54 protein-coding genes and 2 pseudogenes are annotated in these 57,671 nt (G+C 33.1%); 52 read left to right on the forward strand and 4 right to left on the reverse strand.

The window, feature by feature from the left end; all coding sequences use genetic code 11:
* Positions 1-311 precede the first annotated feature (311 nt).
* The 3 genes from OCV48_RS03425 (at position 312) to OCV48_RS03435 (ending at position 2,910) form a co-directional block, all read left to right on the forward strand.
* On the forward strand, positions 312-956 hold the full coding sequence (locus OCV48_RS03425) for a response regulator (RefSeq protein WP_147591152.1): 645 nt from the start codon (positions 312-314) through the stop codon (positions 954-956).
* A 160-nt stretch (positions 957-1,116) separates the two neighbouring features.
* Positions 1,117-2,325 (forward strand): NADP-dependent isocitrate dehydrogenase, encoded by a 1,209-nt coding sequence (locus OCV48_RS03430; protein WP_021982480.1) that lies wholly within the window; start codon positions 1,117-1,119, stop codon positions 2,323-2,325.
* A gap of 3 nt (positions 2,326-2,328) precedes the next feature.
* Complete coding sequence (locus tag OCV48_RS03435) at positions 2,329-2,910, forward strand: DUF1653 domain-containing protein (RefSeq protein WP_147591153.1); 582 nt, start codon at positions 2,329-2,331, stop codon at positions 2,908-2,910.
* Between the two features lie 366 nt (positions 2,911-3,276).
* On the opposite strand, the gene arcC is transcribed toward OCV48_RS03435, so the two are convergent.
* Positions 3,277-4,218, reverse strand: coding sequence for a carbamate kinase (arcC, locus tag OCV48_RS03440; RefSeq protein ID WP_147591154.1), 942 nt, complete (start codon positions 4,216-4,218; stop codon positions 3,277-3,279).
* Positions 4,219-4,612: 394 nt separating this feature from the next.
* Between arcC and OCV48_RS03445 the strand changes: the two genes are divergently transcribed.
* The gene (locus OCV48_RS03445; RefSeq protein ID WP_147591155.1) at positions 4,613-6,010 is read left to right on the forward strand and encodes a 2-isopropylmalate synthase; all 1,398 of its coding nucleotides are present in this window, start codon (positions 4,613-4,615) and stop codon (positions 6,008-6,010) included.
* 8 nt (positions 6,011-6,018) lie between these two features.
* The gene (locus OCV48_RS03450; RefSeq protein WP_021982476.1) at positions 6,019-6,687 is read left to right on the forward strand and encodes a GntR family transcriptional regulator; all 669 of its coding nucleotides are present in this window, start codon (positions 6,019-6,021) and stop codon (positions 6,685-6,687) included.
* Positions 6,688-7,222: 535 nt separating this feature from the next.
* Here OCV48_RS03450 and abc-f read toward each other — a convergent pair.
* A complete protein-coding gene (gene abc-f, locus OCV48_RS03455) occupies positions 7,223-9,133 on the reverse strand; it encodes a ribosomal protection-like ABC-F family protein (protein WP_147591156.1) in 1,911 nt (636 codons plus the stop codon).
* 284 nt (positions 9,134-9,417) lie between these two features.
* Between abc-f and OCV48_RS03460 the strand changes: the two genes are divergently transcribed.
* The 15 genes from OCV48_RS03460 to OCV48_RS03530 all read left to right on the forward strand — a co-directional run bounded on the left by OCV48_RS03460 (position 9,418) and on the right by OCV48_RS03530 (position 28,458).
* Positions 9,418-10,056, forward strand: coding sequence for a redox-sensing transcriptional repressor Rex (locus OCV48_RS03460; protein WP_021982474.1), 639 nt, complete (start codon positions 9,418-9,420; stop codon positions 10,054-10,056).
* A gap of 29 nt (positions 10,057-10,085) precedes the next feature.
* Entirely contained in the window at positions 10,086-10,730 is a 645-nt protein-coding gene (locus OCV48_RS03465) for a hypothetical protein (protein ID WP_021982473.1), read from the forward strand.
* Positions 10,727-11,125, forward strand: coding sequence for a holo-ACP synthase (gene acpS / locus OCV48_RS03470; RefSeq protein ID WP_147591157.1), 399 nt, complete (start codon positions 10,727-10,729; stop codon positions 11,123-11,125). The genes OCV48_RS03465 and acpS overlap by 4 nt, the downstream gene beginning before the upstream one ends.
* Entirely contained in the window at positions 11,097-12,626 is a 1,530-nt protein-coding gene (locus tag OCV48_RS03475; protein WP_262558823.1) for an NAD(P)H-hydrate dehydratase, read from the forward strand. Before acpS ends, OCV48_RS03475 begins: the two co-directional genes overlap by 29 nt.
* Before the next feature lie 3 nt (positions 12,627-12,629).
* Complete coding sequence (gene alr / locus OCV48_RS03480; RefSeq protein ID WP_394803222.1) at positions 12,630-13,829, forward strand: alanine racemase; 1,200 nt, start codon at positions 12,630-12,632, stop codon at positions 13,827-13,829.
* Between the two features lie 101 nt (positions 13,830-13,930).
* Positions 13,931-14,278: a type II toxin-antitoxin system PemK/MazF family toxin gene (locus OCV48_RS03485; protein WP_021982469.1), complete on the forward strand. Its 348-nt coding sequence runs from the start codon at positions 13,931-13,933 to the stop codon at positions 14,276-14,278.
* Between the two features lie 151 nt (positions 14,279-14,429).
* The gene (locus OCV48_RS03490) at positions 14,430-15,698 is read left to right on the forward strand and encodes a hemolysin family protein (RefSeq protein WP_147591159.1); all 1,269 of its coding nucleotides are present in this window, start codon (positions 14,430-14,432) and stop codon (positions 15,696-15,698) included.
* A 113-nt stretch (positions 15,699-15,811) separates the two neighbouring features.
* A complete protein-coding gene (locus OCV48_RS03495; protein ID WP_147591160.1) occupies positions 15,812-16,558 on the forward strand; it encodes a YebC/PmpR family DNA-binding transcriptional regulator in 747 nt (248 codons plus the stop codon).
* A 238-nt stretch (positions 16,559-16,796) separates the two neighbouring features.
* Positions 16,797-20,486, forward strand: a complete 3,690-nt coding sequence (locus OCV48_RS03500; RefSeq protein WP_147591161.1) for an Ig-like domain-containing protein — start codon at positions 16,797-16,799, stop codon at positions 20,484-20,486.
* 81 nt (positions 20,487-20,567) lie between these two features.
* On the forward strand, positions 20,568-21,668 hold the full coding sequence (locus tag OCV48_RS03505) for a zinc ribbon domain-containing protein (RefSeq protein WP_147591162.1): 1,101 nt from the start codon (positions 20,568-20,570) through the stop codon (positions 21,666-21,668).
* A gap of 199 nt (positions 21,669-21,867) precedes the next feature.
* Entirely contained in the window at positions 21,868-23,640 is a 1,773-nt protein-coding gene (locus OCV48_RS03510; RefSeq protein WP_147591163.1) for a chitobiase/beta-hexosaminidase C-terminal domain-containing protein, read from the forward strand.
* Between the two features lie 19 nt (positions 23,641-23,659).
* Positions 23,660-24,547 carry a sulfide/dihydroorotate dehydrogenase-like FAD/NAD-binding protein gene (locus OCV48_RS03515; RefSeq protein ID WP_021982463.1) on the forward strand — a complete coding sequence of 296 codons (888 nt, stop codon included), beginning with the start codon at positions 23,660-23,662 and terminating at the stop codon, positions 24,545-24,547.
* Complete coding sequence (gltA, locus tag OCV48_RS03520) at positions 24,547-25,926, forward strand: NADPH-dependent glutamate synthase (protein WP_262558831.1); 1,380 nt, start codon at positions 24,547-24,549, stop codon at positions 25,924-25,926. Before OCV48_RS03515 ends, gltA begins: the two co-directional genes overlap by 1 nt.
* A gap of 93 nt (positions 25,927-26,019) precedes the next feature.
* Entirely contained in the window at positions 26,020-27,018 is a 999-nt protein-coding gene (locus OCV48_RS03525; protein ID WP_147591165.1) for a D-2-hydroxyacid dehydrogenase, read from the forward strand.
* Positions 27,019-27,090: 72 nt separating this feature from the next.
* Positions 27,091-28,458 (forward strand): CapA family protein, encoded by a 1,368-nt coding sequence (locus OCV48_RS03530; RefSeq protein ID WP_147591166.1) that lies wholly within the window; start codon positions 27,091-27,093, stop codon positions 28,456-28,458.
* Between the two features lie 3 nt (positions 28,459-28,461).
* On the opposite strand, the gene OCV48_RS03535 is transcribed toward OCV48_RS03530, so the two are convergent.
* Entirely contained in the window at positions 28,462-29,088 is a 627-nt protein-coding gene (locus OCV48_RS03535; protein WP_147591167.1) for a hypothetical protein, read from the reverse strand.
* 276 nt (positions 29,089-29,364) lie between these two features.
* Positions 29,365-29,844 carry a 23S rRNA (pseudouridine(1915)-N(3))-methyltransferase RlmH gene (gene rlmH / locus OCV48_RS03540; RefSeq protein ID WP_021982458.1) on the reverse strand — a complete coding sequence of 160 codons (480 nt, stop codon included), beginning with the start codon at positions 29,842-29,844 and terminating at the stop codon, positions 29,365-29,367.
* A gap of 270 nt (positions 29,845-30,114) precedes the next feature.
* On the opposite strand from rlmH, the gene rlmD reads away from it, so the two are divergent.
* From rlmD to OCV48_RS03700, 32 genes and pseudogenes are all read left to right on the forward strand, one after another.
* The gene (gene rlmD, locus OCV48_RS03545; RefSeq protein WP_021982457.1) at positions 30,115-31,503 is read left to right on the forward strand and encodes a 23S rRNA (uracil(1939)-C(5))-methyltransferase RlmD; all 1,389 of its coding nucleotides are present in this window, start codon (positions 30,115-30,117) and stop codon (positions 31,501-31,503) included.
* Between the two features lie 280 nt (positions 31,504-31,783).
* Positions 31,784-31,909, forward strand: a complete 126-nt coding sequence (locus OCV48_RS03550) for a hypothetical protein (protein ID WP_021982456.1) — start codon at positions 31,784-31,786, stop codon at positions 31,907-31,909.
* A complete protein-coding gene (locus OCV48_RS03555) occupies positions 31,909-32,079 on the forward strand; it encodes a type I site-specific restriction-modification system R (Restriction) subunit and related helicase (RefSeq protein ID WP_021982455.1) in 171 nt (56 codons plus the stop codon). Before OCV48_RS03550 ends, OCV48_RS03555 begins: the two co-directional genes overlap by 1 nt.
* Before the next feature lie 5 nt (positions 32,080-32,084).
* Positions 32,085-32,789 (forward strand): DEAD/DEAH box helicase family protein, encoded by a 705-nt coding sequence (locus OCV48_RS03560; protein ID WP_262558839.1) that lies wholly within the window; start codon positions 32,085-32,087, stop codon positions 32,787-32,789.
* Positions 32,790-33,138: 349 nt separating this feature from the next.
* A complete protein-coding gene (locus tag OCV48_RS03565; protein ID WP_262558842.1) occupies positions 33,139-34,275 on the forward strand; it encodes an SAVED domain-containing protein in 1,137 nt (378 codons plus the stop codon).
* Positions 34,276-35,430: a nucleotidyltransferase domain-containing protein gene (locus OCV48_RS03570; RefSeq protein WP_021982452.1), complete on the forward strand. Its 1,155-nt coding sequence runs from the start codon at positions 34,276-34,278 to the stop codon at positions 35,428-35,430.
* Positions 35,420-35,926, forward strand: a complete 507-nt coding sequence (locus tag OCV48_RS03575) for a hypothetical protein (protein ID WP_147591168.1) — start codon at positions 35,420-35,422, stop codon at positions 35,924-35,926. Before OCV48_RS03570 ends, OCV48_RS03575 begins: the two co-directional genes overlap by 11 nt.
* Positions 35,927-35,930: 4 nt before the next feature.
* On the forward strand, positions 35,931-36,935 hold the full coding sequence (locus OCV48_RS03580; RefSeq protein WP_147591169.1) for a helix-turn-helix transcriptional regulator: 1,005 nt from the start codon (positions 35,931-35,933) through the stop codon (positions 36,933-36,935).
* A gap of 138 nt (positions 36,936-37,073) precedes the next feature.
* A complete protein-coding gene (locus OCV48_RS03585) occupies positions 37,074-39,296 on the forward strand; it encodes a Piwi domain-containing protein (protein ID WP_021982449.1) in 2,223 nt (740 codons plus the stop codon).
* A gap of 182 nt (positions 39,297-39,478) precedes the next feature.
* Entirely contained in the window at positions 39,479-39,703 is a 225-nt protein-coding gene (locus OCV48_RS03590; protein ID WP_021982448.1) for a helix-turn-helix domain-containing protein, read from the forward strand.
* A gap of 21 nt (positions 39,704-39,724) precedes the next feature.
* Complete coding sequence (locus tag OCV48_RS03595) at positions 39,725-40,279, forward strand: type I restriction-modification system subunit M N-terminal domain-containing protein (protein ID WP_021982447.1); 555 nt, start codon at positions 39,725-39,727, stop codon at positions 40,277-40,279.
* Positions 40,280-40,617: 338 nt separating this feature from the next.
* Positions 40,618-40,785 (forward strand): hypothetical protein, encoded by a 168-nt coding sequence (locus OCV48_RS03600; protein ID WP_021982446.1) that lies wholly within the window; start codon positions 40,618-40,620, stop codon positions 40,783-40,785.
* A 33-nt stretch (positions 40,786-40,818) separates the two neighbouring features.
* The gene (locus OCV48_RS03605; protein ID WP_147591170.1) at positions 40,819-41,079 is read left to right on the forward strand and encodes a hypothetical protein; all 261 of its coding nucleotides are present in this window, start codon (positions 40,819-40,821) and stop codon (positions 41,077-41,079) included.
* Between the two features lie 167 nt (positions 41,080-41,246).
* On the forward strand, positions 41,247-41,414 hold the full coding sequence (locus tag OCV48_RS03610; RefSeq protein ID WP_021982444.1) for a hypothetical protein: 168 nt from the start codon (positions 41,247-41,249) through the stop codon (positions 41,412-41,414).
* Positions 41,415-41,673: 259 nt separating this feature from the next.
* Positions 41,674-41,871: a hypothetical protein gene (locus tag OCV48_RS03615; RefSeq protein ID WP_021982443.1), complete on the forward strand. Its 198-nt coding sequence runs from the start codon at positions 41,674-41,676 to the stop codon at positions 41,869-41,871.
* A 271-nt stretch (positions 41,872-42,142) separates the two neighbouring features.
* A complete protein-coding gene (locus OCV48_RS03620; RefSeq protein ID WP_021982442.1) occupies positions 42,143-43,795 on the forward strand; it encodes a glycoside hydrolase family 13 protein in 1,653 nt (550 codons plus the stop codon).
* A gap of 248 nt (positions 43,796-44,043) precedes the next feature.
* Positions 44,044-45,468, forward strand: coding sequence for a sensor domain-containing diguanylate cyclase (locus tag OCV48_RS03625; protein ID WP_021982441.1), 1,425 nt, complete (start codon positions 44,044-44,046; stop codon positions 45,466-45,468).
* A gap of 505 nt (positions 45,469-45,973) precedes the next feature.
* Positions 45,974-46,396 (forward strand): 6-carboxytetrahydropterin synthase QueD, encoded by a 423-nt coding sequence (gene queD / locus OCV48_RS03630; RefSeq protein WP_021982440.1) that lies wholly within the window; start codon positions 45,974-45,976, stop codon positions 46,394-46,396.
* Between the two features lie 11 nt (positions 46,397-46,407).
* A complete protein-coding gene (gene queE / locus OCV48_RS03635) occupies positions 46,408-47,073 on the forward strand; it encodes a putative 7-carboxy-7-deazaguanine synthase QueE (protein ID WP_147591197.1) in 666 nt (221 codons plus the stop codon).
* 77 nt (positions 47,074-47,150) lie between these two features.
* Positions 47,151-47,729: a GTP cyclohydrolase I FolE gene (gene folE, locus OCV48_RS03640; protein WP_021982438.1), complete on the forward strand. Its 579-nt coding sequence runs from the start codon at positions 47,151-47,153 to the stop codon at positions 47,727-47,729.
* Between the two features lie 157 nt (positions 47,730-47,886).
* A complete protein-coding gene (gene queC / locus OCV48_RS03645) occupies positions 47,887-48,570 on the forward strand; it encodes a 7-cyano-7-deazaguanine synthase QueC (protein ID WP_147591171.1) in 684 nt (227 codons plus the stop codon).
* A gap of 16 nt (positions 48,571-48,586) precedes the next feature.
* Positions 48,587-49,084, forward strand: coding sequence for a preQ(1) synthase (queF, locus tag OCV48_RS03650; RefSeq protein ID WP_021982436.1), 498 nt, complete (start codon positions 48,587-48,589; stop codon positions 49,082-49,084).
* Between the two features lie 79 nt (positions 49,085-49,163).
* Entirely contained in the window at positions 49,164-49,718 is a 555-nt protein-coding gene (locus OCV48_RS03655) for a helix-turn-helix domain-containing protein (RefSeq protein ID WP_021982435.1), read from the forward strand.
* 314 nt (positions 49,719-50,032) lie between these two features.
* Positions 50,033-51,247, forward strand: coding sequence for an aspartate aminotransferase family protein (locus OCV48_RS03660; protein WP_021982434.1), 1,215 nt, complete (start codon positions 50,033-50,035; stop codon positions 51,245-51,247).
* 71 nt (positions 51,248-51,318) lie between these two features.
* A complete protein-coding gene (locus tag OCV48_RS03665) occupies positions 51,319-52,467 on the forward strand; it encodes an iron-containing alcohol dehydrogenase (protein WP_021982433.1) in 1,149 nt (382 codons plus the stop codon).
* A gap of 311 nt (positions 52,468-52,778) precedes the next feature.
* Positions 52,779-53,669, forward strand: a complete 891-nt coding sequence (locus tag OCV48_RS03670) for a transporter substrate-binding domain-containing protein (RefSeq protein ID WP_021982695.1) — start codon at positions 52,779-52,781, stop codon at positions 53,667-53,669.
* Between the two features lie 111 nt (positions 53,670-53,780).
* On the forward strand, positions 53,781-54,542 hold the full coding sequence (locus tag OCV48_RS03675) for an amino acid ABC transporter permease (protein WP_021982696.1): 762 nt from the start codon (positions 53,781-53,783) through the stop codon (positions 54,540-54,542).
* Between the two features lie 12 nt (positions 54,543-54,554).
* A pseudogene (locus tag OCV48_RS03680) lies at positions 54,555-55,295 on the forward strand (amino acid ABC transporter ATP-binding protein); the annotation flags it as partial.
* 87 nt (positions 55,296-55,382) lie between these two features.
* A pseudogene (locus OCV48_RS03685) lies at positions 55,383-56,000 on the forward strand (cytidylate kinase-like family protein); the annotation flags it as partial.
* A 529-nt stretch (positions 56,001-56,529) separates the two neighbouring features.
* Positions 56,530-56,730: a hypothetical protein gene (locus OCV48_RS03690; protein ID WP_021982698.1), complete on the forward strand. Its 201-nt coding sequence runs from the start codon at positions 56,530-56,532 to the stop codon at positions 56,728-56,730.
* Positions 56,731-56,880: 150 nt separating this feature from the next.
* Positions 56,881-57,162, forward strand: coding sequence for a hypothetical protein (locus OCV48_RS03695; RefSeq protein ID WP_021982699.1), 282 nt, complete (start codon positions 56,881-56,883; stop codon positions 57,160-57,162).
* Between the two features lie 164 nt (positions 57,163-57,326).
* A complete protein-coding gene (locus tag OCV48_RS03700; protein WP_021982700.1) occupies positions 57,327-57,650 on the forward strand; it encodes a hypothetical protein in 324 nt (107 codons plus the stop codon).
* Positions 57,651-57,671: the final 21 nt, after the last annotated feature.

Here is a 57,671-nt window from a genome sequence, read left to right on the forward strand (position 1 = left end):
ATATATGGCGGATATAAATATATTATTCTGTACATTTTTACTATATTATATGGAAATAATATTTTTAAAGATTGCACTGACGAGGTCTGGTAAATAATATATCTCTAAGGTAAAATGTTTAATAGTAATCGTTCATAAATAAAATAATATAAAATCTTCTTAAAATGTCAGTTTATGTCGAACGAAAATGTCGTAAATTAATAAAAAAACATAGAAAAATGTAATTGACCCAGTTATAATATATAAATATAGTTTTGTGGTTTTTATATATGTGTTTATGAATACATTAAAAATTAAATGGAGGCATCGATGTGTGTAATGTAGAAAAAAATGAATTCTTCGAATTTACAAACAGTACTATAAGTTCTTTGAAATTTATGAATAAACTCGTTGAGAAAATAGAAAAACACAGTGATAAAGATATCGAGAGCGTTCAATGTATAGAATCATTGAGAGATAATATAGATATTTTGAAGAAACAGATAGAAGAAATAAAAGAGAGATTTATATTGCTTCATATGAATATGCATATGTCAAATTTTAAATTATTTACGGAAGCATTTACAATGAAAGAGACGAAAGTCCTGATAGTAGATGATAATGAAATAAATAATTATGTTTTAGAGCAGATGTTAAAAAGATTTGATATTGATGTAGATATAGCTAAGAGTGGTGAAGAGGCAATTGATAAATTTATGGTAAATGAATATGACCTTGTCTTTATGGATTATTTACTGCCGCCAGGAATTGATGGTATTGAAACTGTAAGAAGAATAAGAAATTTAAACGAAAGAGGAAAGAAGCAGTTTATTATTGGACTTACCGCTAACACTATGGAAGAATTCCAAAAAGGTCTGAATGAGAATAATGTAGAGCTAATTTTATTAAAACCAATTAAATTCCAGCAGATGGCAGTAATTCTGCAGAAAGAATTACCTGATAAGGTTATAAGATAAAGGATAAAATTATAAAATCACTATGTAAAATATTCTGAAAATATGTTAAATGAGAAAATACTGTAAGTTAAGTTGAATAAGAATTATGGCTTAAAAACTTTACAGATGGAAATCATTAAAGTATAATACGATTATTAATTTATAAATTGGAGGTACAACGATGTCTAAAATTAAGATGACAACACCATTAGTTGAGATGGACGGGGACGAAATGACAAGAATCCTCTGGAAAATGATTAAAGAGGAGTTACTTAGCCCTTTTATTGAATTAAATACAGAGTACTATGACCTTGGACTTGAACACAGAAATGAAACAGATGACAAGGTTACAGTTGAATCAGCAGAAGCAACAAAGAAATATGGTGTAGCTGTTAAATGTGCTACAATTACACCAAATGCAGCAAGAATGGACGAATATAATCTTAAAGAAATGTGGAAGAGTCCAAACGGAACAATCAGAGCAATTCTTGACGGAACTGTATTCAGAGCACCAATTATAGTAAAAGGTATTGAGCCATGCGTTAAGAACTGGAAGAAGCCTATTACAATTGCAAGACATGCTTATGGTGATGTATATAAGGCAACAGAGATGAAAGTACCTGGTGCTGGTAAAGCTGAATTAGTATTTACTGATGAAAATGGTAATGAGACAAGAGAATTAATACATAATTTCAAAGGTGCAGGCGTTATTCAGGGACAGCATAACTTAAATGATTCTATTGAAAGTTTTGCAAGAAGCTGTTTCACATATGCACTTGCAACTAAACAGGACTTATGGTTTGCTACAAAGGATACAATTTCTAAGAAATATGACCATACATTTAAGGATATTTTCAATGAAATATTTGAAGCAGAATATGCTGACAAATTTAATGAAGCAGGAATTACATATTTCTATACATTAATAGATGATGCGGTAGCAAGAGTAATGAAGTCTGAGGGTGGTTACATCTGGGCATGTAAGAATTATGATGGTGATGTTATGAGTGATATGGTATCATCAGCATTTGGTTCACTTGCAATGATGACTTCGGTTTTAGTATCTCCTGATGGATATTATGAATATGAAGCTGCACATGGTACAGTACAGAGACATTATTACAAACATCTTAAAGGCGAAGAGACATCTACAAACTCAGTAGCAACTATATTTGCATGGACAGGTGCTCTTAGAAAACGTGGCGAATTAGATGGCAATAAAGAGTTAATGGAATTCGCTGATAAGCTTGAGAAGGCTTGTATTAAGACTATTGAAGATGGAAAGATGACTAAGGACTTAGCTCTTATAACTACAATAGAGAATCCAACAGTTCTTAACAGCGAGAACTTCATTAAGGCAATTCGTGAAACTTTAGAAGGAATGTGTTAATAGATGAAAGAAGCAGAAAGGGTTATATATCCGGGACAGATATATAGGCATTTCAAAGGGAATTTATATCAGATAGTTACAGTTGCCATTCATTCAGAAAGTGGTGAGAAACTGGTAATATACCAGAAATTATATGGAGATTATGCAGTTCATGCAAGACCATATGATATGTTCCTTAGTGAAGTGGACAGACAGAAATATCCGGATATTAAACAGAAATATCGTTTTGAATTAGTTGATAATGAGATAAAATCTAATCAGAATGTAGATGCCGGCATAAAAGAAAGTATTAATCTTACAGACGATATAATTATAAATGATACTTTGAATACTGATAATATAGAGTCTGTTGATTCAGAAGAAAGTGCAGATAAGAGACTTATTAAATTCTTAGATGCAGATACTTTTGAAGAGAAAAGAAGAGTGCTTATAAATATTAAAGATGGCATTACAGACAGACTGATAGACGATATGGCAGCAGCGATTGATGTTACAGTTGATGAGGGTGATATCGATACAAGATTTATGAGCCTTTTAAACTGTATTAATACAAGAGCGAAATACGAAGTAAACAGATTAAGATAAGGTTTAATATTTATCATTTTTATGCAATGGCAATATAATATTATTGTAATGTCAATATTTATGTTGCTATTGCGTAAACATAAAGCTTATGGAGTAAATACAAATGTCTAAAGAGCAAAAGCAGAGATTTGAAAAAGTAGTTAGTTAAATATAAATGCAGAGGCATATATTAATTTAAGATTATATAGTCTCTGCATTTTTATATATATATTTTAAATTTATAATTCTGGTCATATAGTTCTAATGCTAAATATCTATGGATAATACCTGTCAGGTAAAAAGCATTAAATTGTCTATGTATTTCAGTAACGTTGTCTTTATTTGTTCAGGTGCAAAATCAAATACCTCACACGATTGATCCTTCTGTTAGCTTATTATAGTTCCGACTTTACCGCGGATACCAGCCTTAGCTTTCTCAAGGTTAGTAATAACTGCCTTACGACCTTTCTTAGCTACTACGAAGTTAAGAGCAGCCTGAATCTTAGGAAGTGTTGTAATGGCATCAAGCTTATTATCTTCAATTAATGAGTTAGCTTCTTCAATACTTAATTCCTTAAGTTCAGTAGAAGTACCATTCTCATCTGTTATTGTTACATAATCATTTGATGTAAGTATAAGAAGTTCTGATGCATCAATCATATCAGCTAATTTAGCAGCAGTATAATCTTTCTCTATAACTGCACTTGCACCCTTTAATCCCTGTGTCTGGTCAAGAACAGGAATACCACCGCCACCTGCAGCAATTACTAACTGGTTAGCATCAACTAATGCCTTAATAGCATCAATTTCATATATATCGATAGGCTGTGGAGAAGCGATAATTCTACGATAACCTTTACCCTCAGAACTTTCTTCGTATGTTACATAGTTACCTTTATGTTCTTCTAAATCAGCTTCCTCTTTAGTCATATAACGACCGATAACCTTAGTTGGATTGTGGAAAGCTTTATCAAAAGGATCAACTCTTACCTGTGTAATAATAGTAGAAACAGGTTTGTAAATACCACGATTAAGTAATTCTGTTCGGATTGCATTCTGTAAATCAAAGCCTATGTATCCCTGGCTCATAGCACCACATACAGACATAGGAGCAACAGTATATTTAGAATCTAAACGGCTGAACTCTGTCATAGCTGTCTGAATCATTCCGACCTGTGGTCCGTTACTGTGAGTTATTACAACTTCATATTTTTCTTCTACTAAATCAGCAATAGCTTTAGCAGCCTTTTTAACATTTTCCTGCTGCTTAGGAAATGTATCACCGAATGCGTTACGTCCAAGTGCAACGACTATCTTTTTATTTTCCATAAATTACCTCCGAATTAGAGCATATTTTATATGATAGATAATGTGAAATGGAATATTTCACAAACGCTCATTTAATATGATAATTATAAGGTAAATAGCCCAAAAAAACAAGCAGAATTAAAATAAGTAGGAGAAAAGATGTCAGACAATAATAAAAAAAACAACAAGAAATCTGATAAAATGTGTATAACTATGTGGAAAGTGTGGAAAACCATAGATTAATGTTGCGAAGAGTCAAAAAATACAGATGTATTTACTAAAAAGAATAAAATAATTTGGATAATAGTTATGGAAAAATTTATGTTGACATAAAATGTATTATTGTATACAATGATACAGAAGTACGATAATACAAAATAAAAAAATATCAGGTATTATCAGGACGGAGGAAGAAATGGATAACAGACCAGTAATTATGAATGAAAAGACAAACCTATTAGAGCTAGAGGAGCATATTTACCATTTGGTAGATGTAGATAAACCTAATGTTTATCATAATCTGTTCCCATATGACCAGGTACCAAAGATAGCATTTAACGAGCGTATCGTTCCACATAATATGCCAGAGGATATATGGATTACAGATACAACATTCAGAGACGGTCAGCAGTCAAGAGCACCATATACAACAGACCAGATTGTAACAATATATGATTATTTACATAAATTAGGTGGTCCAAAAGGTATAATAAGACAAAGCGAATTCTTCCTTTACAGTAAGAAAGACAGAGATGCCGTATATAAATGTATGGAAAGAGGGTATAAATTTCCGGAGGTAACAAGCTGGATTCGTGCAAGTAAGAAAGATTTTGAGCTTGTTAAAGATATAGGCATGAAAGAGACAGGTATCTTAGTAAGCTGTTCAGATTACCACATTTTCTATAAAATGAAGATGACAAGACGTGAGTGCATGAATCATTATTTAAGCGTGGTAAGAGAATGTTTAGAGACAGGTATCAGCCCAAGATGTCATTTAGAAGATATTACACGTTCTGATATATATGGTTTTGTAATTCCATTCTGTCTTGAACTTATGAAGCTTCAGGAGGAATACAATATTCCTGTTAAGATAAGAGCATGTGATACTATGGGATATGGAGTCAACTTCTCAGGTGCAGTTATCCCTCGTTCGGTTCAGGGAATAATCTATGGACTTATTACTAATGCAGGTGTTCCATCATCACAGTTAGAGTGGCATGGTCATAATGATTTCTATAAGTCAGTTACTAACTCAACTACAGCCTGGATATATGGTGCAAGTGGTGTTAACTGTTCATTATTTGGAATCGGTGAGAGAACAGGTAATACACCTCTAGAAGCAATGGTATTCGAATATGCACAGTTAAAGGGAACTTTAGATGGTATGGATACCACTGTTATAACAGATTTAGCAAATTATTTTGAAAAGGAAATAGGATATAAAATTCCATCCAGAACACCATTTGTAGGTAAGAATTTCAATGTAACAAGAGCAGGAATTCATGCAGACGGACTTCTTAAGAATGAAGAAATATATAATATATTTGATACTGATAAATTCTTAAAACGTCCTGTATTAGTTGCTGTATCTAACACATCAGGACTTGCAGGTATTGCACATTGGATTAATACATACTACAGATTATCAGAGGATAAGAAAGTAGATAAGAGTTCTGAATTAGTTAAGAGAGTTAAAAAATGGGTTGATGACCAGTATGATGACGGAAGAGTTACTGTAATAGCTGATAATGAATTAGTTGAAATTATTAATAAAACCTGCGAAGAACTTGGCATTACAATAAATAAGGGGTGAAATAGTTAATGGATAAAGATGGTCAGATTAAAGTAAGTGATAAATATTCACTTCAAGGCAGGGTATTTAACCGTCTGAGAGAAGATATTTTATCGGGGAAATATAAGGAAAATGATGAGTTAAGAGAAATGACAATTGGTGCAGAACTGGGAGTTAGCAGGACTCCGGTTCGCGAAGCACTAAGACAGTTAGAATTCGAGGGACTTGTAAGCATCATACCTAATAAAGGCGCATATGTTATCGGAATCAGTAAAAAAGACTTAAAGGATATATATGAGATGAGAGCCAGATTAGAGGGCTTATGTGCAAGATGGGCTACTAAAAATGCTACAGATGAGAACATTTCGAAACTCGAAGAGATTTCAGACTTGTCAGAATTTCACTATGTAAAGAAAAAATTTGATAAAGTATTAGAACTTGATAATGAATTTCACGAATTATTATATGAGATGGCTGATAGTAAAATGTTATATAAGACATTATCAGACTTTCATCACTATTTAGAAATAATAAGAAAGAAAACATTATCTTCTAATGAAAGAGTATGTGATTCGATTAAAGAACATAAAGATATCGTTGAAGCTATAAAAGCTAAAGATAAGGACAGAGCAGAAGAATTGGCAATTCTTCATATGAAGAATACGATAAAGAATATCGAAGCCCATAAATTATTGTAGAATATATAATGCTCAGACCTTGCTCATACAAATGTAGTTTATATTTATCTGTTAAAGTAAATTTGATATATAAATATCGAAACTCCTTGTAAGTAATTGCGTAAATTTGTAAGATATCATTTTTTGGCTCAAATTTTGTGTACATTCAACAGACATACATTTAAGCCGAGATGTCCGGCTATGACACACGCTTTCATATTTCCTTTATCTAGTGAGAGTAAATGCTGCCTTCTGCAGAGGTTATTACGGTGCAGTTAATCAAACGCGCTCCGCTTGAACGGTGATTTACTGCACCGACCTTTTGCATCAGGCAGCATTAACTCTCACACGATACGTCATAAATCAAGTGTGTGACATAGCCGGACACATCGGCTTAAATGTATGGCATTGAATGAACATAAATAATCGTAAGAGCCAAAAAAAGATATCTACAAATTAGCAATTCTTACAAAAGTTCGATATTTATATATGCAAATTTACTTAACACAGATAATTTAATTCTATTTTGTATGAGTAAAGTCTGAGTATTTATATATTATACAAGTGTTTCCCATAATTCGTATAGCTTCTCAAGTTCACTATTAACGGCTTCGATTTCTTTAGTAATCTCCATTAATTTACCGACATCAGAAGCAATATCAGGATTATTCATCTCTTCTGAAAGAGCATTGTTTTTTTCTTCAAGTTCGTTTATACGTCCTTCGGTTTTCTTTAATTCATTTTGTTTTTTACGAAGCCTGGCCTGTTCATCTTTCATAGTCTGCCAGTCAGCTTTAGAAGAAGAAACAGCAGAAGTGTCTTTGGTTTCAGCGGCTTCAGGTGCGGCATATATAGCTGTTAACTCAGCTTTTTTCTCGAGATAATAATCATAATTGCCTATATAATTTACAATCTTATTATTAGTCAGCTCTATAATTCTGCTAGCGGTTTTATTTATGAAATATCGGTCGTGGGATACATAGAGAATAGTCCCATCATAACTGTTAATCGCATTTTCAAGGATTTCCTTAGATGTAATATCTAAATGGTTCGTAGGCTCATCAAGAATAAGGAAGTTAGCATTTGATAACATAAGTTTTGCAAGCGAAACACGTCCACGTTCACCACCGCTTAAGTCTTTAATCTGCTTAAATACATCATCACCAGTGAATAAAAATGCTGCCAGCACATTACGAATTTCTGTATTAGTCATATCAGGATATGCATCTGAGATTTCTTCAAACAAAGTATTTTCCATAGTTAAAACATGATGCTCCTGGTCGTAGTATCCGATTTCAACCTTGCTGCCTAATTTAGTTGAACCGCTGTCGGCATCGATTATTCCATTTATGATTTTCAAGATGGTAGTCTTGCCTGTACCGTTATTACCGATTATACTGACTTTTTCGCCACGTTTGATTTCAAAGTTAATATCTGAGAAAAGATGGTTATCACCAAAAGATTTAGAAAGATTTTCTACCGATAATACATCTTTACCACTTGTAATCCTTGGAGTTAATTTAAGATGCATTTCATCATCAATATATTTTGGCTTTTCTACAACTTCGATTTTATTTAGCTGTTTTTCACGACTTTCAGCTCTTTTAATTGATTTCTCACGATTAAAAGATTTGAGCTTCTCGATAACCTCTTTCTGATGCTTGATTTCCTGCTGCTGATTAAGATATTTTTTAAGTTCAGCTTCTCTTAAAGAGGCTTTCTTAGTGGCATAATCGCTGTAATTACCATTATATGTAGTACATTTTGTATTCTCTATCTCTACAACTTTAGTTACGATTTTATCAAGGAAATAACGGTCATGGGAGATTATGATAACAGCACCTTTGTAATTGCTTAAGAAACCTTCTAACCATGCAATTGAGTTAAGGTCTAAGTGGTTAGTAGGCTCATCTAATAATATGATATCAGGCTTAGATAACAGAATCTTACTTAAGAATACTCGTGTTTTCTGTCCGCCTGACAGAGTTGATATCTTTCTGTCAAAATCTTCCTCTGCAAAGCCTAAGCCCTTTAAGACACCTGTAATTTCGCTCTTATAAGCATATCCGTCATTTAATTCGAAAGTATGTGTTAATTTAGAATAGTTTTCAAGAAGTTTTTCTAATTCTTTACCCTCGGCAGTTTTCATTTCAGCTTCTAATGAACGGATTGTACTTTCCATTTCTATAATCTCTTTTTTGACATCTAACATTTCTTCGTAGATAGTATGCCCGCCTGCTATATCAGGGTGCTGCGATAAATATGCAAGAGTTTTATTTTTAGCTACGGTTATAATTCCGTCATCAGGCTTTAATTCTCCTGTAATTATCTTAAATAATGTCGATTTACCCGCACCATTAATTCCGACTATTGCAACTTTCTCTCTATCTTCTGCATGAAATGAGCAGTTATCTAATATAACCTTACTGTCAAAACTTTTACTTATGTTACTACATGATAAAATCATAATTACCTCACCAATCTAAATTAATCCAAAATAAATTTTTTAATAAGTCTTATATTAATATTAAAGTAATATTTTGAAATAGAATTTTTAACGTTTACTACTAAATATAAACGATTTTTATAAAGTTGTCTATGAAGATATTAAAAAAAGATATTAAATAAGAGAAAAAAGTTTAGTTGCTTTGTTTAATTTTTATCAAAGATGTGTTATAATTTTTTAAAATTTAATAAATTTAATGTATTAAATCATTGAATTAAAATCAGAACGGAATTGGATGGTGAATTATGGTTAAGAATAGTATCTCTAAGGCAGTTATCGGAAGACTGCCAAGATATTACAGATATTTAGGAGAAATAATGGAGTCGGGTGTTGAAAGAATTTCATCAGGCGAACTTAGCAAGAAGATGAACGTAACAGCTTCGCAGATAAGACAGGACCTGAATAATTTCGGAGGATTTGGACAACAGGGATATGGATATAATGTCAAATATTTGTATGTTGAAATAGGTAAAATACTTGGAGTAGACAAGCAGCATAATATGATTATTATCGGTACAGGTAACCTTGGAAGAGCACTTGCTAATTATGCTAATTTTGAGAAAAGAGGATTTGTTCTTATAGGGTTGTTTGATAAGAATCCTAAACTAATAGGCAAGAAAGTCAGAGGCATAGCAGTTCAGTCTATGAAAAATTTAGAAGAATTTGCCAAGGATAATAAAATTGACATCGCAACACTTGCCATACCTAAGGCAGAGGCAGTAAAAGTAGCAGAAAAGCTTGCGGAATGTGGTGTCAGGGCAATATGGAATTTTGCTCATACAGACCTTAATCTGCCTAAGAATATTGTTGTTGAAAATGTACATTTATCAGAAAGCCTTATGCAGTTATCATATAATCTTACAAGAACTGAAAATGATATGTAATAATTCTTATTCGCATATGGGAGGTAACAATGGCTAAAAAAGAAACAGAAGGTTCATATGAAGATTTTGAAAATTTAATAGACTTAAAGAAGATTCCAATTTTGCCATTAGATAACAGATGGCATCAGTTATTTCCAGATAATTTAAAGACACCAAGGATAAAGAAGCTTGAGAAAGAAGTTATGAATCTCGTGAAAAGAGAAGGTGGCGTATCAAGGGAGATTAAGAATCTTGTTGGGCTCAAGAAGAAGCTTATGAAAGAAATCGTAGACAATATGGAAGAAACAGATAATGAAAACGAGAAACTAAGACAGAAGAAACTTGATGCAAGCAGGAAATTAATTGAAGATATTAATAATAAGAATACTGAGCTAGAGAACGAGAAATACCAATTGCCGTACAGACTTATGAAGGTAAATGAAGAATTACTTATGGAAAGTATTGAGAAATGTTATAATCGCCTTAGTAATAATGAAATGCAGATAGAAGCTCTGGGTGAATGGATTGAAAAGACGAGAATACAACTTAAGAGAAATGTAGTAATTAAGCAGGATAAAACTGATGAAAATAACAACATTTACGGATATATGCATGATATGTTAGGACATGAGGTTATGGAAATATTTGACAGAGAACATAATTATGATAAGAACAAGTTCAAGGAGGAAAAATGATAATAGGAATAGGAAATGATATTGTTGAAATCAAGAGATTTATGACTCTTAAAGAGCATTTCAAGGATAAATTTTATACAGAGAGGGAAATTGAGGAAGCAAAGGGGAGAGCTTCTTTTTTTGCAGCAAATTTCTCGGTAAAGGAAGCTGTTTCTAAGTCATTTGGAACAGGTTTCAGAGGCTTTAGCGGAAAAGATATAGAAGTCCTTAGAGATGAATTAGGAAAGCCATATGTAAATCTGTATGGTGGAGCGAAGAAAATTAGTGAAAGCTTAGGAATTAATGAGATATTTGTAAGTATCTCTGATACAGATAATCTGGTTATGACAATGGCAGTTGCTGAAAGTAGAAATGGAGGAGCAGAGAATGGAAATATTAACCGGAAAAGCAAGTAAAATCGTTGATAATTATTGCATTAATGAGCTTAAGATACCATCGTTAGTTCTTATGGAAAGAGCAGCTTTAGCGGTCGGTGAATGTGTGACAGAAATATGCAGGCAGAATAAATATAATAAAGTTAAGATTATATGTGGTGTTGGCAATAATGGAGCGGACGGACTGGCACTTGCAAGAATACTATGTGATGATGAAACGAAGATTAATAAATCGGATATCTGCGTTTGTATCATTGGAAATATGGAAAAAGCAAGTGAAGAATTCAATATACAATATGACATTTTACAGAATATAGGAATGGATATTATTAAAATAAAAGATAAAGAGCAATTTAAAGAAGTAATTGCAGATGGCGAATTGGTTGTTGATGCTATATTTGGAATAGGATTATCAAGAGATGTAAACGGCCTATTTGCAGATATTATTAATGAAATTAATGAAAGCAAGACAAAGGTTATCGCTATTGACTGTCCAAGTGGACTCAATTCAGACAACGGAAGAGTTATGGGAGTTGCTATAAAGGCTTATAAGACAGTTACGTTTGGAAGATTAAAAGCAGGGTTAGTCTTGTGTGATGGTAAGAATTATACGGGAGAAGTAGTGGTAAGACAGGTTGGTTTTAATGAGCTTGCATATGAAAATTTAAGAAAAAATTATAAAGAAGAAGTATTTAATGCATTTACGAAGAAAGATTTAAAAATTATTCCTGAGAGAAACCCTGTATCTAATAAAGGAACATATGGACGTATAAAGGTTATTGCTGGTTCAAAGAATATGTGTGGAGCAGCGATACTTTCAGCGATAGCGGCATATAGATGTGGAGCAGGTATAGTAGAAGTATTAACGCATATAAATAATCTTCCTATAGTGAAGGGAAAGATTATAGAAGCAGTTGTTAATGATTATGCTGAACCTTTTGAATTAGACAGTAGTTCAATAGTGGTTGCGGGACCGGGATTATCAGTTGACGATATGGCAAATAACCTGATTAAAAAGGTACTTACCTCGAATTGTAATGCAGTTATAGACGCAGACGGATTAAATGTTATAAGTAAAAACAGAGAATTATTAAAAATGCTTCATAACAAAGTGATTATAACACCACATATTAAGGAAATGTCGAGACTAACAGATATCAGTTGTCAGGATATCAGGGAAAATATAGTAAAGGTTGCTAAAGACTTTTCGGAGAAATATGGCTGCATAACGGTTATAAAAGATGCTACAACAGTAATCGCTGATTACAATGGAAATGTTACTGTAAATCTATCAGGAAACAGCGGAATGTCAACAGGTGGAAGTGGTGATGTATTATCAGGAATAATTGGTGGAATGATATCACAAATATTAGGTATTTACGAAGCTGCCTGTATGGGTGTATACTTACATGGATTGGCAGGTGACTATGCGAAAGAGAGTAAATCAGATTATGGAATGATTGCTTCAGATATTAATGATGCCATTACACAAATCTTAAAATATAGAAATGGAGAAGTGTAAAAAATGAACACAATGGAAAAATATTACAGAGTATGTGTAACAATTAATTTAGATGCTATATATAATAATGTAACAAATCTTAAGAATAATATAAAGGAAGGAACAAAGGTAATTGCAGTAATTAAAACTGACGGATATGGACATGGAGCAGTACCTATAGCATATACAATAAATGATTTAGTAGATGCGTATGCGGTTGCAACGATAGATGAAGCTGTTAATCTAAGAGAAAATGGAATAAAAAAACCTGTATATGTTATCGGATATACTCATGACAGCCAGATGGAAAGAGTTGTTGAAAATGATGTGAGACCAGCTATATTTACAATGGAATCGGCTATGGCTGCTTCTGATGCAGCAAAGAAACTTGGAAGAATGGCAAAACTTCATATTAAAGTAGATACCGGAATGAGCAGAATTGGTTTTAAAGATTGTGAAGAAAGCATTGAAACCATTAAGAAGATAAGTAAGCTTGATAATGTTGAAATCGAGGGAATATTTACACATTTTGCAACAGCAGATGAGACGGATAAGTCTAAGACGATGAAACAGTTTGAAAGATTCAAGAATTTCACAGACAGACTTGAAGAAGAGGGAATACATATACCTGTGAAGCATTGTTCAAACAGTGCAGCCATAATGGAGATTAATTCTGCAAATATGGATGCTGTACGTGCAGGTATTGCAATGTATGGATTGTATCCATCTGATGAAGTCGATAAGAGTTCAGTAAAACTTACACCTGCGTTAGGACTAAGAAGTCATGTTGTATATGTTAAAGATATTGAAACAGGTACAGAAGTAAGTTATGGCGGTACATTTGTTGCAGATAAGCCAATGAAGATAGCAACAATTCCGGTAGGATATGGAGATGGATACAGAAGAAGTCTTTCTAATAAAGGCTATGTTCTTATAAGAGGAAAAAAGGCTAATATTCTTGGTAGAATCTGTATGGATCAGTTTATGGTTGATGTTACTGATATAGATGGTGTGATATCGGGAGATGAGGTTATTCTTATCGGTAAATCAGGCAATGAGGAGATTACAACAGAGAAGATGGCAGAAATTGCAGGAGATACATTTAATTATGAGGTTGTATGTGATTTAGGAAAGCGTATGCCAAGAGTATATTACAGAAATGGCAAAATTGTATGTACCAAGGATTATTTTGATGATATATACGACGTGAGTATGATGAAATAAAAGTTTATAGATAAAAATAGAATATACACCCTTTTTTAGGCAATACTATTGATAGAGTAAATTTACTTAAATATAAAGGTAAAATATGGAGTGTGAATTCGTTGATAGTTAGAAGAGGAGATGTATATTATGCTGATTTGCGACCTGTTATTGGTTCAGAACAGGGAGGAATCAGACCGGTGCTTATAATTCAGAATGATATGGGCAATAAGCATAGTCCTACTGTAATATGTGCAGCCATCACGTCTAAAATGAATAAAGCAAAGCTGCCTACACATGTAGAATTAGATAGCAGGAGATATAATATGGTAAAAGATTCGGTTATTCTGTTAGAACAACTCAGGACAATTGATAAGAAAAGATTGAAAGATAAAGTATGTCATCTGGACGAAGAAATATTAAATCAGGTTGATAGAGCATTGCTTGTTAGTTTAGAATTAAATACATAAAATATTGACTAATAAGTAATAAAATGATATATTTTCTGTTATTAGTGCATAATTGTACTGAAAAAGTGAGTGTATAATATAACTTTAAAGCATAAAAAGTAATATTATGTTGTCACATATATTAATCAAAAGGTAAAAGGAGTAAATTCAAATGGACGGGTGTAGCCCCATATGGATTATTTTAGCAGTAGCAATATTATTTGTTTTAACGGTAATTGTTTATTTATACAGTTCGGCTGTACAAAGTATCAATGAAAACGAACTTGAAGAAATAAAAGAAAAAAATGAGAAGACATATCAGAAAGTTGATAAAATAATAAATGATCCGGCCAGATTTATTAACACAGTACAGGAAGTATCAGTGTTAATAACATTAATTACAGGTATATGTATCGGTTTTAGGATAGATAAGGTACTTTTAAGAATTGGAATGGCAGTGTTATGGGTAATTATTTTATTAGTATTTGGAATAATTATTCCTAAGAAATTAGGATCCAGACATTCTAAAGGAATATCATTAAAACTTACTAATATCACATATATGATGACAGTAGTTTTGATGCCGGTTACATTCTGTGTTTCGAAAATTGCTGATATGATTCTTAAAATATCTGGAATTGATCCAAATGAGCCGGAAGAAAATGTTACTGAAGAAGATATTATTTCTGTAATAAACGAGGGCCATGTGCAGGGAGTATTACTTGCAAGCGAGGCCGAGATGATAAATAACATAGTAGAATTCGGTGACAAGGAAGCTAAAGATATAATGACGCACAGAACAGCTATGGTATGTGTAGATGGAGAGATGCTTCTATGTGATGCAGCAGAATATATTCTTGGACTTAATAATTCAAGATTTCCTGTATATATTGAGAATATTGATAATATTATAGGTATTGTTAACTTCAGAGATATAATGTCAGAGGCACAACGTGAAGTCAACGATATGAAAAAAATTTCAGATATTCCGGGACTTGTAAGAAAGGCATCGTTTGTACCGGAGACTAAGAAAATCAATGTATTATTTAAAACAATGCAGTCAGAGAAGATACATATGGCAATAGTTGTTGATGAGTATGGACAGACTTCTGGTATAGTTGCTATGGAGGATATCTTAGAAGAGATTGTCGGAAATATTTTAGATGAATATGACGAAGAAGATGTAAATATTGTCAGACGTGAGGATGGTGCTTATGTTGTTAAAGGAAGCACCCCGCTTGAAGAAATAGAAGAAAAGCTTCATATTAAATTTGACGAGGATTGCGAGACCATTAATGGATATCTGGTTTCAAAATTCGAAAGAATTCTTGAAAATGATGAAAGACCGGAGATTGTAATTGATAATGTCAAGTACAAAGTTCTGAGTGTAAAAAACAGAATGATTTCAGTTGTACTTATTACATTATCAGATGACGAATAAATATGTTTATAAAGCTAAAGGCTTATAATATAAAATAATTAAAACATCGACAAAAGGTATTAATAATCTTAAGCCGGTGCATAGAATATTAAATATAAGGAAAGAGGTAAAGTATGTCAGGACATTCAAAATTTGCGAATATCAAACATAAAAAGGAGAAAAACGATGCAGCAAAGGGTAAAGTCTTTACAATTATAGGTAGAGAAATAGCTGTAGCTGTTAAGGAGGGAGGACCTGATCCTGCTAACAATAGCAAATTACGTGATGTTATAGCTAAAGCAAAGGCTAATAATATGCCTAATGATACAATTGACAGAGGCATTAAGAAAGCAGCAGGCGATGCTAACTCAGTTAACTACGTTACAGTTACATATGAAGGATATGGACCAAATGGTTCAGCTATCATAGTTGATGCATTAACAGATAATAAGAATAGAACAGCTTCTAATGTAAGAAATGCATTTACTAAAGGCGGTGGAAATGTCGGAACACAGGGATGTGTATCATTTATGTTTGATAAAAAAGGTCAGATTATAATTGATAAAGAAGAATATACTGGTGATGCAGATGAGCTTATGATGTTAGCTATCGATGCAGGGGCAGAAGACTTCGCCGAAGAAGAAGACAGTTTTGAGATAACCACAACACCTGAAGATTTCAGTGCAGTAAGAGAAGCACTTGAAAATAGTGGAATATTAATGGTTTCAGCAGAAGTGACAATGATTCCACAGACTTGGGTTGAATTAACAGATGAAAATGATATTAAGAAAATGAACAGAATCTTAGATTTACTTGATGAAGATGATGATGTTCAGGCTGTATACCATAATTGGGACAGACCGGATGATGAAGAAGACTAATATATAACTATATTAATAAAGTAAATAAATATTAACAATGAGTCAGGTGCAATGCATTTGACTCATTGATTTTATATTTTATATTTGATATAATGTTTTATGGAAAATATGTCGATTTATATTGTATCAGATTGACGTAATAATATAAAAAATTCATCTATTATTTTATAGGCATTCTGATGCATTATTAATATAATCAATATCCCAAAAAATGGATTGAAAGGTATAGAGGCGAAATATGAAACATATCAGAAAAATAAATTTTAAGAATCTTAGAAATGTCAAAACAGTATATAAAATAGCTACGATGTTATTAGTCGGTGTAATAATATTCTTTGTTGCATCAAGATTTGCATCTGCCGAGTCTGTTAAGGTAAATATTACGGGAGATGAATTAAATGATGGCACATGGGAAGTGGGAAGCAGTCCGGTAACATGGACGGCACAGGCATATGATTCGGAAAAAGATGAATACATAAGCTTAGAGGATGGTGGTTCAATCACATGGGAATCATCAGATAGAAGTATTGTAGATGTATCGCAGAATTCTGAGGGTACAGAATCTACAGCAGTGTTGAAACCTATAAGCGCAGGTAAAGCTACTATATCTGCTACATTTACAAAGGTTGTATCAACAGATGACGGAGATTATGAGATAACAACTAAATCAGAGAGAACGGTTGTTGTAAAATTCAAGATAAATGAAGCAAGCATTCCAACAGCTCCATATGAAGATGACTGGACAGTACCAAATATTATTACTAATTCGGATAATCCTGTTAAATGGACAAGTAGTGATGATTCTGTAGTAACAGTCACAGATGATGGAAGTGGAAATGGTGTCTTAACATTGGCTGGTGCAGGTAAGGCTGAGATTACTGCAGTGACTGATGATGGACAGAGTGAGAGCTTCAGAGTAGTAGTTAATGCTAAATTTAAGGAGACAGATTCATTATTAAATATTGGCTATAAAGAATATTATACTTTAACTACTAACGCAGGACATGCATCAAATGTAATATTTGAAAGTGATAATCCGGAAGTGGTTTCAGTAGATAGGGATGGAACAGCATATGGTAAGGCAGCAGGAAAAACATTCTTATATATTTATACTTTAGATAAGAATGATGAATGGTATAGCTTACAGCCATCACCTGTAAGAAATATTCCGGTTTCAGTTGATTTCGCAATTACATCATCATCTAAATCAGTTGCAGTTGGTGATACACTTACATTGGATACTAATATATGTGAGGGTGATAAAAAGTCAGTAAACTGGACTTCAAGTGATACAGGAGTTGCCACAATTTCTGCAGATGGTGTACTTACAGCAGTAAGTAAGGGTCAGGCAACAATTACCGCAAGTGTTGTTAATCCGGAAGTATTTGGAACAACAGATATTCAGACAGCAAGTATTACAATTAATGTAATTGATTCATTTGCACTTAGTGAGTCAGAACATATATTAAATGCTAACGAGTCATTTGATTTAACAGCAATCGTGACAGACTCTGCAGCAAGTGTTACATGGAAGTCATCAGATGAATCAATAGTTACTGTAACACCGAGCAGAAATGATAAATATCTTGCTACAGTTAAGGCTAAAGCAAAAGGTCAGGCAACAATTACAGCAACACAGATTATAGACGGAGTTGCTAAGACTGCAACCTGTGAAGTGTATGTTAAAGAACCTGTATTAGATGTAGTTATTTCTCCGTCAGAAGTAGAGATAATAAAAGGTTCACAGTATAGACTTATTGTAACTTTTAATCCTAGCAGACCAGATAATACCAACGTTAAATGGGTATCATCAGATGAGAAAATTGTTACAGTAGATGATATGGGAATAATTAAAGGTGTTAAAGGCGGACAGGCAGTTGTATCGGTGGTTACTGAAGATGGAATAAAAGTAGCTTCATGTACAGTATCAGTAAGAGAACCGGTTACAGGAATTAAGATGGATATAAATACAGTTACAACAAGTCTTGCTACTAAAACATATCAGCTTACGTATACAATTCTTCCGGCAGGTGATGGAGTTAACAGAGACGTAACCTGGACTTCATCAGCACCGGATGTTGCAACAGTTGGAGAAAATGGTTTGGTTACATTCCATAAACCTGGTAAAGCAACAATTATTGTTAAGACAGTAGATACAGGTTATAACGGAAACCTTATTGATACCTGTGAATTCTACATAAATAATCCTGTTACAGCAGTCGATTTAGATTATACAAATATTACATTGAAATTAAATGAGCAGTTCAGACTTACCACAAAGATAACTCCTGAAGATGCAACTAATAAGAAAATCATTTGGACATCAAGTGATACAAATGTTGCAATTGTGAATGACGAGGGTATGGTAACAGCAGTTGGCAGTGGCTCTGCAACAATTCTTGCTAAATCAGAAGACAGTGGTGCTACATCAATGTGTAATGTAACAGTATATCAGCCTGTCACAAGCATTGCAATAAGCAATGACAACATTACAGTAAGAAAAGGAACTGAATTCTGGCTTAATGCAACAGCACTACCTGATAATGCAATGAATAAAAAAATATCGTGGTCATCAAATGATACTTCTATAGCAACAGTCGACCAGAATGGTAAAGTTACTACTATAGAAGCAGGTAACTGTGTAATTACAGCAACAAGTCAGGATAGCGGTGCAATGGCAAAATGTATCGTTACTGTTCTTCAGCCAATAACAGGAATATCATTAAATGTTAATTCCAAGACAATTATGAAGGACGACAAATTCATAATTATACCTACAATTACACCTGTTGATGCAGATAATAAGAATGTAATCTATTCTTCAAGTGATGACACAGTAGCAAGTGTTGATGCAAATGGTGTTGTTACTGGTAAAAAAGGTGGTATAGCAATTATTATTGCTAAGACAGAAGAAAGAGGACTTATAGCGAGCTGTCAGGTAACAGTCCAGGAATTCGTATCATCTGTTAAGATTAATGCAGGTATTTCAAGAATGAACATTGGTGATTCTAAACAGTTATCAGCTACAGTATCAGCAGAAAGTGCTACAAATAGAAAATTAAGATGGACTTCATCTAATAGCAGTATTATTTCAGTAGATGCTAATGGAAGAATTTCAGCTAAAAATGTTGGAAGAGCTACAATATATGCATATGCCACAGATGGAAGTGGTATTTTTGACAGTGTGACTATAGAAGTTATAAAACCTGTAACTTCCATTATGATAAATCCAAGCAATGTATCAATTGCTGAAGGCAAAAGTGCAAAGGTATCGGTAAGTGTTGCACCTGCCGATGCTACATATAAGGAAGTTGAATGGAGCAGTTCAGATTCATCAATAGCAACAGTAGATTATTCAGGTGAGATTACAGGTGTTAAGGCAGGAATATGTAAAGTATATGCTACATCAGTTGATGGCAATAATGTCGTAGGCGTATGTAAAGTTACTGTAAAACCAACTGTACCTGCAACAGGCGTTACGATAAATTCTAAGAGTATTACGATGTTACCTGGCCAGACAAGAACATTAACAGCCAGAATTAAACCTACAAAATCTACAGAAAGCGTTACATGGGTATCAGGAGATACATCTGTTGCAACTGTTTCAGCAAATGGTACTGTAACAGCAAGAGGACAGGGTAACACAGAAATATATGCTATTTCTAATGAAACTGGTGTGGAAAGTTCATGTGAAGTAATAGTTCTTGCATTAAATGCAACTTATATTACACTTGAACAATATGATAGCTATGATTTAGATGTATTTGGAGCAACACAGAATATCAAGTGGTATTCTAATAACAAACGAGTAGCTACAGTAACATCAAATGGAAGAGTAATAGCTAGAATGGCGGGAACCACAACTATTACTGCAAAGGTTAATGGTAAAGTGTTATATTGCACGGTAAAAGTAACTACTATGAAGTAATAATTAAATCTTGACAATGTATTTAATTAATATAAAATAATAAAGGACATATGAAAAAAATAGGAAAAGAGGTTAAGAGAAATGTTTTGTAAAAAATGCGGAGCAAAAAATGATGATGATGCAGTATTTTGTGTAAGTTGCGGCGCAAAGATAGGCGAATCACAGGCAGAAGTCAATAATTTGTCAAAAGAAATTGTTTGGGAAAATGATAAAGTTGTTAAAGAAAATGATAATCAGAATTCAGGTGATAATTTGTCTGATAATCTTTCGGATTCGTTCTTCCAGCAAGCAGATAACAATGTTGAAGATGAGAAGAATGAGAATGTAGAAGAGGTTAATCAGGAAGAAACTAAAAATACTGAAGATACTGAAGATACTGAAGATACAATAGAACCGGTTGAAATATCTAAGACACAGGATAATTACGATAACGTCCAGAATAATCAGATTGACAATCAGCCTGATAATAGTTTTGCCAGAAGCCAGTTTGAAAATGACAATCAGTTCTCTAATGGAGTTCAGAATGTAAATTCAAATCCAAATGTAAATCAGTTTGCTGAGAATACTAATTATGGTGCTCAGAAACAAACTGAAAAAGCTAATAAGTTCTCATTTAAGAGATTCTTATTTAGTGCAATTGTACTAATAGCAACTATTCTTTCATGTGCAACATTATTTATGAATTACTTATCAATGGAAGTAAAGGTTAAAGGTGAGGGTAGCTCGAAAGAATCAATTACAGGAATAGATATCATTAAATCAGGTGTCGATGAGGATGAGGTATGGGTTAATGATGACCATAAATCAATTGATGTTACTAAAACTATCAGATATTGTACTATTGGTTTAGGTGTAGCATTGGTAGTATTCGCTGTTATTGAGTTTATATTACTTGTAGTTGTACGAAGAAGAGGTGCATATGTTCTTATTATGTTATTCAGCTTAATTAAGTTAGGGCTTGGTGGATATATCGGATATTTATGGTGCTTTAAGCTTCTTGATATTATAAAAGATATGTTCAATGATATGTTAGGTTTCTTAATATCAGAAGAATATATGATGACTATAACAGCAGGTTTTGGAATCGGCTTCATTTTAATGATGGTAGCACAGTTAGTTACATTCATCTGTTCAATTGTATTAATGACATGTAAGAACAGAAAGAAAGTAAAATATAATTAGTATATTAATTTTAGATAAAAATATATATTACATAATTTGTATTATAAAGAAGTGTGGGAACTTATATTCCTGCACTTCTTTTGAATGCATACAAATAACAGGCTGGGATAAATTTTCCTTGCCTGCCAATTTGACTTATGGTATAGTATATATGTTTAAGTTAAAATAACAAGTCTGATTCAGACGGAATGGAGTAACCATGAAATGTAGCAGATGTGGAGAAGAGTGTAAAGATAATCAGGCGTTTTGTCTGAAATGTGGTACACCTATCCAGGTTGTACCTGATTTCAATTTAATTGAAGCTGAATTAGCTAACAATGTCGGAGAATTAATGAACGAGATCGACGAAGATAAAAAGAAGGAAAATAAGCAGGGTGATTTAAACAGATATAGAAATTCGACGAGAAATGATAAAACGAATGTCTATGGTGCAACAAATCAGTCTAATAATTCTAAACAATATAGAAAAAGTATAAACGATGGAAATACACGTAAAATTAATGGCTCAGACGGTTTTGATGATAATGATATGGATTATTTAGATGATGATTATTATGTTGATACTATGCCAGACCATGATGTTGAAGCAGAGATATCATTAGTAGATATCCAGAATCTTAAAGATACTGCTAAATTAAATGATTATCAGGTAGATGGAATGGATTTTAATCAGGATAATAATTATAATCCTGATGATACCGAGGAAGACGAAAATCAATCAGAAAAGAAAGCATTTAAAGTTAAAGCAATAATATTTGGAGTTATTGCAACAATTGTTGTTGTAATTGCAATATTGTTACTTAGTGTATTAAATAAAGATACCGGTAAAGATTCATTTACAAATGTATATAATACAGGATATGATTATTACACGTCTAAAGATTATGATAAAGCTCTTGCTAAATTCCTAGAAGCTAAAAAGATTGCTGATAATAAGAATGAGAAAATTAAGGTTAATAAATCGTTATTAGCAACTTACGAAAATATGGATGGAACAGAAGATAAACAGGTAAGTGTTCTTAAGGAACTTATAGAATTATCTCCAAAAGAATATGAGTATTATGAAAAATTAGTTGAAATATATGATGCTAAAAATATGAGCGATGAGATATCTGCATTGATTGATAGTATAGATGATGTGTCAATTAAATCACAACTTTCAGAATATAATGTAGCAACTCCTAGATTTAGTGAGAAAGAGGGAGATTATGATACTTATATTTCAATTAAATTAATAAGTGATGATAATAAGATATATTATACATTAGATGGAACAGATCCTACAACATCAAGTACGCAATATACAGAAGATATTAACCTTAATAAAGAGGGAAAAATAACTGTAAAAGCAATTGCGGTAAATGAAAAAGGTCTTACAAGTAAAGTTGCCAGTGCAACTTATAATATTAAGCCTAATACGGTTGATGCTCCGGTTGTTACACCTGATGGTGGCAAATATACAGAGAATACAGAGATAACAATTACAGTTCCTGAGGGAATGAAGTGTTATTATACTTATGGTGCAACACCTACAACACCGACTACATCAGATACAGAGTATACAGAGCCTGTTAAGATGTTAAGAGGAAAGAATATTTTTTCCGCAATATTGGTATCAGAGTCAGGTGTGGAAAGTGAAGTTACACAAAACGTATATCAATTAGAATTAAACAGTGCTATAACATATGATGATGCGCTTGTGATTCTTAAGAATTATGTTGAAAATAACAATATAGCAGCTAAAGTCAATGAAGAACAATATGTAACAAAAGAAGGTTTGAATCTGACTTTCAGTTATAATTGCATTGCTGATATAGACAATGTAGAATATTATGTAATTAATGCTACAGAGAAAGATTCTAGTGACAAAACAGTCAAAGTGGTTTATTATGGTGTGGATACTGTTACCAGTACACTTGTAGTTCTTGAAAAAGATACAGAAAATGCTGGAAAATATAAATTAACAGAATAACATAGAAAGTGGGATAAGTATGTACAAGATATTAAAAGCAGAACAATTAGCTAATAACATCTACTTAATGGATGTAGAAGCTCCAAGAATTGCCAAATCGTGTAATCCTGGACAGTTTATTATAGCTAAACTTGATGAAAAAGGCGAAAGAATTCCTTTAACAATCTGTGATTATGACAGAGAAAATGGAACAATTACAATTGTATTTCAGGTAATTGGTGCATCAACAGAGAAGATGTCAAAATTAAAGACAGGAGATGCATTCAGAGATTTTACAGGACCTCTTGGTCAGCCATCTGAATTTGTTAATGAAGATTTAGAAGAATTAAAGAAAAAGAAATTCTTATTTGTAGCTGGTGGTGTTGGTACTGCACCTGTATATCCACAGGTTAAATGGTTACATGAGCATGGTATAGAAGCAGACGTTATCGTAGGTGCTAAGACTAAAGACATCTTAATATTAGAAGAAGAGATGAAGAAAGTTGGCAATCTTATCGTTGCAACAGACGATGGATCATATGGTTTCAAGGGTATGGTTACTGAAGCTATCAAAGATTTAGTAAATAACCAGGGTAAAAAATACGATGTCTGCGTAGCAATCGGACCAATGATTATGATGAAGTTCGTATGTTTGCTTACTAAAGAATTAAATATTCCTACTATAGTTTCACTTAACCCAATTATGGTTGATGGAACAGGTATGTGCGGTGCCTGTCGTGTAATCGTTGGTGATGAAGTTAAATTTGCCTGTGTTGATGGTCCGGAATTCGATGGACATAAGGTTGATTTCGATCAGGCTATGAAGAGACAGCAGATGTATAAAACTGAAGAAGGCCGAGCATTATTAAAACTCCGCGAAGGTGATACACATCAGGGCGGCGGTTGCGGCTGTGGAGGTGACAAATAATGGACGTATTAAAGAAAGTACCAGTAAGAGAACAGGATCCTAAAGTAAGAGCAAAAAACTTTGAAGAGGTTTGTTTAGGATATAATATAGAAGAAGCTAAAGAAGAAGCAAGCAGATGTCTTAAATGTAAGAATCCACAATGTCAGAAAGGTTGTCCTGTTTCTATAGATATTCCAAGCTTTATCAAAGAAGTCGAAGATGGAAATATTGAAGAGGCTGCTAAGATTATCGGTAGATCATCTGCACTTCCAGCTGTATGTGGACGTGTATGTCCTCAGGAAAGCCAGTGTGAAGGTAAATGTATCCGTGGTATCAAAGGTGAACCAATATCAATTGGTAAACTTGAAAGATTTGTAGCAGATTGGTCAAGAGAAAATGGAATCGATCCTGAAAAATCTGCAGAATCAAATGGAAAAAAAGTTGCAGTTATAGGGTCAGGTCCTTCAGGACTTACTTGTGCTGGAGATTTGGCTAAATTAGGATATGATGTTACTATTTTCGAGGCTCTTCATGAACCAGGTGGAGTTTTAGTATATGGTATTCCTGAATTCCGTTTACCTAAAGATACGGTAGTTAAACATGAAATAGAAAATGTTAAGAAATTAGGCGTTAAGATTGAGACAAACGTTGTAATCGGTCACTCTACAAAGATTGATGAATTGCTTAATGAAGAAGGATTTGACGCAGTATTTATCGGTTCGGGTGCGGGTCTTCCAAGATTCATGGGTATTCCTGGTGAAAGTGCAAATGGTGTATTTTCAGCAAATGAATATTTAACAAGAAGTAATCTTATGAAAGCTTTCAAAGAAGAATATGATACTCCAATAGTTGCAGGTAAGAAAGTTGCAGTTGTAGGTGGTGGTAACGTTGCTATGGACGCAGCCAGAACAGCTTTAAGACTTGGTGCAGAAGTACATATCGTGTACAGAAGAAGTGAAGAAGAACTTCCAGCCAGAGTTGAAGAAGTACATCATGCAAAAGAAGAAGGCGTAATATTCGATTTATTAACAAACCCTGTTGAGATTCTTGAAGATGAAAAAGGATGGGTTAAAGGAATGAAATGTATTAGGATGGAATTAGGTGAGCCTGATGCATCTGGAAGAAGAAAATCGGTTGAAGTACCTGGTTCAGAATTCATAATGGATGTAGATACAGTAATTATGTCACTTGGTACATCACCAAACCCATTAATTTCTTCAACAACAGTTGGACTGGATACAGACAGAAGAAAATGTATTATTGCTGATGAAACGGGTAAGACTACTAAAGAAGCAGTATATGCAGGTGGAGATGCCGTTACAGGCGCTGCTACAGTTATTCTTGCAATGGAAGCTGGTAAAGCAGGTGCTAAAGGAATTCACGAATTTCTTTCAAAATAAATTAGATTGTATATATAACAGATGGAGCTGTATTTACGGCTCCTTTTGTTGTATTATAGGAAATATATAATATTTAATGAAAAGGAGCAGTTTATGCAGAATGAAAAACTTACAATAGTATTACCTGACTGTGATACAATCAGCAAGGGTGATTTAGACTTATCTTCATTAAGTGAATTTGGGGATGTTATAACCTATCCATTAATAAAACGTGAGGAATTACCAGAGAGACTTGAAGAAGCCGATGTGATATTATGTAATAAGATTTTACTCAACGAAGATTCCTTAAGAAACGCAACAAAGTTAAAATATATTGGATTATTTGCAACAGGATACAATAATGTGGATTTAGAATATACTAATGCCAGAAATATTACTGTATGCAATGCAGGAAGTTATTCGACAGATGCAGTTGCACAGCATACGTTTGCATTAATAATGAATTATTATAATAAGGTAGCAAAGTATGATAATTTTGTTAAAGATAATGGATGGAAGAATAGTAAAATATTCTCGCCATTTATATATAATATGAGTGAGTTAGCCGATAAAAACATAGGTGTAATAGGTTTTGGAAGTATAGGTCAGAAGGTATGTGAAATTGCGAAAGCATTTAATATGAATATTATTGCATTTTCAAGGAATGAGAAAAATGTAAATAATATAATTAAGAAAAAATTTAATGATTATAGTAATATAAGATATGGAAGTATCGATGATATTGCGAAGAATTCGGATATCATAACAGTACATTGTCCATTGAATAATGCATCAGAGAAAATGATAAATGAAGAATTCCTAAGTAAATGCAAGAGTAACTGTTATTTTGTTAATACATCAAGAGGCGGTGTCGTTGATGAGCATGCTTTATGTAGGGCTCTTAATAACGGAGTAATTGCAGGTGCGGGAATTGATGTACTTACAACAGAACCGATGGCAGAAGATTGCGAACTTCTGCATGCAAAAAATATTACAATTACACCACATGTAGCATGGGCACCACTTGAGACAAGAGAGAGATTATTAAATATTGTTAAGGATAATCTTAGAGCATTTATTAATGGAGAACCCCAAAATGTTATTAGACAATGAGGTATAGTTAATGTATAAAGACTAAGTTAACAGATAAGTACGAAGTTAACGAATAAAGAATGAGGTAAACAGATGAAGAAAATAAATAATGTATTACTGTGTATAATTATTCTGACATTAATACTGACAACAGGGTGTGGCAGTAAAAGTGATTCTGCTAAGGAAGCTGCAGCATTAGAATCATCAAGCAGTATAACTACTAGTAATTTAGAAAGTACTACAATTACTGATGACTCAGAAAATGGTACAGCTTCTGATGACTCAGAAAATATGACAAACGATGAGTCGAGGAATCAGATAAATTCAGAAGATGATAGTAATTCGTTAAGTGGCAGTACATTAGGTGGCAGTACATTAGGTGGCACACAGGATAAAAGTGATAGTCAGAATAATAATAATGCTACAGAATTTTCATTAGTGATGGTTGGAGATGTGCTGCTTCATACACCGGTAAGCGATAGTGGTTTAATGGAAGACGGCAGTTATAATTATAGCCATTTATTTAGAAATGTAAGAAACGATATTGAAGAGGCGGACATTGCACTGGTTAATCAGGAAGTAATACTTGGAGGAACAGAGCTAGGATTATCAGGTTATCCTGCATTTAATGGGGCATATGAAGTTGGAGATGCACTTGTAGAAGCTGGTTTTGATGTGGTTCTACATGCTACAAATCACGCACTTGATAAGGGCAGACGTGGTATATTAAATTGCATTAATTATTGGAGAACTTCACATCCGGATATGGGAGTTATAGGAATTAATGAATCACAGGAGGAGCAGAATAATGTCTATGTAAGAGAAGTAAATGGAATAAAAGTTGCTATTCTGAATTATACATATGGAACAAACGGAATTTCGCTTCCGTCTGATATGCCATATTGTGTAAATCTGTTAGACGGTGGGAAAATAGCTAAAGATATGGAAATTGCAAAGCAGATTTCGGATTTTATAATAGTATGTCCTCATTGGGGAACAGAATACACACATAATGAGACGGCAGAACAGGAAAAATGGGCAGAATATTTTACGGAACTGGGTGCAAACCTTATTATTGGAACACACCCACATGTTATAGAACCTGTGAAATGGGTTGAGGCATCGAATGGAAATAGAGCATTAGTATATTACTCAATAGGTAATTTCATCAATGCCACAAGTGATTACGGACGAGGTGTTGCGAATCGTATGATTGGTGCAATGGCAAAAGTAATAGTAGCTAAAAATTCAGATGGAAGTTTTTATGTAAAAGATTATAGTGCAATTCCACTTGTTACACAGATGATTAGTGGGCGTGGGCAGATTACTACATATAAATTGAGCGACTATTCCGAAGAATTAGCCGCTCAAAATGAAATTATATCAAGAGATTCAGTATTTTCACTGCAATATTGTAAAGAGCTATGTGATAGCGTATTTGGTGAAGTGAAACACAATTAGTACTTACTCAAAAATTTGCTGGTAGATATCTTCAATAAGCTTATCAAGATATGCTTCATCTAGTTCACCGAATTTATCAGATATTGCCTTTTTAATAAATGCTTCACGTTCAAAATAAAGATTGGCTTCATCGGTCGAAGAGAAATGTTCATCGATGGAGTCTTTTGTATATGTATCAGTTATATAAGAGATAACTGAAGAAGTGAAGTCCTCCTCTGACTTTATCTCACTCTTAATCTTTCCTGCACTTTTTAAAGATACAATTCCACCAATAAGGAAAACATTCAGTAAAGCTCCCATAACTATATAGAACAGAATTCCTGAAAGTCCCTCAAATGCAAAATGAATTGGCAATACATCAAGAGCATTGAGAATTAAGAAAATGTCACCTAAGACACCTACAATTATAAGTGATAATGACGAAGAATGTAGGTCTTTATATTTATCTGATTTAGTAATATATTGTTTACCAGAGTTAGATATAAAATCTTCGCCTGAATTATCATTTGTAAATGCATCCTCAGATGTATTTGTATCATTGTCAAGCTCATCTACAAGTTCACATTCACAATCAGGACAAATAGTTTTACCCTCAACATACTTGTATTTACATTTAGGACAGTATGGCATATTAACCTCCGTTTCTGCATACATTTTCATTGCTGCCATAGAAATATTAATAAAAATAATAAAATAAATAGTAATTATAATTATTTGATTTAGTAAGATTATATATGAATTACAATATAAAGTAAATGAATATATCAGATTTATAAAAGTATTGTGAAATAAGGTGTTATATGACAATACTTTAAAATTAGCAGATTTTAACTTTTATAATATAATTCATATGAATAAACGTTATAAATTGTTTATTGTATAATTCATATGGATAAACGTTATAAATTATTTATGATATGGTTCGTTGTTAATAATTCTGTATGAACGATAAATCTGTTCTAACAAAATTACGCGCATCAATTGGTGTGGAAATGTCATTTTTGAAAAACTTAATTTGTAATCAGAACGATTTGACACATTTTCAGATAAACCAAGTGAACCTCCGATTATAAAAGTAATGTGACTTGTGCCTGAAATTCCTAATGAATTGATTTTCTGTGCCATTTTCTCGGAAGAAATCATTTCACCATTGATTTCGAGGGTAATAACATATGAGTCATCGGAAATATTTTTTAAAATACGTTCGCCCTCCTTATCTTTAATCTGTCTGTTAACAGTCTCAGATGCATTTTCAATGGTTTTCTCATCCTGCAACTGAATTATTTCAAGTTTACAATATTTAGAAAGCCTTTTAGAATATTCAGCTATTGCATCTGACAGATATTTTTCTTTAATTTTACCAACGCAGATAATTGTAATCTTCAAGTTTAAACCTCCGGTAATGTAGGATTTTAGATGAGTGTATTAAATTATATAATAACGATATAACAGAATTTGAAAATTTTAAATACTCAATCTTTATATATTAATCACTAAATTATATAATTATATTTTTCAAAATAATCTTAATAATTTTACTATTTTTAATTGGAAATGACAAGGACTGTTTCGTTGCTTTATTTGCTTTATTGTGTTACATTAATAGAAGTACAAAATGTTATCGGTTAAAAATACAGATAAGAAAGGTCATATAAAATGCAGGATAAAAAAGATAATAAGTTTAATAAAAATGTTAATATAAAAAATAAAAATACAGGAAATATAAATGGCAAAAATAATGATGTCCAAAATGCAGGTAAGCAAAATGTTAATGGTAAAAATAACAGTTTAAAGAATGCAGGTAAACAAAATGTTAATAGTAAAAATAACAGTTTAAGGAATGCAGGTAAACAAAATATAAATGTTAAAAATGTAAGTTTAAAGAATTCACATAAATCTTCTGTCTGTCCATATTCTATTAAATGTGGTGGCTGTGAATACATTGATATGCCATATAAGGAGCAGCTTAAATTAAAAGAGAAGCAGGTAAGAAAACTTCTTAATAAACATTGTGAAGTAAAACCGATTATTGGAATGGACAATCCATTTAATTATAGAAATAAGGTTCACGCAGTATTAGGAAGAAACAGACATGGAGAGATTCTGTCTGGAATCTATGAAAACAATTCTCACAGAATAATAAATGTTGAAAGCTGTATGATTGAGAATAGAAATGCTGATGAAATTATACAGAGCATAAAAGGTCTGTTAAAATCATTTAAAATAAAGGTGTATGATGAGGATACAGGATACGGACTTCTAAGACATATATTAGTAAGAACTGGTCATAAGACAGGTGAGGTTATGGTAATTTTAGTATTAGTGTCACCAATTCTTCCGTCAAAGAATAATTTTGTTAAAGCCTTAAGAAAATTGCATCCTGAGATTTCTACGGTCGTAATTAATGTAAATGATAAGAAAACAAGTATGGTTCTGGGCAAACGTGATATTGTATTATATGGAAAAGGATATATAGAAGATGTGTTATGTGGAAACAGATACAGAATTTCACCACAGTCATTTTATCAGATTAATCCTGTTCAGACAGAAGTCTTATATAATAAAGCAATTAAGTTAGCAGGACTTACAGGCAATGAAATGGTTATTGATGCATATTGTGGTATTGGAACTATAGGTATTACTGCAAGTAGTAAGGCGAAGGAAGTAATTGGTGTGGAATTGAATCCTGATGCTGTTAAAGATGCATATAATAACGCTAAGATAAATGGAATCAAAAACATAAAATTTACGTGTGATGATGCCGGAAAATTTATGGTTAAGATGGCTGACAATGGAATGACGGCTGACGTAGTATTTATGGATCCACCAAGAAGTGGCAGCACAGAAGAGTTTATAGATGCAGTTGTTAAATTGTCACCTGACAGAGTTGTATATATATCGTGCAATCCTGTGACTTTAGAAAGAGATTTATGCTATTTTGAAAAGTGTGGATATATGGCAGTGGTGGATTATCCAGTAGATATGTTTGCGATGACGGGACATGTGGAGACGGTGTGTTTGCTGTCGAAGAAATGCCAATTTTAAGCGGGTTTGTGGCCTATTTTGAAGGAAACATATCGCAAAAAAGGTTTAAAAATATGTGCTTGTATTGAAAAATTGAATACGAGTCTAGTAAAAATAGACCTTTTGGCGTAGTTGGTATCAGGTGCGCTGAAAGGTTATTTTTATGGAATTTTGTACGCGGAGAGGTAATGGGCTGTACGCTGAAATATGTATAGATTTAGATTGATTTTCGGCGTCTCTGCACTTATAATAAATGGTAGAGTAAAATGTCGTATTTTATAAATTTATTGAGGTAAGAAATATGGAATATATGACAATTAAAGAAACAGCAGAAGAGTGGAATCTTTCAGTGAGAAGAGTGCAGACAATCTGTAACGAAGGAATGAATATCTGCCGAATAGCACATCTGCTGTTAAGGAAGCTTTGATGGGAGGAAACACAGAAAGTGATTATCTGCTCTTTATTGATGAAAAAGCTATTGCAGTTGTTGAGGCAAAAAGAGAAGAGAATCCTCTTGGTGATGAAGTCAATAAGCAGGCAGAGGACTATGCTGTTTCTCCACAGGACTGGTATGGTTTGAGAAGCTTATTCCTTTAGTGTATATGGCTAATGGAAATAAGATATATTTCAAAAATATGCTTGTTGAAGATAGTGATTATGAAGAACTGTCACAGATGCATTCTCCAAAGAAGATACTTCAGATTGTTAGAAAGAAATCGGAGTATGGAGCACTTCCATTGATCGAGAAACGTGGTCTTCGTGATTGCCAGTATAGAGCAGAAGTTAAGTTTGAGGAGTCATTGAAGATGGGGAATAAAAAGAATCTGGCAGTGCTTGCTACAGGTTCCGGTAAAACTTATCTTGCATGTTTAGCTTCATACAGATTGCTTAATTATACACCTACAAAGAGAATTTTATTCCTTGTAGATAGAAATAACCTTGCAAGGCAAACAGAGTCTGAGTTTAGCGTGTTTGACCGCACAGAAGGCCAGCAGAAAATGGGAAATCTTTATACAATCAACAGACTTAAGAAGGAAGAAGATATCAAGGGTGATATTGTAATTTCTACAATTCAGAAATTATTCTGCGTATTAACTGGTCAGGAAATAAATGATAGTGATGAAGATGCTGAGGATGAAAAAGCTAAAGCAGATGAAGAAAAGGATAGTAAGACAGTAGTTGACCTGGGTAATGATTTGAAGCTTCCACCAGACTATTTCCAGTTAATTATTGTGGATGATGAGCGCGTTATAATAACGACAAAGTTAGAGAAATCCAGTAAAATCAAGGGGTTAGCACTAATTTAGTCCTTATTTTTATACCATTTTATCGGTAGATTTTGGCTAGGGTCTGAACAGTAACTAAGTTTAAATTATTTTCTTGTGTGTCACATTAATGCGACATATAATATAATAGGATAGAGTCATAAAAGGAGTTGAGAAACATATTTTGAGGGGGTAAGTACTAAATAACGATGACATGAAAAAGGAAGTTTTCTAACGATAAATGTTTATATATGATGTATGTATGTTTAAATTATACTATATTTATGACGAATGAAGTGCAAATACACTATATATAGTTGCTACGTGTTGAAAATGGGAAAAAATTGTGATATTATTTAATAAAACAGAACATAAGTTTGGCGGTGAAAGGATGAAAAGTGATAGAAACAGAGAAATACCAGTTAAAATTGAAAGATCTTTGTGGGGCATATCGGCAGGACGATGTGAATTTGAGGGATGTAATCGTTTTCTTGGCATAAATCCAATTACAATGGAAACTGGAAATTATGGCGAAAAAGCACATATTGAAGCGGTAAGTGAAGGTGGAGCAAGATATAGGGAAGTAATGGATGTTACAGAGCTTAATTCTACAGATAATCTTATGCTTATGTGTGCGAAATGTCATAAGACCATAGATGATAATCCAGAGATATATCCTGTTGAAAGGCTTAGAGAGATGAAGAAAAGTCATGAAAACAGAGTTTACTGGTTGACTGAATATGATAATGTACAGAAATCATATATGGTAGGCTATTTTGCAAATATCAAAAACTATCAACCTGAATTTGATAATGCTCAATTTTGCAAAGCATTAGTGAGTGATAAGAAAATTCCAAGCGAAAGATATATTAAACTGATAGGTTCTTCAAATATGCCTTTTAGTGATGGTACAAAAGAGTTTTATCTTATTCAGGAGAAACAGTTAGAGCAGGGTGTGGAAAGAGTCATAAAACAGTGCATTCATGAAAATGAAAATATTTCAATATTCGCACTTGCACCAATTCCATTATTAATGAAATTGGGAGAAAAAATAAGTGATATTGCTAATGCATCAGTATTTCAATGTCATAGAAAAGAAGAAAAATGGTCTTGGGATAGGGAGAACAAGGACATTGTGAATTTTATTATCCAAATGCCAGAACAGGTCAATCAGAAAAGAGTTGCTATAAATATTTCTCTAAGTGCAGACATAATTGATTCTAGAGTAAAGCACACAGTTGGAGAAATATCAACTTACAAGATTACGATTGAGAATCCTAATAGACTTTTTGTTACTAATAAGGGGATTATTGATGATTATATCAAAGCTTTTAGGAATTGTATGGAAACAATAAAGAATGATAATCCAGAAATTGAAGAGGTTCTTGTATTTCCGGCAATGCCTAACTCACTTGCTATTAGAACAGGTATGGATTATATGCCAAAATGTGATCCTACACTTATTATTTATGATCAGGTAGAACAGTCGAAAGACTTCATTGAAACAATTACGATTGGAGGTAAATAAATGGCAGAAGAGCAGAAAAATTATATTAATAAACTATATGAATATATTGTAGATGAAATATCCATATCAGATACAATGTTGGACAAGGCAATTAAAAGTTATGGCGCAGTTGGTAAGTGGTTGGGTGATTGTGATCCCAGTTTGGATGTTAAGATAATGCCACAGGGTTCTGTAAATTTAGGAACTGTGATAAAACCCATATCTGATGAAGATGATTATGATATTGATCTTGTATGTCTGTTGAAAAATGGAGGTGAGATGAAGGCATCTGAAATCAAGGAAATAGTAGGTCGAAGGCTTAAAGAACATAAAACATATAATGAAATGTTAGAAGATGAGGGTAAGAGATGTTGGACACTTCGATATGATGAATTTCATATGGACATTTTGCCTTCTGTGCCTAAGAATCATTTATATATTGAACCTGAAAAGACTGAAATAAGGCTGACTCATAAGTTAGATAATGGTTCGTATATTGATAAATTTAGTAATCCAGCAAAATATAAGTTGTGGTTTGAAGACAGAATGAAAACAGTTCTTTTGGAGTCAAAGAGGACTTTTGCAATGAAAAATCAAGTTGAAATAGATGATGTACCTACATATTCTGTAAGAACACCTTTGCAGAAAGCCATTCAGCTCCTTAAAAGACATAGAGATATTTCTTTTGCTAATGACAAAGAAGGGGTAGCTCCAATTTCAATAATAATTACTACTCTAGCTGCAAGGGCGTACAACAATGAGACGAATGTATATGATGCTTTAAATGGGATTCTAAGTCGTATGGCTTACTATATTGAGAAAGATGAAAGTGGAAAATACAAAATATGTAATCCCGTTATGGAAGAAGAGAATTTTGCTGATAAGTGGGCAATTGAGCCAGAAAAAGCAAAAGCATTTTTTGATTGGTTGGAAAGAGCGAAAGAGGAAATTATTACAAAGCCTATGCTTCTTGAAGGTGTGGTTGAGCAAAGTAAGTTGGTTAAATCATGTTTTGGCGATAAGGTAACCAATAGGGCATACAATAGAATTGGAGAAGAAACAAGAATAGCGCGCGAGAATCAAAATCTTTATACAAGTAATCTAAAGGGTGGCGTTTCTACTGTAGCGGATGAAGATTCAAAACCAATACCGGGGCATACATTTTATGGAGAATAAAAAGAAAAAGTATTTTGGAGAACCGTTGCTTAGACTTGTTGATCAAAAAACAGATTTAGAGCTAATGTATCCAGAATCAAAAGCTAATATTAAAAATGGCGTATTGACTTGGGTTGGGGTTGTTAAAACAGGACTATTTTCTAAAGAGTATACAATAAAAATAGAGTATAGAATTGGAAAAAGTCCTTTGACTTGGCTTGTGAATGAGAAATTGGATTCAGAAACATATATGAAAATTCCTCATAAATATAACGCTGATTTCAATGCGGGAACAGTTCAGCTTTGTTTATATAAACCAAGAAATAAAGAATGGATGAAGCATTATTCAATAGCTAAAACTATTGTGCCGTGGGCTATTGAGTGGCTGTATTATTATGAAATTTGGCAGATAACTGGTGATTGGCAAGGTGGGGGAGCTCATCCGACTCCGAAGGCTTGTAGGAATAGTGATAAGTATAAAGAAAAGATTGAAGATAATAAATGTATGAGAGGATAACTTTATGGCGGCAGAACGTAAAGAAAAGGTAATAAGAGTATTGCAGATACTTCAAACAACTGATAAAAAGACCCCAGTCAATGCAACTCAGATTGTGGATAAGCTTGAAAACGAATATGTAATAGGCAAGACGGATCGTCGTTCAATATATAGAGATGTAAAGATGCTTCAGTCTTGTGGCTATCCAATAGAACAGGCAAAGGATAAAAAACAGGGCTGGTATATGGACAAGCATGCATTTGATGACTGGGAGATTAAGGTTATGATGGATGCGGTTCAGCAGGCCAGATGTGTATCGGTCGCAGAGGCTAATAAGATTAGAGAAAAACTGTTAGAACTTACCAGCAAGAGAGGAAGAAGTAGATTTTCTCATATGATGATGCCTATATCTTGTAATGTAGAAGTAGATACAAAACTTGGTGAATATATAGAAATAATGCTTGAAGCCATGTTTATGCATAAAAAGATACAATTTCAATACACAGAGATAAACGACAACATGGAGAAGATTCTTAGACGAGAAGGAAAGGTTTATATCTTAAATCTGTATACGATATATTGGTCGGATAATAATTATTATCTTATAGGGTCGCACGACAATCATGATGGATTGACAAGTTACAGACTTGACCGTATTGAGAATTTGACAATATCAGAAGAGTATTCGATTGATGCAAAGGAAAAGATAGGTCAAAATCCAGAATTGTATATTCAGGAGTATATTGAAAAGAGTGTGAATCATTTTTCTGGAGAATCCATAAGGATTGAAGTTGAGTATGAGCCAAATCAGGTTACAAACGCAATTTTATATGATTTTGCAGGTAGTAGTGTAAAGGTAAGGAAACAAGCAAATGGAAGTTGCAGAGCTGTGTTTTCAAAGATGAATAGTGTGACACTTACAGGGTGGTTTATGCAGTATGCAAATATGTTTAAGGTGATAGAACCTGAGAAGTTAAGAAATGAATTGCAAGAACAATTAAAAGAAGCAGTAAAAAATTATGAAAAATAAGAGAGAAAGGAAGTCATGTGTTGGTTTCTTTTTTTGTATTAATTTCTACACCAGTCGCATTAATACAACTGGTGATGTCGTAAGATTTAGTTAGCATGGAAATATTATATACAAACTTATATATAGTTGGAGGTTCAAATGGAAAAGGATTTACGTATGGAAGTGTTTTCTTCTAAAGATATTGTCAGAGCAACGTGCTTACATGTATATCAGTTACATACACAGAAGATTGATAACACATTTTCAATTATCAGAGGAGCTGCATGGAAACTAAGAAATTATTTTCATGTGGGAGTATTTGAAGATGGAAAGAGGATATATACTACTGAGAAAATTGAAGGAACTGTCCCCAATGCCGATTTTATCATTGAATACGAGGGATTTAAGGAACTACCAGTTCTGGAGAACAGAAAGATATATTGTGAGTTAATCAAACATTTTATTACACAAAATTTATCAGAGGTAATGGTGTATGATAAATATCGTAAGTATTCATGTAAGAGTAGTGTCACAAGTAAATGGATTATGACAAATCAAGGATTCAAAACATTTATATCTAAGAACAAAGAAATAAGTCTTGAAAGAAAATACAATTTTTGGGTTGAAATATTAGATAATGGAAAGGCTTATCTTAGACTTGATACGGGAAGTGTTTTTACTTCGAATCTTACAGTAAATGATTATTTGGTAAAAGGTGTTGACCCTATTGGGATGGAAGTGAAAAATGATTGGGCGAAGAACAATCAGACAGGTATTTTAACGGAAATCTGTGACTTTACAGTTACAGATAAACTGGATTTTACGGATAGTCTTAAGGCATACTATATTGAGCGTAAAGAAGGATATCGTGTAGAAAAAATCCCTGATGATACAAAAGTGGTTAAAGTGGAATTGCAACCGGGTAAATCATATCCATATTATCCGCAGGCGTTGAAACCTGTATTGACAAGAGAAAAAGTTGGACAGATAGATGCTACTTTTTCTCTTCAGATAGATTCATATGTTAAGAGAAATATGCAAACCAGATTACAGTTGGATATAGATTTTATCAAGGATGTAGGTTCTCTTTCTGAGTTATCTGATTTGGAATTTAATACAGAAACATGCACAGTTGAAGAAATAGGATATACAAAAGGAACGGTTCCTTTACCTAATTTGATTTGTGGTAAGGATAAAGCTCTCGAATGTGGTAAGGAATTACAGGTGTTCAATTATGGATTCTATAGAAAGACAGATAGAAAAATAAAGATTGGCTACATTTACCCTAAGAATACATTTGACAAAATGAAGGCAGTTGTAAATGAGATTTATTCATTTGCAAAGCTTGGAAAGTATCAAGGGGAAAAAGATAAATACATAGTGGAGGGACTACTCGATATTCAGGCAGAACCAATGATTAAGGAAGAATATGAGCTTGGAGATTTGACTGATTATAAGAGAGCTGCCAACAGATTGCAGAAGGTTAAGGGAATAGACATTGTAATTGCACTTATTCCAGACGGTATTGATGAGGATGGACCATATAATCCGTTTAAGACAATATGGGCAAAAGCGAATATACCATCGCAGATGATAAGCATGAAAACCGCTGAATTATTTGCCAGAGGTAAATCAGAAGGCAATAAATCAAAGTATTACCTTCATAATATTATTCTTGGAATCCTTGGTAAAACTGGAGGTATTCCATGGATTGTAAAAGATATGCCGGGAAATGTAGATTGTTTTGTTGGTCTTGATGTTGCAACAGTTGCAAAGGGAATTCATTATCCGGCGTGTTCAGTAGTTTTTGATAAATATGGCAGGCTGCTAGGGTTTTATAAACCTACAACTCCACAGCAAGGAGAGAAAATAACAACAAGAATATTGCAGGATATATTTGATCAGGTGATTTTTTCTTATGAAGACAGATTTGAAGAGATGCCAAAGAATGTGGTTATTCATAGAGATGGTTTCAGTAATGAAAACGATGATTGGTACAGGAACTATTTTGGGGCAAAGGGTATAGAGTACAGCATTATTGAGGTCAGAAAGAATGTTAGTTCAAAACTTATCTTACTACAGGATGATAAGATTATGAATCCTACAATGGGATATTGTGTTTACAACAATAACAAGGGATATTTGGTTACTACAGATATGAAAAATAAGAAAGGTTCACCTAATCCAATTTTAGTTGAGAAAAAATGTGGTAATGTTTCAATGGCGCATATTCTTACACAGATTCTATATTTGTCACAGTTACATGTGGGGTCGACACATAAAATGAGACTTCCTATTACAACCGGGTATGCGGATAAGATATGTAAGAATAGAGATTTCGTACCTGAGGGTAAAATGGATGATAGGTTGTTTTTCTTGTAAGATAGTTTTTGGCTTCTTGTAAGATGTTTGGGTGAGATATGTTGCCCCCCTTTTCTTTGAAAAATGATATCCAATATTTGCAAATGCAAATTGAGTATTCGCAATTTGTTTGGTATAATGGTACCAGTGTAATTGGCATAGTATTGTTGGCATAGTATTGTTGATGAGAAAGGGAAAAATTTATGGCAATTAGTTATAACGGATTATGGAAACTGCTGATTGATAACAACATGAATAAAGGCGATTTATGTAAGAAAACTGGTCTTAGTTCCAGTACGATGGCAAAGATGACAAATGGTGAGTCTGTTAAGTTGTCCGTATTAGAGAGAATATGTAAGGAACTGGATTGTAACTTTGCAGATCTTGTTGATTATGTTGATGATAGCAAAGTGAAAAAAGAGAAATAAATCGTTCAGGAGGAAGAAAAAATGGCAACAAGAAGTACGAAGATAAATCAGAAAGCAGATCTGATATGGGCGATAGCGGATAAGCTAACTGGAGTATATAAGCCTCATGAGTATGGTGATGTAATCCTGCCTCTTACAGTGATTCGAAGATTTGACTGCATTTTATGCGATACTAAGGATGCAGTTTTGAAGAAATATGATGAAGTAAAGAATCTGCTGATGAAGGATGTATTGCTCCGTAAGACATCCAAATTTTATTTTTATAATACAAGTAAATACACATTTGAACGTTTGATGGATGACCCGGATCATATTGAATATAATTTCAGAGATTATTTGAATGGATTCTCTGAGAATGTGCAGAATATCTTGGAGAAATTCAAGTTTGACGGACATATTACAACCATGGCAAACAAGGGGATTTTCTACATAGTGTTGAAAGAGTACACAACAGACAGAGGTAATCTACACCCGGACGAAATTTCTAACCTTGAAATGGGCTATATTTTTGAAAAAATCATCAGAAGGTTTTCAGAGTCCCATAACGAAGATGCAGGACAGCAAAGTGGAGATTGATATTCCGCGATAAAATGAATGTACAGACAAATCAAGAGGCAGGGGTTATTCCCTGCCTCTTTTGTGAAATTGATTTTATTCGTGTTTTGGTATATAATATGTGATAGTGGAACAAGGAGTAGTCTGTAGTTTCGTAGGAGAGATCATATGGAATATTTATCAATAAAATAAACAGCAGAAAAATGGGGTATTTCAGTCAGGAGGATTCAGGTACTTTGCACTGAGGAACGCATTCCTGGCACCATAAAGATTGGTTCTTATTGGACCATTCTTGCATAAAGCTTACAGGTCGAGTTCCAACCACTAAAGAAGTGGGTAGCATTAGGTATTCCGAGTTCATGGAGTATTCAAGGGAAAATTGGAACTTTTATATTGAGCCAAAAGCGGATTCCTACTTAGATGCAATGGAATTAACACAGGATGCTAATGAACAGGAGCTTTCTGAAATTGATATTGACAGATTAGAGTCTCTTGCAAATTTGATGTGTGATAAATCGGAATTATAAGTTTAGGAGAAAAGTGTTATGAGACAATATCATATGATAAGTGCTAAAAGAATGGGATGGGATCAAATATATGATTATTATCTTTTTCCAACAGATAGATACACTAAAAAAAGTGCATTGGCTGAGTTTTACCCTGTTACAAAGGAAACTATGAAAAATAATGGGCAATGGTATAAATATACCGCATATGAGTTTAGAGGAGAAACATACTATGATATTATATACGATGGAATATATGATGAAAGTAATTTATTAAGACGTGGTTTCACAAAAGAAGAATTAGATAATATGTAGATAAACTACAATTTTCAGAGAAATTTCATGGTGAGAAGAAATAAAAAAATTTTTAAAGTCTGTAAAAAATGCAGGACCTTTAAGAAGGAGCAAAAATCCACAAAAAGGAGGCATTCAATTTGAAAAAGAAAAAAAGATGAAATACAATTTAGAAAGGAAGAATAAAAATGAGTAAATGGTGCTGTAATTTTGATTCTGGAGACTATGAGTATATAGACCAAGATGGCTTTAGTATTGATCGAGGCGAATTTGTTTACAATTGGGACGATAATGAGTATAGACTTGAGGAAGAAGAGTTTCGTAACATGTCACTTTTGGATGATGAAGACGAATAAATAAAATTTGCAAACAAAACACCCATTCCGGCAAATAAAATGTACTCTTGGAATTTGCATAAATTGAAAAAATTTGGTTATATATTCAATTTTTGCTTCCATTTTCATGTCATACACACTATGAAAATGTCATTATATATCAAAAAACTATTTCAGAATTCTTCATTTAGTAAAGGTAAATGATAAAAAAATTGACTTTTATACCCTAAAACATTATGATTGAGGGCATAAAAGTCAATTTTTTGTTGGAGTGAAGATTATGAATGAAATATTAAATGCAATAAGAAGAATGATTAACGAAAATCTGTCAAAGTACCTGTCTGACGTTGCAAAAGAAAATCTTGAAGAAAATGGTGTTATTTATTATATGAACGGAAATAATGGAACAGAAATAGATTGTATTGGAGTTAAAGAAATTAAAAATGTAATTATATCTGTATGTATGAAACAAATCTGAAAGTCATCTATACTTGATGACAATAAATTCAGGCAATTCATTTGGAAAACTGAGATTGTCAATGCCTTCTGAATGTTATCATTTTAGATAAGAAGCAAAATAAAATTTCTATTTCAGCAAGATTGTGTCATAAAATAAATAAATAATGCAAGACTAACTTAAGCTGAACCGTTATAATATCATTAGATATACTTAAAATGATATAGAATAAATACGTTTTAAGTACAAATATTCAGAAAATTATATTATAGAGAAATGAGAGGTTTTGATTATGAATAATACAATTAATCATGAAAAGAATAATGAAAAATGGTGGAAAAATGCAGTTGTATATCAGATTTATCCAAAAAGTTTTAAAGACAGTAATGGAGATGGAATCGGTGATTTAAAGGGAATTATCAGTAAGATACCATATCTTGGAGAACTTGGAATAGGTGCAATATGGTTATCACCTGTATGTAAATCGCCTCAGGCTGACAATGGATATGATATCTCTGATTATCAGGATATTGATCCGATGTTTGGAAATGTTGATGATATGGAAGAACTGATAGAAGAAGCTAAGAAATACAATATCCGTATTATGATGGACCTAGTGTTAAATCATACATCGAATAAACATAGATGGTTTGAAGAGGCTAAGAAGAGCAAAGATAATCCATATCACGATTATTATGTATGGAGAGATGGAGAAGAGGGTGTTGAACCTAACGATATGAAAGGTGTGTTTGGTGGAAGTGCATGGGAATGGGTACCGGAGATTAAACAATATTATTTTCACCAGTTTTTACCTGAACAGCCTGATTTGAATTGGGACAATCCTAAGGTAAGAAGAGAAATTTACGATATGATTCTTTGGTGGATGGATAAAGGTGTCGGCGGTTTCAGACTTGATGTTATTGACCAGATAGCAAAAGAGCCGGATAAGAAAATCACTATAAATGGTCCTAGATTACAGGAATATTTTCATGAATTAAGCAAAGAGACATTCCAGAAAGGTGACCTTATTACAGTTGGAGAAGCATGGGGTGCTGATATAGAGCGGGCCAAATTGTACAGTAATCCTGATGGAAGTGAATTTTCAATGGTATTCCAGTTTGAACACATCGGATTAGACCAGCAGGAGGGCAAAGAAAAATGGGATTTAGCACCATTACCTTTTATAAAATTAAAACAGATAATGACACGCTGGCAGAAAGAACTTCATGGCTGTGGCTGGAATAGCCTGTTCTGGAATAATCATGATTTGCCTCGTATAGTTTCAAGATGGGGAAATGATGGAGAGTTTCGAGCAGAGTCGGCTAAAATGTTAGCCATCTTACTTCATGGAATGCAGGGAACTCCTTACATTTATCAGGGTGAAGAAATTGGAATGACTAATGTCAAATATGATATTGACGATTATAGAGATGTTGAAATCCATAATATGTATAGAGAGCGTATAGAAGCAGGATATTCCAAAGATGATATTATGCGTTCAATTTATGCAAAAGGAAGAGATAATGCGCGTACTCCTATGCAGTGGGATGATACGGAGAATGCAGGCTTCACAGATGGAACACCTTGGATAAGAGTAAATGACAATTATAAAGAGATTAATGCTAAGGCACAGATAAATGATCCTGATTCTATTTTTAGTTGTTATAAAAAACTTATACAGTTAAGAAAAGAGTATTCTGTATTAGTTGATGGTGATTTTGATTTATTATTAGAAAATGATGAAAATATTTTCGCATATCAGAGAAAGAATGATAAGCAGACAATGGTTGTAGTATGTAATTTCTTTGATAAAACAATAGAAATGCCTTTAGAAGATGAAGTCAAAGATATGCAGATCTTACTTGCGAATTATTCTGGCATAGAAGATACATCTGTACTTAGACCATATGAGGCAAGAATTTATATAAAAGAGACTTTTAATTAAACTTTTAATCAAATCAGAAAGTAGCTAAGTTTTAGTAATTTTTGTTATGAGAACTTAACTTTTTAAATCGTACTAAATAAATGCGTTCATATTAGAATAAATAGATATATTTGAATTTTACTTAATAGAAACATTTAATTGAATAGGTAAAAAAATGTCGAAATATAAAAAAATATGTGTTATAATAATTGATATATAAAATTAAAATCTATCAAAATTCAGTATACAAATAAGGAGAGTTAATACAGATGAAAGCAATAATGAAGTATGAGCTTATTATTAATGAAGCACTTCGTTCAGCATTAGATAATGATATTCCAGATGATGAAATAAATGAATTTATCCGTTTTTTTGGGAAGCATACTAATTCAGATAGAATATATATTTTTGAAGATGATATGAGAAATCATATAACAAAGAATACATATGAATGGTGTGCTGAAGGGATTGTTCCTCAGATTGATGAGCTGCAAAATGTAGATATGGAAGTTATTGACTGGTGGTATGATACTTTTAAGGATGGTAAGAGTGTAATTATTTCAAATCTCGAAGAGATTAAAGAGACACACAGATTATCATATAATATCCTTAGCAAACAGAATATACATAACTTAGTTGTTACACCATTATATTATAAAGGTGAGATTAGTGGATTTTTTGGGGTTGATAATCCAGCAGAGACAGATTATGAGACACTTACCGTATTTCTAGATATGATAGGAATGATACTTATTTCTCTTATGAAGATAAGAAATTCGTTTCGTAAATCTAATTATGAAGCAAAGATTAACAGTTACTCCTCACTGGCTGCAATATATGCATCAATGCATCTTATAGATTTGAAAACTGAAACTTTTCAGATTATAAAAAATACAGAAAATATAGCTAGAAACTGTGATAATATTGAAAAAGATAATTTTCCAAGACAGATAAGAAATGTTATGATTAAATTATGCACAGAGAAATATTACGACAATGTCATGCATTTCACGAATATCAGAACATTAGAGGACAGAATGAAAAATGTCAGCACAATAGCAGACGAATTTTTAGGTACAGTTCATGGATGGTGCAGAGAGAGGTTCATTAAAGTTGATAATGACGAAAATGGTAATTTGTGGCATGTTCTATATTGTGTAGAAGTTATTGATGAAGAAAAGAGAAGAGAAAACAGATTAATTTATTTATCCGAAACTGACTTAATGACAGGAATTTCTAATAGAGGAAGCGGTGAAAAAAAGATTTCTGAATTATTAAGAAAAAGAGTTGGTGGAATGTTGGTATTAATTGATTGCGATAAATTCAAATCAATTAATGATACATTTGGACATAATGTAGGTGATGCTGTCATAATTGCCATAGCTGATGCATTGCAGAGATTATGTGGAGAAAACGATGTAGTTATGAGACTTGGTGGAGATGAATTTGCAATGTTTATTCCTAAAATAGTTGATGAGGCAAGCGCAAATGATTTCTTTGAACGTATTTTTGATAGTATTGATGAGATTGAGATAAGTGAAATGGGAGACAGAAAAATATATGTGAGTCTTGGTGCTTCTATATGTCTTGCCGGTAAAGAAACTACGTTTGACCAGTTATATCGAGAGATGGATATTGCAATGTATGAGAGTAAGAAACAAGATGGATATTGTGCTACTCTATATAACAATTAATAAGAGAGCTATATAAAATAATGATTGATGGTTAAGTTGTTCATAAAGACAGAATGAAATCAAATTTTCAAGTATTAATATTTCTATTAATATTACTGATAAATCTACTTGCACAATTCAGATATGTGAGTTATACTATTTTAGTAATTTCATAACAGACAGTTCATTTGTACCATCCTGTCTATAATTAAAACCAGGACTAAAGATTAAATTTGATTATAGAGACATGGTATTATTATACTATGTCTTTTTTTTACCAGAAAATTTCGTTGAAATTGTCCTAGTAAGTAAAAAACACTCCGCAAGCATCGCACTGCGGCGGAGCAGAAAATGTTGCTATAGCAATCCGCCGCAGGCGGAGAATGTCTCAAGCGACATTCTTTATTCTTATTAACACAGCTATTTGTTTTAGAGCGAAAGCAAATAGTCATTATGGCTGATGAGAAATCGCATACGCGAATTTCGCATCGTATCTTCAAGGTACTCGCTCAGAAATGGAGAAAGAATGTATATATTAAAAACAGAACACAGCTTTGACTCAGCACATTTTCTGTTGGGATATGATGGAAAATGCAGTAATATACATGGTCATAGATGGCGAGTGGAAGTTGAAGTAATGTCAGATGAGTTAAAGAAAGATAAACAATTAAGGGGAATGTATGTAGACTTTTCTAAACTTAAAGATGACCTGAGAGAAAAAGTAGATTATTTAGACCATGCATTAATTATTGAAGCTGGAAGCCTGAAAAAAACCACATATAAGGCATTAAAAGATGAACAATTCAGAATTATAGAATTTGATTTCAGACCAACAGCAGAAAATTTAGCGAAGTATTTATATGAACAGATGAAAGAATCTGGTTATCAGGTAAGAAAGTTAACGGTATATGAAACTCCAAATAATTGTGCATCATATACAGAGGTGTAATAATGAGTGAAATTAAATATAAGGTAGTAGAAACATTTATAAGTATAAATGGAGAAAGCACAAAGGCAGGTCAGCTTGCTGCTTTTATCAGATTTAAAGGATGCAACCTCTGTTGTGAATATTGTGATACTGCCTGGGCAAATAAAAGTGATGCATCATATACAGAGATGACAGCATTAGAAATATATAAATATATTAAAGAGACAGGTATTACAAATGTAACACTTACAGGTGGAGAACCGTTATTACAGACCGGAATAATGGAATTATTAAATATTTTATCAAAGGACACAGACTTGTTTGTAGAAATAGAAACAAACGGAAGTATTAACTTAGAAGAATTTATTAAGATTGATAACAGATTATCATTTACTATGGATTACAAATTGCCGGTAAGTGGTATGGAGGATAAGATGTGTCTGAGAAATTTTGATATACTGACATATAAGGATACTGTTAAATTTGTGTCTGGAAGCATTGAAGATTTAGAGAGAGCAAGAGAAATTATTGAAAGATATGGTCTTATAGATAAATGTCATGTGTATATTAGTCCGGTGTTTGGGAAAATCAATTTGCCTGACATTGTAGAATATATGAAGGAACATAAAATGAATAAAGTAAATATGCAATTACAGATGCACAAATTCATATGGGATCCACAGGAACGTGGAGTTTAGTGTGAAAAATGATTCATAAATGTTTATTCTTCGAACATTGATTTGTCGGATATGATATATAAGAAAGGATATTTAAAATGGCAATAGATTCAGAAGCAATTAAAGAACATATAAGAGGAATATTAATAGCATTAGGTGAAAATCCGGATAGAGAGGGACTTAAGGACACACCTGAGAGAGTAGCTAAAATGTATCAGGAAGTTTTTGAAGGAATGAATTATACAAATGCAGAAATTGCAGAAATGTTTAATAAAACATTTGAAGATGATTTAGAATTTGAGTCAGAAAGTGATGATATGATTGTAGTCAAAGATATAGATATATTCAGTTATTGCGAGCATCATATGGCACTTATGTATGATATGAAAGTTACTGTTGCATATATACCACATGGTAAAGTAATTGGACTTAGCAAGATTGCAAGAATAGCTGATATGGTCGGAAAAAGGCTTCAATTACAAGAGAGAATTGGAACAGATATAGCTGATATTATGACGATTGTTACAGGCTCAGAAGATATTGCCATATTAATTGAAGGATGTCATAGCTGTATGAGTGCAAGAGGAATAAAGAAAACAAATGCTAAAACGTTTTCTTCGACGCTTAGAGGTAAATTCAAAGAAAATATGAGTCTCTTAATGAGATTATATTCATAGAAAATTAAGTCAGTGTGAAAATAATGCTGAAGCATTTATTTTTCGCATAGCTATTAGTTTTAGAGCGAAAGCAAATAGCTATTAAGGCAAGTCAGAAATCGTATTTGCGAATTTATGACAGCCGATTCACAATGAGTCGCTCAGGAATGAGGTTAATATGAAAGTATTAGTATTATTTAGTGGTGGTGTAGACAGCACCACATGTTTAGGGCTTGCAATTGACAAATATGGAAAGAATAATGTTATTGCACTTTCGATGGCATATGGACAGAAGCATGATAAAGAGATTGAAGCAGCAAATAAAATAGCAAATTATTATGGTGTTGAACACATATATCTTGACCTTGCTAAAATATTTGAATATAGCGATTGTTCACTTTTAAAACATTCAGATGAAGAAATTCCAAAAGAGGAATATTCAAAGCAGCTTGAGAAAACAAATGGTTCACCTGTATCTACATATGTTCCATTCAGAAATGGCTTATTTTTATCAAGTGCAGCAAGTATAGCTATATCAAAGGAATGTAAAGTTATTTATTATGGCGCGCATAGTGATGATGCGGCAGGAAATGCTTATCCGGATTGTAGTGATGCATTCAATAATGCGATGAATGAGGCGATATATCTTGGAAGTGGTAAGCAGGTGCGTATTGAAGCACCATTTGTAAATATGAATAAGGCAGAAGTTGTTAAAACCGGATTGGATTTAAAAGTACCATATGAGCTTACATGGAGCTGCTACGAGGGTGGAGACAGACCATGCGGATTGTGTGGAACATGCATAGACAGAGCCAGAGCATTTGAAGCAAATGACGTTAAAGATCCGGCGATTACAGTATAGAATAGGAGAGATTTACATGTCAGGAAGAAACGAAAAAGAAACAGAGGGTATAACATTATTAGGAAATCAGGGAACAAAATATCCGATGGACTATGCTCCAGAAGTGTTAGAGACATTTGTAAATAAACATCAGGATAATGATTATTTTGTGAAATTCAATTGCCCTGAATTCACTAGTTTATGCCCGATTACCGGACAACCAGATTTTGCGACAATAACTATTTCATATGTTCCAGATATTAAAATGGTAGAAAGTAAGTCACTTAAATTATATTTATTCAGTTTTAGAAATCATGGAGATTTTCATGAAGATTGTGTAAATGTCATTATGAAAGATCTTATTAAACTAATGAATCCAAAGTATATAGAAGTGTGGGGAAAATTCACACCAAGAGGCGGGATATCCATTGACCCATATTGTAATTACGGAAGAAAGGGTACACGCTGGGAAGAAGTTGCCTGGAACAGAATGTCAAATCATGATATGTATCCTGAAAAAGTAGATAACAGATAGTTGATTTATAAAAAATATATACCAGCTAATTGATTTTATGATAAAATAATTACAATATATCATAAGATTGGAGAAATATATGGATTATTTGTCACACAATGTAGCCATTAATTTAAAAAGAATACGTCAGTCAAAGAAAATGAGCTTAGATAAAGTATCAGAACAAACCGGTGTCAGTAAGAGTATGCTTGCACAGATAGAAAAGGGAAGTGCGAACCCATCACTAGGAGTGCTTGGTAAGATAACAAGTGGTCTTAGAATAGAGTTTCAGCAATTAATAGAAACACCTAGAATGGACTTCTGCCTTGTTACACCTGAAGAAATGATACCGACTAAAGAAGAAGTCGGACAGTATAAAGTATGGACTTGTTTTCCTTATGAGGATAACAGATATGTAGAGATATACAGAATTGATATTGAACCGGGCGCTATCTACATAAGCGGAGGACATGGCGAAAAAACCAGAGAATATCTTACAGTTACTGATGGAGTTATAACAGTTGAATGTCATGGACAGAGTCAGACAGTTTCAAAAGAACAGGTATACCGTTTCGAAACAGACCAGACACACACATATAGAAATGATGGTAAAGAGAGAGCAAGTTGTATGTGCTTTTTTCTGGATTATAAATAGTGTGAAAGATAATAATTATTATGTTCTATTAAAATGTACAATATAGTGAACAAATCAATGGATAAATAATTTACCATGACTGAATGACAATAAATAATAATACTGATAAATATTGATTAAATAATTTGAAAAATACGAGAAATATAAACAAAACAAATTGCATTATCAAAATAAAATAAATTTTTAAAATAGTTGTTGACAAATAAACAATAAAGTGTTATCTTACATTTGTACAAAATAAAAGACAAAAGCAAAGGCGCTTACATTAGTAGGTGCCTTTGCTTTTTTATTTCATCAGAATGGAGGAATTAATTATGAAATTAAAAGATACAGGTTTAAGCGTACAGGACATTAAAGACAAGGTAAATAAGTATATGATTGAAACGTATGAACGTTTTGATTTTCTGGCTGAAAGAGCAAAAGATATGTATATTTATGATGAAAACGGAACACCATATCTTGACTTTTATGCAGGAATTGCTGTTAATAACGCAGGCAGCTGTAATGAAAAAGTTGTAGCAGCAGTTAAAGACCAGGTAGATGACATAATGCATACATTTAACTACCCATATACAATTCCTCAGGCTTTGTTAGCTGAAAAGGTTTGTGAGACAATTGGAATGGATAAAATCTTCTATCAGAACTCAGGTACAGAAGCTAACGAAGCAATGATTAAGATGGCACGTAAATATGGTATTGAGAAATATGGACCAAATAGATACCATATCGTAACTGCTAAGATGGGCTTCCATGGAAGAACATTCGGTGCAATGTCAGCAACAGGTCAGCCAGGTAATGGTTGTCAGGTAGGTTTCGGTCCTATGACATATGGTTTTTCTTATGCTCCATATAATGACTTAGAGGCATTTAAAAATGCATGTACAGAGAACACAATCGCAATTATGGTTGAGCCTGTACAGGGCGAGGGCGGAGTTCATCCTGCAACTATGGAATTTATGCAGGGACTTCGTAAATTCTGTGATGAAAATGATATGCTCCTTTTAATAGATGAGGTTCAGACAGGATGGTGCAGAACCGGTGCTGTCATGTCATATATGAATTATGGTATCAAACCTGATATCGTATCTATGGCAAAAGGTCTTGGTGGTGGTATGCCAATCGGTGCAATTTGTGCAACAGCAGAGGTTGCTAAAGCATTTACACCTGGTTCGCATGGTACAACATTTGGCGGACACCCTGTAAGCTGTGCAGCAGCACTTGCAGAAGTTAATGAATTACTAGACAGAGACCTTGCAGGAAATGCTAAGAAGATGGGTGATTACTTCAGTGCTAAATTAGAGACACTTCCACACGTTAAGGAAGTAAGACATCAGGGACTTTTAGTAGGTGTAGAATTTGATGATACAATTAATAGTACAGATGTTAAACATGCCTGCCTTGACAGACATTTGTTAATCACAGCTATCGGTTCACATGTAAATAGAATGATTCCACCACTTATTGTATCAGAAGAGGAATGTGATAAAGCATTTAAGATTATGAAAGAGGCAGTTGAGTCATTGTGTTAATTCTTAGCTAATCATAATTAAAAATAACTTATGACAGGTCATAATATGTAATTTGTAGAAAGGACATACATATGAATAGTTTCTCATTTTCAGTGCCACAGAATATTATAGTAGAAAAGGGTGGACTTGCTAAGTTACCTGAAGTAGCAAAAGAATTAGGTGGTACAAAAGCATTTATTATTTCAGGACCTCATCTTAATAAGATGGGAATTGTAGGTAAATGCATAGAAGCATTAGAAGCAAAGGGCATTAAAGCCACAGCATATACTGATACAGAGGGTAATCCGAGTGTTGAAACCGTAGAGAAAGCTACAGAATCATTTAAAGAAAGTGATTCAGATTTTATAATCGCTTTAGGTGGTGGTTCACCTATGGACGTTGCTAAAGCGGTAGGTGTGGTAGCAAAATACGGCGGAAGTATAACGGATTACGAGGGAGGCGGAAAAGTTCCAGGAGACATAATTCCGTTAATAGCTGTTCCGACTACAGCAGGAACAGGTTCAGAAGTAACAGCATTTTCGGTTATAACGGATCATAGCAGGAATTATAAACTTACAGTATTCAGTTATAAATTAATTCCAGCATATGCCATTCTTGATGCGAATCTGCTTACGACAGCACCTCCGTCAGTAGCAGCGGCATGTGGAATTGATGCAATGGTCCACGCATTAGAGGCATATATATCTACTGCAGCTTCACCATTTTCAGAGGCAATGTCTGAAAAGGCATTAGAGTTAATTGGTAAAAATATAAGAAGATACGTTGCTAATCGCGGTGATATCGATGCGGCAGAGAATATGTTAGTTGGCTCGTTATTTGCAGGAATTGCATTTTCTTGGGCAAGACTTGGTAATGTACACGCAATGAGCCATCCGGTAAGTGCATTCTTTAATGTACCACATGGAGTAGCTAATGCGATTCTGCTTCCGACAATAGTAGAATATAATGCCTTAGCTGATACCGGTAAATATTATAAAATATACAGATATATTGCAAAAGCACCTGTGCCGGAGAAAGTATTTGAGCCGGATATGTTAGTTAACGAGATTAAAGCCTTAAATAAGGAATTGAATATTCCGGCATCATTGAGTGAAGCAGGCGTAACGACTGACAAGATAGGTGCAATGTCAGAAGATGCTATGAAGAGTGGAAATATCCTTGTTAATCCAAGAAGTTCAACTATTAAAGATATCGAAATGCTCTATAATAAGGCATTGTAAATAATGCACAAAATGTAGATATCTACAAAATAAATTCAAGTAAATTGTCATAAAACACAAAAAATAATAAAAAAACCGATTGACAAATTAAAAAAAATAATTATACTAAAGAACATAGACAGCGAAGTCACATAGAACTTAGCTGTCTTTTCTGTTTATATCATATGAATTTATAAGAAATATATTAATATATGTTGATTTAATATACTCTTATAAAATATAAATTAAATACTTTATATTATAGGCAAACAAAGGCGTTTGAAGAGAAATCTTCAAACGCCTTTAGTGTTATCAGACAAGGAGGAATTTATATGAAGAAGAAAAAATTATTTAGAAAATTAGTAAGTACAGCATTATGTTTAACATTGGCAATGGGATTATTTACAGGTTGTAGTAAAGCTGATAGTAATTCCACAAAGAAAATTAATTATCAGGACAAGAAAGTATTAAGAGTCGGTATGGAATGTGCATATGCACCATTTAACTGGACCCAGGAAACAGATACTCTTTCAAATGGAGATAAGGCAGTACCTATTTACGGAACTAATCTTTACTGTTATGGATATGACGTAATGATGGCTAAGAAAATTGCAGATAAACTTGGCTGGGACTTAGAGATTCACAAAGTTGAATGGGATTCAATTGGTCTTTCAATGGATGCTGGTGATTATGATTGTATTATCGGTGGTATGAGCTGGTCAGAAGAAAGAGAAGCAGCTTATGATTTCACAAGCGAGTATTATTTCAGAGATGTTTGCCTTACAGTTAAGAAAGGCAGTCAGTTTGAAAATTGTACAAAACTTTCAGATTTCGCCGGCAAGAATATTTCAGTTACAACACAGCTTGGTACAGCATACATAGATTTGATTTCACAGATACCTGATGCTAAACAGGCTGCATTCTATGAGACAACTTCAGAAGCATTTATGGCAGTATCAAATGGCGTAGCAGATGCAGCACTTATTGATGTACCTACATCTGAATCAGCATTACTTACTAACTCAGATTTAGAGATACTTAAAATCGATGATATTGAATCAGGAAGTTCGGTAAATGTTTGTATAGCAGTCAGAACAGGTGATAAAGAGTTACAGAATTTAATCCAGGGAGCATTAGATGACTTAAACTGGAATGAAGAAAACAGGGCACAGATGGACGAAATGATGAGCCTTGCAGTTTCATTACAGCCGGCAGCAAAATAATCGGGATATAAAGGGACGAGGATTGAGAGCTAAATAAATGTTATGTATACTTTATGGGGCTGTGATAAGGCAGTCCCATAGATAAAATGTAGAGGAAAGGTTGAATGTCATATGAATTTTAATAATCCAACAACTTCATTAGAATGGACAGTGTTCATTGCTAAGAAATATGCTAATTTATTCATAGATGGTATGTGGACAACAATATATATAGCAGTTGTCGGTACTATCATAGGTTTTGTACTTGGTTTTGTCGCAGGATTAATCCAGGATGCAACTATTAACAAGGGTGATAACATAATTAAAAAGATTATAATGAGAATTTTAAAGATTGTATTTACTATTTATGTTGAAATATTCAGAGATACGCCAATGATTGTTCAGGCGATGGTTGTATATTTCGGTATTAAAACATCACTTGGAATAATGATGGAGCCTATCGAGGCTGGTATCTTAGTTACATTATTAAATACAGGTGCTTATATGGCTGAAACAGTCAGAGCAGGTATTAAATCAATAGATATCGGACAACGTGAGGGCGCATATGGAATGGGAATGTCACAGATGAAAACAATGTTTTACATAGTGCTTCCACAGGCATTTAAGAATATTATTCCTGAAATGGCAAATACATTTCTAACTAACTTAAAGATGACATCAGTTCTTAACGTAATCGGTGTATCAGAACTCTTCCTTATTGCCAAGACAGCAGGTGGTACATATTATAAATATTACGAGTCATATTTAGTAATTGCAGCAATTTATTTTGTAATATGTTTTGTATGCAACAGATTATTCTTATTAATGGAAAAGAAACTGGCTGGTAAATCAGATTATGCACTTGCAGTTGAATTCGCAGATGATAAGCAGTAGGAGGTGGCGATTATGTCAAAGAGTGAAGCAGTAATTAAAATTGAAAATTTAGGAAAATCATTTGGTGATCATGAAGTCCTTAAAAAGATAGATTTTGAAGTAAATGAAGGAGAAGTTATCTGTATAATCGGTTCGTCAGGTTCAGGTAAATCAACACTTCTTCGTTGTATTAACAAACTTGAGACACAGTCAAGTGGTAAGATATATTATCGTGGTAAAGAAATAAGAGAAGTACAGAAAGAAATTAATGAATATCGTTCAAAAGTAGGAATGGTATTCCAGTCATTTAACCTCTTCAATAATAAAACAGTATTAGAAAACTGTATGTTAGGTGCTCGTAAAATATTACATGTTTCTAAAGATGAAGCATCTGAAAGAGCAATCAAGCATCTTAAAGCAGTTGGTATGGCCCAGTACATTAATGCCAAACCTGCACAGCTTTCAGGTGGACAGAAACAGAGGGTCGCTATTGCAAGAGCATTATGTATGAATCCTGATGTGTTGTTATTTGATGAACCTACCTCGGCTCTTGACCCTGAGATGGTCGGTGAAGTATTAAACGTTATGAAAGAACTTGCTAAATCAGGTCTTACAATGATTATCGTTACTCATGAGATGGCATTTGCAAGGGATGTTTCTACAAGAACAATATTTATGGATAAAGGCTTAATTGCACAGGATGATGCTCCATCTAAATTATTCAGTCTTGATAATCCTAATGCCAGAACAAGAGAATTCTTAAGCAGATTTATTGCTGAAAAGCAGGATGATAAGAAGAGTGAAGCTGTCGATGCAGCTAAGATTACTAATACTATTAGGAAGAAATTCGTTCTCACATTTGCAAGGGGATTTGGTACAGGTGGTAAAGAGATTGCTTCAAGAGTTGCCAAAGATTTAGGAATACATTGTTACGAGAACCGTATATTAAGCCTTGCTTCTGAAATGAGTGGATATCCAGAGGAGCAGTTCGAGGCTGCCAACGAAAGACTTACTAAGCAGAAAGGCGGTATTCTTGGGTTACTCGGAGGAATGAACAGAACAAAGAGTTCACATTATCTTGCAAGAAAAGATTTCGTGTCCGATGATGAATTATTCGAATGTCAGACCAAAATTATTAAAGAAATTGCAGATTCAGATGAATCAAGCGTTATCGTTGGTAAATGTGCTGACTGGGTTCTGAAAGACAGAGATGATGTTGTAAGTGTCTATATTGAAGCACCAAGAGCATTCTGTGTTAAACGTACAATGGATAATATGAAATGTGATGAGGACACTGCTAACAGAACAATTGCTGAAACCGATAAGTTCAGAGCAGACTACTATGAATATTATACTAAAGGAAATTACTGGACTAATCCGGTTAACTACGATATGACTCTTAATAGCGAGAAAATGGGTATTGACGGTTGCGTTGCACATATTAAGTCATTACTTAAATTAAAAGGTTATATTGACTAATCAGCTTTCTCATTAATTCTATATAAATTTAAAGGCTTAGCCATACGGTTTTAATATCGTGTGGCTTAGTTTTTTGATTTATAGGAAAGCGTTGACTTTGATGATGTTATTAATATTGAATCAGAAAACATCACATTAGCAACTGATATTATTACATATCAGGGAACTATTGAAAATAAATATGCCTATGACAAAGTAAGCAACAGAACAGGAAAGACAACAGAAAATACAACTAAAACATATTGTCAAAAAATCTATGTTCAGGATGGACATGGTGCAGTAACGGCATTTGTAAAGAATTCAAAAATAACAGATACCTATACATACAATTCTTATGGTATACTGTTAAAGAAAAACGGAGATACAGATAATGATTATCTATACACCGGTGAGCAGTACAATGAATCAACAGGTCTTTACTATGCAACAGTCTGACTTGCAGAAGAGATAACAGTCTAATTGTAATTTCAAGTGATGGAGGTATGTTAAGTGCATATCCAATAAAATAGTAGATAGAAAGGAAAAATATATGGATGTATTAAACAAATTTTTACAAGCAGAAATAAATTCAAAAGAGTATTATGAAAGCATTATAAATTTTATTAATTTATATGAGAGATGTTCAACTAAGACTTGCGGGGATATCTTAAATGCGGTAGCTGGCGATAAAGTAAAGGACAATGATTATCAGAATGCCAGAAGTAGAAAATCCTGTAGTAAGTACTGGTGAAAATTGTAGAGCAAGTGTCAAATAATCAGCAGGCTTTAATAATAACAATGGTAATGTTGGTGATGTTACATCTCCATCAACTAAGGACGTTAAACAATTATACGAATACCTAAATAATGGGAAATATCAATAAAGGAGACTAGCTATTAGATGATAAGAGAACAAGAGTTATTTTGGCAAGAAGTAAAAAAGATTCAAGACTATGTAGTGAATGTTTATTTATCCAAAATATCACAGTATGACGATATGGAAAAATTACTAAATGATGTGACATATGAAACCATTTATGTGATGATGGAGTTGTTGGATGGTCATAAGAACAGAGATTTACGAGGTGAAGTTATAGATAAATTTACTGGTTGCACTATCAATTCAAGCATAGAACTACATAATTATTGTGAAGAGTATTTGAAGTGTTCGGATATATACTAGTTGTTATATAGTATTCGGATGTTAATGAAATGAAATTTTATAATTAAAAAATAGCACCTAAAAGTATACAAAATATATTGAAAAATAAAGATGTTATTAATGCAATAAACAAAGGATTAAAATTTCTTGGTGAATAAAATAGTAAGATGGGATGGTGAATTATCTTGATTAAAACAAACAAAAAAATGAAATATTTATTGAATAAGGCAAATGGAACAAAAGAATATATTAAAATGAGTACAGATAATATGTCTAAAATACTAACTCCAAACTTTATTGAGGTATACAATTGTATTATTATAGATACAAATAATGAAATAAAAGCAGAAAACATTGATTTTGAAAGAATTCTGTTAACGTTTCAAGATAGGACCGGTTATGAAGCTAGTTGCAATGAGGTAAGATTAAATGATTATATTGATTGCTATGATGAAATGGGGCTTTTAAAAACTGCTGAAATTATAATGAAAGTATGGGAAAAAAGCTAGTATCGGAATATCCTCAATATA

The organism is Bovifimicola ammoniilytica (assembly GCF_025567085.1).
Lineage (GTDB): Bacteria > Bacillota > Clostridia > Lachnospirales > Lachnospiraceae > Bovifimicola > Bovifimicola ammoniilytica.

Excerpts from the sequence above, each read along its gene's own strand:
- OCV48_RS03430 (WP_021982480.1), top strand. The coding sequence starts at position 1,117 with ATGTCTAAAATTAAGATGACAACACCATTAGTTGAGATGGACGGGGAC.
- OCV48_RS03435 (WP_147591153.1), top strand. The coding sequence starts at position 2,329 with ATGAAAGAAGCAGAAAGGGTTATATATCCGGGACAGATATATAGGCAT.
- arcC (WP_147591154.1), bottom strand. The coding sequence starts at position 4,218 with ATGGAAAATAAAAAGATAGTCGTTGCACTTGGACGTAACGCATTCGGT.
- OCV48_RS03445 (WP_147591155.1), top strand. The coding sequence starts at position 4,613 with ATGGATAACAGACCAGTAATTATGAATGAAAAGACAAACCTATTAGAG.
- OCV48_RS03450 (WP_021982476.1), top strand. The coding sequence starts at position 6,019 with ATGGATAAAGATGGTCAGATTAAAGTAAGTGATAAATATTCACTTCAA.
- abc-f (WP_147591156.1), bottom strand. The coding sequence starts at position 9,133 with ATGATTTTATCATGTAGTAACATAAGTAAAAGTTTTGACAGTAAGGTT.
- OCV48_RS03460 (WP_021982474.1), top strand. The coding sequence starts at position 9,418 with ATGGTTAAGAATAGTATCTCTAAGGCAGTTATCGGAAGACTGCCAAGA.
- OCV48_RS03465 (WP_021982473.1), top strand. The coding sequence starts at position 10,086 with ATGGCTAAAAAAGAAACAGAAGGTTCATATGAAGATTTTGAAAATTTA.
- acpS (WP_147591157.1), top strand. The coding sequence starts at position 10,727 with ATGATAATAGGAATAGGAAATGATATTGTTGAAATCAAGAGATTTATG.
- OCV48_RS03475 (WP_262558823.1), top strand. The coding sequence starts at position 11,097 with ATGGAAATATTAACCGGAAAAGCAAGTAAAATCGTTGATAATTATTGC.
- alr (WP_394803222.1), top strand. The coding sequence starts at position 12,630 with ATGAACACAATGGAAAAATATTACAGAGTATGTGTAACAATTAATTTA.
- OCV48_RS03490 (WP_147591159.1), top strand. The coding sequence starts at position 14,430 with ATGGACGGGTGTAGCCCCATATGGATTATTTTAGCAGTAGCAATATTA.
- OCV48_RS03495 (WP_147591160.1), top strand. The coding sequence starts at position 15,812 with ATGTCAGGACATTCAAAATTTGCGAATATCAAACATAAAAAGGAGAAA.
- OCV48_RS03500 (WP_147591161.1), top strand. The coding sequence starts at position 16,797 with ATGAAACATATCAGAAAAATAAATTTTAAGAATCTTAGAAATGTCAAA.
- OCV48_RS03505 (WP_147591162.1), top strand. The coding sequence starts at position 20,568 with ATGTTTTGTAAAAAATGCGGAGCAAAAAATGATGATGATGCAGTATTT.
- OCV48_RS03510 (WP_147591163.1), top strand. The coding sequence starts at position 21,868 with ATGAAATGTAGCAGATGTGGAGAAGAGTGTAAAGATAATCAGGCGTTT.
- OCV48_RS03515 (WP_021982463.1), top strand. The coding sequence starts at position 23,660 with ATGTACAAGATATTAAAAGCAGAACAATTAGCTAATAACATCTACTTA.
- gltA (WP_262558831.1), top strand. The coding sequence starts at position 24,547 with ATGGACGTATTAAAGAAAGTACCAGTAAGAGAACAGGATCCTAAAGTA.
- OCV48_RS03525 (WP_147591165.1), top strand. The coding sequence starts at position 26,020 with ATGCAGAATGAAAAACTTACAATAGTATTACCTGACTGTGATACAATC.
- OCV48_RS03530 (WP_147591166.1), top strand. The coding sequence starts at position 27,091 with ATGAAGAAAATAAATAATGTATTACTGTGTATAATTATTCTGACATTA.
- OCV48_RS03535 (WP_147591167.1), bottom strand. The coding sequence starts at position 29,088 with ATGCCATACTGTCCTAAATGTAAATACAAGTATGTTGAGGGTAAAACT.
- rlmD (WP_021982457.1), top strand. The coding sequence starts at position 30,115 with ATGCAGGATAAAAAAGATAATAAGTTTAATAAAAATGTTAATATAAAA.
- OCV48_RS03550 (WP_021982456.1), top strand. The coding sequence starts at position 31,784 with ATGGAATATATGACAATTAAAGAAACAGCAGAAGAGTGGAATCTTTCA.
- OCV48_RS03555 (WP_021982455.1), top strand. The coding sequence starts at position 31,909 with ATGGGAGGAAACACAGAAAGTGATTATCTGCTCTTTATTGATGAAAAA.
- OCV48_RS03560 (WP_262558839.1), top strand. The coding sequence starts at position 32,085 with ATGGCTAATGGAAATAAGATATATTTCAAAAATATGCTTGTTGAAGAT.
- OCV48_RS03565 (WP_262558842.1), top strand. The coding sequence starts at position 33,139 with ATGAAAAGTGATAGAAACAGAGAAATACCAGTTAAAATTGAAAGATCT.
- OCV48_RS03570 (WP_021982452.1), top strand. The coding sequence starts at position 34,276 with ATGGCAGAAGAGCAGAAAAATTATATTAATAAACTATATGAATATATT.
- OCV48_RS03575 (WP_147591168.1), top strand. The coding sequence starts at position 35,420 with ATGGAGAATAAAAAGAAAAAGTATTTTGGAGAACCGTTGCTTAGACTT.
- OCV48_RS03580 (WP_147591169.1), top strand. The coding sequence starts at position 35,931 with ATGGCGGCAGAACGTAAAGAAAAGGTAATAAGAGTATTGCAGATACTT.
- OCV48_RS03585 (WP_021982449.1), top strand. The coding sequence starts at position 37,074 with ATGGAAAAGGATTTACGTATGGAAGTGTTTTCTTCTAAAGATATTGTC.
- OCV48_RS03590 (WP_021982448.1), top strand. The coding sequence starts at position 39,479 with ATGGCAATTAGTTATAACGGATTATGGAAACTGCTGATTGATAACAAC.
- OCV48_RS03595 (WP_021982447.1), top strand. The coding sequence starts at position 39,725 with ATGGCAACAAGAAGTACGAAGATAAATCAGAAAGCAGATCTGATATGG.
- OCV48_RS03600 (WP_021982446.1), top strand. The coding sequence starts at position 40,618 with ATGGAGTATTCAAGGGAAAATTGGAACTTTTATATTGAGCCAAAAGCG.
- OCV48_RS03605 (WP_147591170.1), top strand. The coding sequence starts at position 40,819 with ATGATAAGTGCTAAAAGAATGGGATGGGATCAAATATATGATTATTAT.
- OCV48_RS03610 (WP_021982444.1), top strand. The coding sequence starts at position 41,247 with ATGAGTAAATGGTGCTGTAATTTTGATTCTGGAGACTATGAGTATATA.
- OCV48_RS03615 (WP_021982443.1), top strand. The coding sequence starts at position 41,674 with ATGAATGAAATATTAAATGCAATAAGAAGAATGATTAACGAAAATCTG.
- OCV48_RS03620 (WP_021982442.1), top strand. The coding sequence starts at position 42,143 with ATGAATAATACAATTAATCATGAAAAGAATAATGAAAAATGGTGGAAA.
- OCV48_RS03625 (WP_021982441.1), top strand. The coding sequence starts at position 44,044 with ATGAAAGCAATAATGAAGTATGAGCTTATTATTAATGAAGCACTTCGT.
- queD (WP_021982440.1), top strand. The coding sequence starts at position 45,974 with ATGTATATATTAAAAACAGAACACAGCTTTGACTCAGCACATTTTCTG.
- folE (WP_021982438.1), top strand. The coding sequence starts at position 47,151 with ATGGCAATAGATTCAGAAGCAATTAAAGAACATATAAGAGGAATATTA.
- queC (WP_147591171.1), top strand. The coding sequence starts at position 47,887 with ATGAAAGTATTAGTATTATTTAGTGGTGGTGTAGACAGCACCACATGT.
- queF (WP_021982436.1), top strand. The coding sequence starts at position 48,587 with ATGTCAGGAAGAAACGAAAAAGAAACAGAGGGTATAACATTATTAGGA.
- OCV48_RS03655 (WP_021982435.1), top strand. The coding sequence starts at position 49,164 with ATGGATTATTTGTCACACAATGTAGCCATTAATTTAAAAAGAATACGT.
- OCV48_RS03660 (WP_021982434.1), top strand. The coding sequence starts at position 50,033 with ATGAAATTAAAAGATACAGGTTTAAGCGTACAGGACATTAAAGACAAG.
- OCV48_RS03665 (WP_021982433.1), top strand. The coding sequence starts at position 51,319 with ATGAATAGTTTCTCATTTTCAGTGCCACAGAATATTATAGTAGAAAAG.
- OCV48_RS03670 (WP_021982695.1), top strand. The coding sequence starts at position 52,779 with ATGAAGAAGAAAAAATTATTTAGAAAATTAGTAAGTACAGCATTATGT.
- OCV48_RS03675 (WP_021982696.1), top strand. The coding sequence starts at position 53,781 with ATGAATTTTAATAATCCAACAACTTCATTAGAATGGACAGTGTTCATT.
- OCV48_RS03690 (WP_021982698.1), top strand. The coding sequence starts at position 56,530 with ATGGATGTATTAAACAAATTTTTACAAGCAGAAATAAATTCAAAAGAG.
- OCV48_RS03695 (WP_021982699.1), top strand. The coding sequence starts at position 56,881 with ATGATAAGAGAACAAGAGTTATTTTGGCAAGAAGTAAAAAAGATTCAA.